This window comes from Xanthomonas sp. GW, from assembly GCF_014236815.1.
In the GTDB taxonomy this organism is placed as follows: Bacteria; Pseudomonadota; Gammaproteobacteria; order Xanthomonadales; family Xanthomonadaceae; genus Xanthomonas_A.
Map to the genome: position 1 here is coordinate 112,518 of NZ_CP051189.1, position 57,443 is coordinate 169,960.

General features: G+C 69.5%; 48 protein-coding genes and 2 pseudogenes (1 of these 50 only partly in view). 27 read left to right on the forward strand and 23 right to left on the reverse strand.

Annotated features, from left to right (window positions below):
• From HEP73_RS00520 to HEP73_RS00540, 5 genes are all read left to right on the forward strand, one after another.
• Positions 1-702 carry the 3' portion of an HvfC/BufC N-terminal domain-containing protein gene (locus HEP73_RS00520; RefSeq protein WP_185821719.1) on the forward strand. It extends 60 nt beyond the left edge of the window, so 702 of the gene's 762 nt are visible here — the last part of the coding sequence; the start codon falls outside the window, past its left edge; it ends in the stop codon at positions 700-702.
• A complete protein-coding gene (locus HEP73_RS00525; protein ID WP_185821720.1) occupies positions 699-1,157 on the forward strand; it encodes a DoxX family protein in 459 nt (152 codons plus the stop codon). The genes HEP73_RS00520 and HEP73_RS00525 overlap by 4 nt, the downstream gene beginning before the upstream one ends.
• An 86-nt stretch (positions 1,158-1,243) precedes the next feature.
• The gene (bufA2, locus tag HEP73_RS00530; RefSeq protein WP_179570430.1) at positions 1,244-1,519 is read left to right on the forward strand and encodes a BufA2 family periplasmic bufferin-type metallophore; all 276 of its coding nucleotides are present in this window, start codon (positions 1,244-1,246) and stop codon (positions 1,517-1,519) included.
• Positions 1,520-1,584: 65 nt separating this feature from the next.
• On the forward strand, positions 1,585-2,418 hold the full coding sequence (bufB, locus tag HEP73_RS00535) for an MNIO family bufferin maturase (RefSeq protein WP_185821721.1): 834 nt from the start codon (positions 1,585-1,587) through the stop codon (positions 2,416-2,418).
• A complete protein-coding gene (locus HEP73_RS00540; protein WP_185814727.1) occupies positions 2,415-3,152 on the forward strand; it encodes an HvfC/BufC N-terminal domain-containing protein in 738 nt (245 codons plus the stop codon). The genes bufB and HEP73_RS00540 overlap by 4 nt, the downstream gene beginning before the upstream one ends.
• 31 nt (positions 3,153-3,183) lie before the next feature.
• On the opposite strand, the gene HEP73_RS00545 is transcribed toward HEP73_RS00540, so the two are convergent.
• From HEP73_RS00545 to HEP73_RS00565, 6 genes and pseudogenes are all read right to left on the reverse strand, one after another.
• Positions 3,184-4,200, reverse strand: a complete 1,017-nt coding sequence (locus tag HEP73_RS00545; RefSeq protein ID WP_185821722.1) for a TIGR00266 family protein — start codon at positions 4,198-4,200, stop codon at positions 3,184-3,186.
• Between the two features lie 229 nt (positions 4,201-4,429).
• A pseudogene (locus HEP73_RS22760) lies at positions 4,430-4,804 on the reverse strand (transposase); the annotation flags it as partial.
• 183 nt (positions 4,805-4,987) lie between these two features.
• A pseudogene (locus HEP73_RS22765) lies at positions 4,988-5,359 on the reverse strand (IS110 family transposase); the annotation flags it as partial.
• 256 nt (positions 5,360-5,615) lie between these two features.
• Complete coding sequence (locus HEP73_RS00555; RefSeq protein WP_185821724.1) at positions 5,616-6,473, reverse strand: acid phosphatase; 858 nt, start codon at positions 6,471-6,473, stop codon at positions 5,616-5,618.
• A 481-nt stretch (positions 6,474-6,954) separates the two neighbouring features.
• Entirely contained in the window at positions 6,955-7,740 is a 786-nt protein-coding gene (locus HEP73_RS00560) for a rhomboid family intramembrane serine protease (RefSeq protein WP_185821725.1), read from the reverse strand.
• 96 nt (positions 7,741-7,836) lie between these two features.
• A complete protein-coding gene (locus tag HEP73_RS00565) occupies positions 7,837-8,790 on the reverse strand; it encodes a TerC family protein (protein WP_179570442.1) in 954 nt (317 codons plus the stop codon).
• Positions 8,791-9,046: 256 nt separating this feature from the next.
• On the opposite strand from HEP73_RS00565, the gene HEP73_RS00570 reads away from it, so the two are divergent.
• The 12 genes from HEP73_RS00570 (at position 9,047) to HEP73_RS00625 (ending at position 23,730) form a co-directional block, all read left to right on the forward strand.
• The gene (locus HEP73_RS00570) at positions 9,047-10,228 is read left to right on the forward strand and encodes a class I SAM-dependent rRNA methyltransferase (protein WP_185821726.1); all 1,182 of its coding nucleotides are present in this window, start codon (positions 9,047-9,049) and stop codon (positions 10,226-10,228) included.
• A 740-nt stretch (positions 10,229-10,968) separates the two neighbouring features.
• Complete coding sequence (locus HEP73_RS00575; RefSeq protein WP_185821727.1) at positions 10,969-14,136, forward strand: TonB-dependent receptor; 3,168 nt, start codon at positions 10,969-10,971, stop codon at positions 14,134-14,136.
• 137 nt (positions 14,137-14,273) lie between these two features.
• A complete protein-coding gene (locus HEP73_RS00580; RefSeq protein WP_185814733.1) occupies positions 14,274-15,038 on the forward strand; it encodes a SapC family protein in 765 nt (254 codons plus the stop codon).
• A gap of 5 nt (positions 15,039-15,043) precedes the next feature.
• Positions 15,044-16,063, forward strand: coding sequence for a cupin-like domain-containing protein (locus HEP73_RS00585; RefSeq protein ID WP_185821728.1), 1,020 nt, complete (start codon positions 15,044-15,046; stop codon positions 16,061-16,063).
• Positions 16,064-16,132: 69 nt separating this feature from the next.
• Positions 16,133-17,656, forward strand: a complete 1,524-nt coding sequence (locus tag HEP73_RS00590; RefSeq protein ID WP_185821729.1) for a tryptophan halogenase family protein — start codon at positions 16,133-16,135, stop codon at positions 17,654-17,656.
• Between the two features lie 281 nt (positions 17,657-17,937).
• Entirely contained in the window at positions 17,938-18,393 is a 456-nt protein-coding gene (locus HEP73_RS00595; RefSeq protein WP_185821730.1) for a hypothetical protein, read from the forward strand.
• A 145-nt stretch (positions 18,394-18,538) separates the two neighbouring features.
• On the forward strand, positions 18,539-19,795 hold the full coding sequence (locus tag HEP73_RS00600; protein WP_185821731.1) for a dipeptidase: 1,257 nt from the start codon (positions 18,539-18,541) through the stop codon (positions 19,793-19,795).
• A 138-nt stretch (positions 19,796-19,933) separates the two neighbouring features.
• Entirely contained in the window at positions 19,934-21,085 is a 1,152-nt protein-coding gene (locus HEP73_RS00605) for a glycerate kinase (RefSeq protein WP_185821732.1), read from the forward strand.
• A 232-nt stretch (positions 21,086-21,317) separates the two neighbouring features.
• Positions 21,318-21,722, forward strand: coding sequence for a DUF2628 domain-containing protein (locus HEP73_RS00610; protein WP_185814739.1), 405 nt, complete (start codon positions 21,318-21,320; stop codon positions 21,720-21,722).
• A gap of 127 nt (positions 21,723-21,849) precedes the next feature.
• Entirely contained in the window at positions 21,850-23,061 is a 1,212-nt protein-coding gene (locus tag HEP73_RS00615; RefSeq protein WP_185821733.1) for an MFS transporter, read from the forward strand.
• A 109-nt stretch (positions 23,062-23,170) separates the two neighbouring features.
• Positions 23,171-23,449: an antitoxin of toxin-antitoxin stability system gene (locus HEP73_RS00620; RefSeq protein WP_185821734.1), complete on the forward strand. Its 279-nt coding sequence runs from the start codon at positions 23,171-23,173 to the stop codon at positions 23,447-23,449.
• Positions 23,446-23,730 (forward strand): type II toxin-antitoxin system RelE/ParE family toxin, encoded by a 285-nt coding sequence (locus HEP73_RS00625; RefSeq protein WP_185821735.1) that lies wholly within the window; start codon positions 23,446-23,448, stop codon positions 23,728-23,730. Before HEP73_RS00620 ends, HEP73_RS00625 begins: the two co-directional genes overlap by 4 nt.
• Before the next feature lie 260 nt (positions 23,731-23,990).
• Here HEP73_RS00625 and HEP73_RS00630 read toward each other — a convergent pair whose 3' ends face one another.
• The 7 genes from HEP73_RS00630 to HEP73_RS00660 form a co-directional block, all read right to left on the reverse strand.
• A complete protein-coding gene (locus tag HEP73_RS00630) occupies positions 23,991-24,710 on the reverse strand; it encodes a DUF6882 domain-containing protein (protein ID WP_185821736.1) in 720 nt (239 codons plus the stop codon).
• Entirely contained in the window at positions 24,707-26,134 is a 1,428-nt protein-coding gene (locus HEP73_RS00635; protein ID WP_185821737.1) for an amino acid permease, read from the reverse strand. The genes HEP73_RS00630 and HEP73_RS00635 overlap by 4 nt, the downstream gene beginning before the upstream one ends.
• A gap of 146 nt (positions 26,135-26,280) precedes the next feature.
• Positions 26,281-26,904, reverse strand: a complete 624-nt coding sequence (locus HEP73_RS00640) for a response regulator transcription factor (protein ID WP_185821738.1) — start codon at positions 26,902-26,904, stop codon at positions 26,281-26,283.
• Entirely contained in the window at positions 26,901-27,974 is a 1,074-nt protein-coding gene (locus tag HEP73_RS00645) for a sensor histidine kinase (RefSeq protein WP_458309702.1), read from the reverse strand. Before HEP73_RS00645 ends, HEP73_RS00640 begins: the two co-directional genes overlap by 4 nt.
• 43 nt (positions 27,975-28,017) lie before the next feature.
• Positions 28,018-28,746 carry an MgtC/SapB family protein gene (locus tag HEP73_RS00650; protein WP_185821740.1) on the reverse strand — a complete coding sequence of 243 codons (729 nt, stop codon included), beginning with the start codon at positions 28,744-28,746 and terminating at the stop codon, positions 28,018-28,020.
• Positions 28,746-29,174 carry a hypothetical protein gene (locus tag HEP73_RS00655; protein ID WP_185821741.1) on the reverse strand — a complete coding sequence of 143 codons (429 nt, stop codon included), beginning with the start codon at positions 29,172-29,174 and terminating at the stop codon, positions 28,746-28,748. Before HEP73_RS00655 ends, HEP73_RS00650 begins: the two co-directional genes overlap by 1 nt.
• A gap of 478 nt (positions 29,175-29,652) precedes the next feature.
• A complete protein-coding gene (locus HEP73_RS00660) occupies positions 29,653-30,276 on the reverse strand; it encodes a glutathione S-transferase family protein (protein ID WP_185823234.1) in 624 nt (207 codons plus the stop codon).
• Positions 30,277-30,424: 148 nt separating this feature from the next.
• On the opposite strand from HEP73_RS00660, the gene rmuC reads away from it, so the two are divergent.
• From rmuC to HEP73_RS00675, 3 genes are all read left to right on the forward strand, one after another.
• Positions 30,425-32,017: a DNA recombination protein RmuC gene (rmuC, locus tag HEP73_RS00665; protein WP_185821742.1), complete on the forward strand. Its 1,593-nt coding sequence runs from the start codon at positions 30,425-30,427 to the stop codon at positions 32,015-32,017.
• Positions 32,018-32,225: 208 nt separating this feature from the next.
• Positions 32,226-32,615 carry a hypothetical protein gene (locus tag HEP73_RS00670; RefSeq protein WP_185823235.1) on the forward strand — a complete coding sequence of 130 codons (390 nt, stop codon included), beginning with the start codon at positions 32,226-32,228 and terminating at the stop codon, positions 32,613-32,615.
• Positions 32,616-32,855: 240 nt separating this feature from the next.
• The gene (locus HEP73_RS00675) at positions 32,856-33,398 is read left to right on the forward strand and encodes a glutathione peroxidase (RefSeq protein ID WP_221899365.1); all 543 of its coding nucleotides are present in this window, start codon (positions 32,856-32,858) and stop codon (positions 33,396-33,398) included.
• A 1,101-nt stretch (positions 33,399-34,499) separates the two neighbouring features.
• Here the strand turns inward: HEP73_RS00675 and HEP73_RS00680 are convergent.
• The 6 genes from HEP73_RS00680 to HEP73_RS00705 all read right to left on the reverse strand — a co-directional run bounded on the left by HEP73_RS00680 (position 34,500) and on the right by HEP73_RS00705 (position 38,728).
• The gene (locus tag HEP73_RS00680; RefSeq protein WP_185821744.1) at positions 34,500-35,564 is read right to left on the reverse strand and encodes an MlaA family lipoprotein; all 1,065 of its coding nucleotides are present in this window, start codon (positions 35,562-35,564) and stop codon (positions 34,500-34,502) included.
• A gap of 4 nt (positions 35,565-35,568) precedes the next feature.
• Positions 35,569-35,883: an STAS domain-containing protein gene (locus tag HEP73_RS00685; RefSeq protein WP_179570474.1), complete on the reverse strand. Its 315-nt coding sequence runs from the start codon at positions 35,881-35,883 to the stop codon at positions 35,569-35,571.
• Positions 35,873-36,541, reverse strand: a complete 669-nt coding sequence (locus HEP73_RS00690; protein ID WP_185821745.1) for an MlaC/ttg2D family ABC transporter substrate-binding protein — start codon at positions 36,539-36,541, stop codon at positions 35,873-35,875. The genes HEP73_RS00685 and HEP73_RS00690 overlap by 11 nt, the downstream gene beginning before the upstream one ends.
• The gene (gene mlaD / locus HEP73_RS00695) at positions 36,538-37,086 is read right to left on the reverse strand and encodes an outer membrane lipid asymmetry maintenance protein MlaD (protein ID WP_179570476.1); all 549 of its coding nucleotides are present in this window, start codon (positions 37,084-37,086) and stop codon (positions 36,538-36,540) included. Before mlaD ends, HEP73_RS00690 begins: the two co-directional genes overlap by 4 nt.
• Positions 37,087-37,187: 101 nt before the next feature.
• Positions 37,188-37,937 carry an MlaE family lipid ABC transporter permease subunit gene (locus HEP73_RS00700; RefSeq protein ID WP_003466288.1) on the reverse strand — a complete coding sequence of 250 codons (750 nt, stop codon included), beginning with the start codon at positions 37,935-37,937 and terminating at the stop codon, positions 37,188-37,190.
• Positions 37,937-38,728, reverse strand: coding sequence for an ABC transporter ATP-binding protein (locus HEP73_RS00705; protein WP_185821746.1), 792 nt, complete (start codon positions 38,726-38,728; stop codon positions 37,937-37,939). The genes HEP73_RS00700 and HEP73_RS00705 overlap by 1 nt, the downstream gene beginning before the upstream one ends.
• Before the next feature lie 404 nt (positions 38,729-39,132).
• Here HEP73_RS00705 and HEP73_RS00710 point away from each other — a divergent pair, with 404 nt between their 5' ends.
• Positions 39,133-39,420, forward strand: coding sequence for a DUF6916 family protein (locus HEP73_RS00710; RefSeq protein ID WP_185814755.1), 288 nt, complete (start codon positions 39,133-39,135; stop codon positions 39,418-39,420).
• Here the strand turns inward: HEP73_RS00710 and HEP73_RS00715 are convergent.
• From HEP73_RS00715 to HEP73_RS00730, 4 genes are all read right to left on the reverse strand, one after another.
• On the reverse strand, positions 39,413-39,985 hold the full coding sequence (locus HEP73_RS00715; protein WP_185821747.1) for a GNAT family N-acetyltransferase: 573 nt from the start codon (positions 39,983-39,985) through the stop codon (positions 39,413-39,415). The genes HEP73_RS00710 and HEP73_RS00715 overlap by 8 nt on opposite strands.
• Before the next feature lie 10 nt (positions 39,986-39,995).
• Positions 39,996-40,535 (reverse strand): phage tail protein, encoded by a 540-nt coding sequence (locus HEP73_RS00720; RefSeq protein WP_185814757.1) that lies wholly within the window; start codon positions 40,533-40,535, stop codon positions 39,996-39,998.
• Between the two features lie 60 nt (positions 40,536-40,595).
• Positions 40,596-41,123 (reverse strand): phage tail protein, encoded by a 528-nt coding sequence (locus tag HEP73_RS00725; protein ID WP_185814758.1) that lies wholly within the window; start codon positions 41,121-41,123, stop codon positions 40,596-40,598.
• A gap of 67 nt (positions 41,124-41,190) precedes the next feature.
• The gene (locus tag HEP73_RS00730) at positions 41,191-41,736 is read right to left on the reverse strand and encodes a phage tail protein (protein ID WP_185814759.1); all 546 of its coding nucleotides are present in this window, start codon (positions 41,734-41,736) and stop codon (positions 41,191-41,193) included.
• 267 nt (positions 41,737-42,003) lie between these two features.
• Here HEP73_RS00730 and HEP73_RS00735 point away from each other — a divergent pair, with 267 nt between their 5' ends.
• The 6 genes from HEP73_RS00735 to HEP73_RS00760 all read left to right on the forward strand — a co-directional run bounded on the left by HEP73_RS00735 (position 42,004) and on the right by HEP73_RS00760 (position 57,197).
• Complete coding sequence (locus HEP73_RS00735) at positions 42,004-46,512, forward strand: putative Ig domain-containing protein (RefSeq protein WP_458309641.1); 4,509 nt, start codon at positions 42,004-42,006, stop codon at positions 46,510-46,512.
• Positions 46,513-46,883: 371 nt separating this feature from the next.
• Positions 46,884-50,297, forward strand: a complete 3,414-nt coding sequence (gene recC, locus HEP73_RS00740) for an exodeoxyribonuclease V subunit gamma (protein WP_185821748.1) — start codon at positions 46,884-46,886, stop codon at positions 50,295-50,297.
• Positions 50,294-54,088 carry an exodeoxyribonuclease V subunit beta gene (recB, locus tag HEP73_RS00745; protein WP_185821749.1) on the forward strand — a complete coding sequence of 1,265 codons (3,795 nt, stop codon included), beginning with the start codon at positions 50,294-50,296 and terminating at the stop codon, positions 54,086-54,088. The genes recC and recB overlap by 4 nt, the downstream gene beginning before the upstream one ends.
• Positions 54,089-54,269: 181 nt before the next feature.
• The gene (gene recD / locus HEP73_RS00750) at positions 54,270-56,249 is read left to right on the forward strand and encodes an exodeoxyribonuclease V subunit alpha (RefSeq protein ID WP_185821750.1); all 1,980 of its coding nucleotides are present in this window, start codon (positions 54,270-54,272) and stop codon (positions 56,247-56,249) included.
• 225 nt (positions 56,250-56,474) lie between these two features.
• Positions 56,475-56,810 carry a type II toxin-antitoxin system Phd/YefM family antitoxin gene (locus HEP73_RS00755; RefSeq protein ID WP_185821751.1) on the forward strand — a complete coding sequence of 112 codons (336 nt, stop codon included), beginning with the start codon at positions 56,475-56,477 and terminating at the stop codon, positions 56,808-56,810.
• 3 nt (positions 56,811-56,813) lie between these two features.
• A complete protein-coding gene (locus tag HEP73_RS00760) occupies positions 56,814-57,197 on the forward strand; it encodes a type II toxin-antitoxin system RelE/ParE family toxin (RefSeq protein WP_185821752.1) in 384 nt (127 codons plus the stop codon).
• The last annotated feature ends 246 nt before the right edge of the window (positions 57,198-57,443 follow it).

Here is a 57,443-nt window from a genome sequence, read left to right on the forward strand (position 1 = left end):
GCCGGCGGGCTGGCAGCGCAACCGGGATTCCGCATCTACCGCAACACCGTGCTGCGCGCCTGCATCGATGCGCTGCAAGCGAATTTTCCGAGCGTGGAGCGGCTGGTGGGAGCGGCATGGTTCGAGCAGGCGGCGCGTGCCTATGCCCGGCGCTGCCCACCCGACGATGTGCGCCTGCTGCACTACGGCGGCGACTTCGATGCGTTTCTCGCCGCGCTTCCCGAGGCCGGGCAGTTGCCTTATCTGCCGGGTGTGGCGCAACTGGATCGCAGCTGGCGCGAGGCGCATGTCGCGGCCGACGCCGCCGTCCTCGATCCGCAGGCCGTGGCCGCCTTGCCTGGCGAACAACTGGCGGCCGTGCGCCTGACCGTGCATCCAAGCGCGTGCTGGCATTGGTTCGAGGCGTTGCCGGTGTACTCGATCTGGTGTGCGCAGCGCGATGCGGCACCGGTGCCCGAGCTTGCGTGGCGCGGCGAAGGCGCACTGCTGCTGCGGCATGACGGCCAGGTGCATCGGCATGCGCTGGGCCTGGGTGGTTGCGTGCTGCTGCAGGCCTGCCGCGGCGGCGCCACGCTGCAGGCCGCGGCAGAGCAGGCGCAGCAGGCCGAGCCCACGCTGGCGCTGGCCGACACCTTCGCAGCGCTGCTGGGTGCCGGTGCGTTTTCTTCCCTCGACCCCTCTTCCATGCAAGGAATTCCATGACGTCTCTTCTCGCTTCCGCGGACCCGCGTGCCGCGTGGAATCGTCTCGCCGCCGCGGTGTCGCAGCGGGTCGGCCATTCGGCGCTGGCACTGCTGTTCCGGCTGTCGATCGCCGCGATCTTCTTCCTGTCCGGGCGCACCAAGGTCAGCGGCGTGCTGACCATCACCGACAGCACCTACGCGCTGTTCCGCGAGGACTACCGCGTGCCGCTGCTTGCGCCGGAACTGGCCGCGCACCTGGCCGCCTATGCGGAGCACCTGTTCCCGTTGCTGCTGGTGTTGGGCCTGTGCACGCGGCTGTCGGCGCTGGCCTTGCTGGGCATGACCGCGGTGATCGAGATCTTCGTCTATCCCGATGCGTGGCCCACGCACCTGAGCTGGGCCGCGCTGCTGTCGTACCTGATCTTTCGCGGTGCCGGCCGCGTATCGCTGGACCGGCTGCTGCGCATCGCATGATCGTCGCATCGCGCTGTAACCGCGGCGACGCTTGCGCCGAAGTACCCGCTGCCAATTCGGCATCCGTCCATCACCGAGGAACGTCCATGATCGCTACCCGTACCGTCACCGGTTTCGCCGCCACCGCCGCGCTGCTCGCCGTCGCCGCCGCCAGCGTCCCGGTCACCGCCAGCGCCGCTACCAAGGGCGATGCCAAGCTCGTCGCCTGCTATGGCATCAACAGCTGCAAGGGCCAGTCCGATTGCAAATCCGGCAGCCACGAGTGCAAGGGCCAGAACGCGTGCAAGGGCCAGGGCTTCAAGGATGTAACGGTGAAGCAGTGCAAGTCGGCCGGCGGCTCGCTGACCGCGCCCGCCGCCTGAGGCGACACCCCTGTTCCGGCCGGCGCCGTGCGCCCCGGCCGGGACGACCAACGAGACCTTGCCAGATGGACACGATCGCGCCTTTCCACGGCTTCGGATTGGGCCTGCGCCCGCCGCACTATCCGCTGTATCTCGAGGAGCCGCCCGCGCTGGATTTCGTAGAAGCGATCTCGGAAAACTTCATGGTTGCCGGCGGCCGGCCGCTGCATGTGCTGGATCGGGTGCGCGAGCGCTACCCGGTGGCGCTGCACGGCGTGTCGATGTCGCTGGGCTCGGCCGACGGGCTCGATCGCGACTATCTGCTGCGGCTCAAACATCTCACGCGGCGCGTGCGCCCGCTGTGGGTCTCCGACCATCTGAGCTGGAGCGCGGTCGCAGGATTCAATTCGCACGATCTGCTGCCGCTGCCCTACGACGGCGAAGCGCTGGACGTGGTCTGCGCCAACATCGCCCACGCCCAGGACGTGCTGGAGCGGCCATTGCTGCTCGAGAACCCATCCACCTATCTGGCCTTCGCAGGCGCCATGAGCGAAGCGGCGTTCCTGCGCGAGGTGTGCGCACGCACCGGCTGCTATCTGCTGCTCGACGTCAACAATGTCTACGTCAGCGCCGTCAACCATGGTGCCGATCCGCAGGCCTATCTGGACGCGCTGCCGTGGGACCGGATACGCCAGGTGCACCTGGCCGGGCATAGCCAGGGCCGCGAGCTGTTGATCGATACCCACGACCAACCCGTCTGCGATCCGGTGTGGGCGCTGTACGCGACGGTGTGCCGGCGTATCGGCGCGATGGCGACCATGATCGAGCGCGACGACCGGATCCCGCCGCTGTCCGAGTTGCTGGACGAGCTGCAGATCGCCCGGCGCATCGCCGCCAACGCGGCACGCGCGGCCGCATGAGCCTGCTCGACCTGCAGCGCCGCTTCTCGGGTTGGCTGCGCGACCCCGCGGCCGATGCGGATACCTGCCTGGATGCGCGCCAGCGCCCGGGCCTGCGCGTGTATCGGCATGCCTACCGCGCGCAGCTCGGCGACGCGTTGCGCGACACCTACGCCACCACCCTGGCCTGGCTGGGCGAGGTCGCGTTCGACGCGGCCGCGGCCGGCTACGTGGCGCGGCATCCTCCTTCTGCCTGGAACCTTGGCGCCTACGGCGACCGCTTCGGTGCCTACCTGCGCGTGTGCCATCCCGAGCGCCCGGAACTTGCCGACCTGGCCTGGCTCGACCTGGCCCTGCGCCGCGCCTTCGATGGGGTCGACGCGGCGCCGGTGACGCTGGCGGCACTGGCCGGCGTGGACTGGGAGCAGGCGCGCCTGCGCTTCGTGCCGACCCTGCGCCGTCGCCGCATGCGCAGCAACGCCGCTGCGATCTGGCTGGCACTGTCGGAGGGGCGTGCGCCGCCTGCGGCGGTACGCCTGTCCGAAGCTGTGACGATCCGGGTCTGGCGCAAGGGCTTGTCGCCCTATTTCCAGAGCATGTCGCCGCTGGAGGCGCGCATGCTGCGCGATGGCCTGGCCGGATTGCGCTTCGGTGCGTTGTGCCGGCATGCGCCTGACGACGATCCGGCGCTGGTCGGGCGGGTGCTGGAACAGTGGTTGCGCGACGAACTGCTGGAGGCGGTCGTGCCGGGGTGAGCGGTGCACGCATGCGCCGCTCACCCGCAACTCAGAAGTTGTTGTCGCCGTCCAGCATCCGGCCCAGGCCGCCGAGCACCGAGCCTTCGCCGCGGTTCTGCCCGCCGGCCTGCGGCGCGGCGGCGAACATGCGTCCGGCCAGGCGCGAGAACGGCAGCGATTGCAGCCACACCTTGCCCGGGCCGGTCAGCGTGGCCAGGAACATGCCTTCGCCGCCGAAGAACATGCTCTTGATGCCGCTGACCGGGCGCACGTCCATGTCCACCGTGGAATGGAACGCGACCACGCAGCCGGTGTCCACGTCCAGGCGTTCGCCGGCGGTCAGCTCGCGCTCGACCACGCAGCCGCCGGCATGCACGAACACCCAGCCGTCGCCTTCCAGCTTCTGCATGATGAAGCCCTCGCCGCCGAACAGGCCGGTCATGATCTTGCGCTGGAAGTGGATGCCCAGCGACACGCCGCGCGCGCCGGCCAGGAAGCTGTCCTTCTGGCAGATCAGGCGGCCGCCGTGCTGGTCCAGCTTCATCGCCAGCACCGTGCCGGGATACGGCGCGGCGAAGGCGACCTTGGCCTTGCCCTGGCCCTGGTGGGTGAACACGGTGGTGAACAGGCTCTCGCCGGTGACCAGGCGCTTGCCGGCCGAGAACAGCTTGCCCATCAGCCCGCCGCCCTGGCTGTTGGAGCCATCGCCGAACACGGTGTCCATCTGCACCACGGCGTCCTTGAACATCAGCGCGCCGGCCTCGGCGACCGCGCTCTCGCCCGGATCCAGCTCGATCTCCACGAACTGCATCTCGTGGCCGACGATGCGGAAGTCGATGTCGTCGGCGCGACCGCTGCCGCCGGGCGGGGGCGGCAGATCCGGTGGCAGGCTGGCCGCGCTCGCGCCGCGCAGTTCGTCGATCTGGTTTGCCGGTTTCCAGCCGCTCTGGCCCTGGCGCCAGGCCATGGCGGTGGGATTGGTGCGGGCGAAGGCGATGGCGTCGGCGTCGTCGAGCGGGCCGGAGCGGGTCTGCTCGCTGCCGGTCAGGAAATACCACTGGGTCATGGCTGCAGGTCCTTGGCGGAAATCTGCGGCGAGTCTAGCCCGCCGTCCCGGTCGGTTCGCATCTGCCCAAAGGCATGGGTGGGATGTTCGCCGAATGGAGCAACGTCAATCACGACGAAACGAAGCGGCGCGATCCCGGATCGAAAAGCGTCGCGGCTGAAGCCGCTCCTACAGAAAAGCGAGCCTGGACAAGTACGAGCGGCACGCACGCCTTTGTAGGAGTCAACTGTCATGCAGCAGCAATGGCAGGAGGTGCGTACGGTGCTCGATCTCGCGCGATGGCATTGAGCCAGCGCAGGTATTTGTGCATGCACGCGATGATGGCGACCTTGGCGGGTTTGCCTGCGGCGGTCAGGCGGGCGTAGGTGTGTGCCAGCGGGGAGCCGGTGCGGATCGAGGCCCAGGTGGCCATGTACAGCACCCGCCGCACGTCGGCGCGTCCGCCCTGGATGCGGCGTTGGCCGCGCCAGCGGCCGCTATCGCGATTGAACGGCGCCAGCCCGACCAGGGCGGCGATCTTGCGCGCAGGCACGGTGCCCAGTTCGGGAAGCCGCGCGGCCAGGGTGGCGCGCAGGATCGGGCCAAGCCCGGGCAGTTTGGGCAGATCAGAGCAGGCCGCTCCCGCCCGTGCGATCTGTCGGGACACCTCACGGATACGCTGCTGCAGCAGCGCGATCACCTGGAGCCACTGGTCGCGCACCGCCTCGCAGGCCACGTGCTCCAGGCACCGGCGCTGCGCATCGCGCTGGGCGACCAGGGTGCTGCGCAGGTGGAGCAGCTCGCGTAGCGCCTTTAGCGATGCAGGGAGCACCGCGGTGGGCTGGGCGTGGATGCACTGGGCCGCCACCGCCAGCAAGCGCGCATCCAGCGCATCGGTCTTGGCCTTGAGGCCCAACGCCTGCGCCAGCGCCCGGGGGCGATGGGCGGGCAGCCGGACCACGGGCAGACCGGACTGCGACAGCGCCTGCAGCACGGCCTGTTCGTAGCCGCCGCTGGCTTCCAGCACGATCCGCTCGCATCCCATCGCGGCCAGGCGTTCAGCCAAGCCGGCGCGCCCCTCGGGCGTATTGGCCTGGGTCCAGGCCCACCCGTCCGGCAAGACATGCATGGCCAGTTCGGCCTTGGAAACATCGATCCCGACAAAACGCTGCATGGACATAGACGTTCTCCGCAGTAGACTCAGGGACGAGAGATCTCCTGCCGATGCCCATGCTTGTAAGTTCGAGCTCGCGGCTCAGGCAACTGTTCGGGCTTGTTGGGCAGGAGAATCGGAGTGCGGCGGTCCTGACTCCTACTCGTGCTCGTGAGGCACTGCGACTTAGCGGCCTGCCGCACTCCGCTCTCACCTCAACGATATACCCGCGTTAGACACAAGCGGCTTCAGCCGCGACCAATCGATCGATAACCGCAGCGCCCTACAGCGCGCTCTCTGGCCGCACCTGCAGGGTCGCGGCTTCCGCGGTGCAGTCCTGGGCCGGCGTCAGGCCCTGCGCGCGCGCGGTGGCGATCTCCTTGCGCGCGCCCTCCAGATCGGCGCGGAACGCCGGGTCGGCATGCAGCCGCGCCACCGTCGCCGCGCCCATGAAGCGGCCGGCCAGCACGTCGCTTTGCCAGTGCACGTTGCACACCAGCCGGCTTTCGCCGTAGTTGCGGCCGCGCGCGATCAAGGCGTCGGCGCGGTCGGGCGCGAGTTCGCCGAGGATCAGCGCCCAGGCCCAGCCGATGGCGCTGTGCCCGGAGGGATAGGCGCCGCTGTGGCGCAGCCCGTCCTCGTCGTCCGGGGTGCAGACCGGCTGCTGGTTGAGCATGAACGGGCGCGGCCGCCGGTAGTGGTTCTTGGCCGCCTTGGTCGCGGCGCTGGCGTCGATGCGGCTGCGTTCCAGCAAGGTGTACAGGTGCGGGGTGCGCTGCGCGTCGATGGGCACGCCCAGCGCGCAGGCGAACTGGCCGGCGCCGGCCGGGAAGCTCAGATCGGCGTCGCGCGCGGCCTGTTGCCAGCGCGCACTGCCGCGCAGCGCCAGCGCCTCGCGGTTCACCGACTGGTCCAGCGCCTGCCCGGGTGAGCCCTCGGCCGGCGGTGCCGGCACCAGCTGCAGGCTGGCCGGAATCGCGGCGGGAGCGAGGTAGCCGACCGCCTTGCCCGGCTCGGCCGCGGCCATCGCCTGGTCCGGTGCCGCCGGCGCACGCGCGGGCGACGTGCTGCAGCCGGCGAGCGCGAGCGCCAGCAGGGCGAGGGCGGCAGAACGGGAACGGAAGGCAGGGGACGCGGGCATGCGATCTGGGGCGGGCGGCGAGGGATCGGCCAGTGTACGGCCGGTGCCGTGGCGCGGCAGGCTGCGATGGCGCGGGTCGGAGGGTGGAGCGGTACTGCCTGCAGCAGCCAGGTCGATGCGTCCAGCGTGCGCGCGAGGCGGTGTTGACCGGGGACGGCAGCAATCATGCCGAGCGGGCGGCGAACCTGTGGGAGCTACTTCAGGGCACCTCTAATAATTTCGATTCCGAGAATTGCACGCTAGGCACATCAATCACTTGCGAACGCTTAGGCCGAGCTCTTTCGGGTCATTAGAGGTGCCCTTCAGTCGCGACGGGCCTTACCGGTAATGCGTCGCGACTGAAGTCGCTCCCACAAAAAGCCCGCGCCAACCGCAAACACCTGGGCGCATGCTCCAGCGCTTGCCTCCCACGGCGAAGCGCAGCAGGCAGGCAGCGGCTGTCGTACTGCGTAGTGAGGTCGCCACGCCTGCGGCGACGGCCTCAGCCCTCGTCGCGCTCCTGCCGCGGCGGGAAGCGCAGCACCACCCCGCGCGGCACCGAGGGCGGTTGCCACAGCACCGGCACCTGCGCCGGCGGTGGCGGCTCCAACTCGTCGTGCAAGGGCGCCAGGGTTTCCTCGTCCTCGTCTTCCCAGCTGTAGCGCTTGCGCGGCGGCAGCGGGTCGCGGTGGCGCAGCAGCAGGGCCGCGACCGCGCCGCCCAGCGCACCGCCCAGGTGCGACTGCCAGGACACGCCGGCCTCGTGCGGCAGCACTGTCACCAGCATGCCGCCGTAGAACAGGAACGCGATCATGCTGGCGGCGATCGCGGCGCGGTCGCGGCGCAGCAGGCCGAGCACGAACACCAGGAACAGCAGGCCGTGGGTGACGCCGCTGGCGCCCAGATGATGGCTGCCGGGCTCGCCGAGCAGCCACGCGCCCAGGCCCGAGCCCAGCCACAGCAACGGCAGCGCCGCCAGAGTGGCGCGCGGGTACACGCTGCCGGCCAGGGTGCCCAGGATCAGCAGCGCGCCGGCATTGGCGGCCAGGTGTTCCAGCGACCCGTGCAGCAAGGGCGCGGTCAGCAGCCCTAGCAGGCCATCGGCCTGCTGCGGCCCCACCGACCACGGCCGCCAGTCGAACAGGCCCTGGCTGGCGAACACCGCCACCAGCACCGCGATCAGGGCGAGGCTGGCGTTGAAGGCGCGCAGGATCCGGGCCCGGTCGAAGCGGTCCTGCGCCTGCGCATCGTCGGCAGGCGGGGACGGGGAGAGCGGAGAAGTGTCCATGGTCCCTGGATGGCGGCGCCCATCGCCCAAGGCAAGGCGCCGCCGGTGGGAGGGACTGGCCGCGGCCGCGGGACAATCCCGCGGCCGCGGCGCGCCTCAGTGCGCCGGCTTGGCCGGGCGCAGCAGGCTCAGCGCCACCGTCGCGCCGATGATCAGCGCCACCGCCAGCAGCGAGACCAGCACCGGGATCTTGTACAGGTCGATGATCAGCATCTTGGTGCCGATGAACACCAGCACGATCGCCAGCCCGTATGGCAGCAGGTGGAAGCGGTCGGCCATGCCCGCCAGCAGGAAGAACATCGCGCGCAGGCCCAGCACCGCGAACACGTTGGAGGTCAGCACCAGGAACGGATCGGTGGTGATCGCGAAGATCGCCGGGATGCTGTCCACCGCGAAGATCACGTCGGTGATGGCGATCAGCATCAGCACCGCGAACAGCGGCGTGTACCAGCGCTTGCCTTCCTGGGTCACGCTCAGCGCGTTGCCGTGGTACTGCGGGGTCAGGCGCAGGTGCTTGCGCATGAAGCGCAGCACCGGGTTGGCTTCCAGATCCGGCTCCTTGCCCGCGGAGAACCACATCTTGATGCCGGTCAGCAGCAGGAACGCGCCGAACACGTACAGCAGCCAGTGGAACTTGGTCAGCAGCACCGAGCCGGCGAAGATCATGATCGCGCGCAGCACGATCGCGCCGAGCACGCCGATCACCAGCACGCGCTGGCGTTGCTCCTCCGGCACCGCGAAGTAGCTCATGATCATCAGGAACACGAAGATGTTGTCGACCGCCAGCGACTTCTCCACCAGGTAGCCGGTCAGGAACTCCAGCCCGTACTGGTTGCCGGTGGCCACGTCGATGGTCTCGCGCAGGTACCACCACAGCCCGGCATTGAACGCCAGCGCCAGCCCGATCCAGCCCAGGCTCCACCACAGCGCTTCCTTGAAGGTGACCTTGTGCGGACCGCCGTGGCGCATCAGCACCAGATCCGCCAGCAGCGCCGCGATCACCACGATCGCGAAACCGCTCCACAACCACACGTTGCCTATCGTTTGCATGGGGAATTCCCGTCAGTGAAGGTTGAACCTCGGGCCGCGGCGGCGAGGCGTCCTGGACGGAAACGATGGGGTTCGTTCCAGGGAATGCCTTCGCCACTGCGGCGAAGGTCTCGCTCGCAGCCGATGGTCTGGCTGCCGTTGCACCGGAGCCTGCTGGCTCGAATTGACGGCGACAACGTTGGGAGCTACTCCCCTTCTGCGCCCATTCTTGCGGCTGGCGGCGGTGGCGTCAATCGGGGCGGATACAATGGCGTTCATGAATACTCCCCTGCCCGTAGTCCGCCTCAAGAACGCCTGGCGCTCCAGCCATCCGTGGATCTTCCAGAAACTGGTCGAAAAACCCGCCGCCAAGCCCAAGCCGGGCAGCCTCGTCGACGTGGTCGGGGTGGACGGGGAGTGGATCGGCCGCGGTTTCTACAATGGCCATTCGCGCATCGCCGTGCGCATCCTCGAGATCGATCGCGAGGTGCCGGTGGACGAAGCCTGGTTCGCCGGCAAGATCGCCGAGGCGGTGTCGCTGCGCCGCGACGTGCTCAAGCTGGACGCGGTGTCCGACGCCTGGCGCGTGGTGCATGCCGAAGGCGACGGCCTGTCCGGGCTGGTGGTGGACCGCTATGGCGATCTGCTGGTGGTGGAGTTCTTCAGCGCCGGCATGTTCCGCTACCGCGACTGGATCTACGCCGCGCTGCGCACCCAGTTCCCCGGCGCGCGCTTCTATAGCTTCGCCGAGGAGCACGTGCAGAAGCAGGAGAGCTTCGACTATCGCCCGGTATCCAGCAGCGGCGAGCGCCCGGAGCCGGCGATCATCAGCGAATACGGCGTGCGTTTCCGTGCCGATCCGGCCGGCGCGCACAAGACCGGCTTCTTCGCCGACCAGCGCGAGAACCGGCAGTGGCTGAGCCAGCAGGTGGCCGGCAAGCGCGTGCTCGACCTGTGCTGCAACACCGGCGGCTTCGCCGTCTACGCCAAGGTGCGCGGCGCCGAGGAGGTGGTCGGCGTGGACATCGACGAGGACGTGATCGAGATCGCCAAGGGCAACGCCAAGCTCAACGACGTGCGGCTCAAGTTCGTGCAGGCCGACATCTTCCCGTACCTGCGCGATGCCGCGGTGCGCGGCGACCGCTACGACGTGGTGATCCTGGACCCGGCCAAGATGACCCGCGACCGCGACCAGGTGATCCCGGCGCTGAAGAAATACCTGGACATGAACAAGTTGGCGTTGGGCGTGGTCGCGCCCGGCGGCCTGTTCGCCACGTTCTCCTGCACCGGCCTGGTCGCCGAGCAGGAGTTCCTGGACATGCTGCGCCGCGCCGCGTATTTCTCCGGCCGCACGATCCAGATCCTGAAGGTGGCCGGCGCCGGCGCCGACCACCCGTTCATGGCCCACGTGCAGGAATCGCGTTATCTGAAAGCGGTGTTCTGCCGCGTGCTGAACTGAGCCGCCGCGGCGCGCCGGCGCTGGCCGCGCGCCGCGAGATCGCGTTACCACGGACACGCCGGGCGGGCTGCCGACGCCGCGCTGGCGCTGCTGCGGGCTGACCAACGCCCGCACAGTCGCGTGCGCCGGGTCGGACACGTATTCATGCCACTGCGCTTACCGCAGTGCATCTCATCCATCACGTCATCCCGCTTCGGCGACGCGCTGCAAGCACACGCCTGCGGCGCGCATCAACATGCGCAACGGCAACGGCATTCGCCCATCGCACACCGCGCGAATTGCGCAACGTCGACACTGATAACGCTTACATCGTGGTCTGCATCCCAGCGGATGTACGCATAACGTAGCTTTGTTGCGCCGCACGGTGACAAACGCCGGCACACGGGATTAGGTTTGCGCCGTCGGGTGATAGCGCTATCACTCTCGGCCAGGTGCCGGGAAATGCGGTTGTCGCGTCACCCGCCGCGGCGCCAGCGCCGCACGGCTTTCGATTCGGGTTCGTATCGGCATTCGCTGTAGCGGGCGGCTTGGTCAGCGTCTGGGTTGGAAACGGGTGTGCGATGGCACCCGGCGCCCTTCGGGGGAAGGCGCGATCCATCCATCGATCGAGAAGTAGGGGATCACATGCAGGCATGCAGCGATGCGTGTCACGTACCAGGGACCGCTTCGACGTCGGCATTCGCCGCGTCGTACGCCGCAGACGGCGTTGCCCGTCCGACTCCAGCACCGAGGACATTCTGATGCGTCAGCAGTTGAAGAAGTTCCGCTCCAAGGCCATGTTCACCTTCGTCGGCGGGGTGCTGGTGATCAATCCGGCGTTCGCCCAGCAGGCGCCGCAGACCCAGGCGCAGGCCCAGACCAGCCAGCAGCAGTCCTCTGCCGATGCGACCACGCTGGACACGGTCAGCGTCACCGGCATCCGCAACAGCCTCAACCAGTCGATGGGGATCAAGCGCGACAACGCCGGCGTGGTCGATGCGATCAGCGCCGAGGACATCGGCAAGTTTCCCGACACCAACCTGGCCGAGTCGCTGCAGCGCATCACCGGCATCTCGATCGAGCGCCGCGACGGCGAAGGCGCGCAGGTCACCGCGCGCGGCTTCGGCCCGCAGTTCAATGCGGTCACCCTCAACGGCCGGGTGATTCCCGGCGCCGACGCGTTCGGTGCGCCGGGCGCGGTCCCGATCGGCGGCGTGGACGGCGGCACCCGCGCGTTCAACTTCGCCCAGCTCGCTTCCGAGGCGATCACCGGCCTGGAGGTGTACAAGACCAGCCGCGCCAATGCGCCCAGCGGCGGCATCGGCGCCACCATCAACATCGTCACCGACCGTCCGTTCAACCACACCGGCCTGGTCGCCAGCGCCGGCGCCAAGGCCGCGTACGACGACTCGCAGCCGTTCGACAACAAGGTCACGCCGGAAGTGTCCGGCATCTTCAGCTACACCAACCCGGACAAGACCTGGGGCATCGGCCTGAGCGGCAGCTACCAGAAGCGCCGCGGCGGTTCGGTGCAGGCGACCGAGAACGGCTGGAACATCCAGCGCTGGACCGGGACCGATCCGGCGCTGCGCCCGGACGCCAACGTGCAGAACGCGCCGGCGATCGGCCAGCTCTACGGCATGCCCAACGACCTGCGCTACGCTTTCGCCGATTTCGAGCGCGAGCGGCTCAACGGCCAGGCGGTGGTGCAGTTCGCGCCGACCGACAGCCTGACCCTGACCCTGGACTACACCTACTCGAGCAACGAGATCCGCGAGGACCGCGGCGAGCAGGGCATCTGGCTGCAGCGCGCCAACAGCTTCACCGACCTGGTGTTCGACACCGGGCAGGCGGTGGCCACGCCGGTGTACCTGCGCGACGTGCCCAACGGCGCCAAGGACTTCGGCATGGAGCAGCAGCGCAACATGCAGAAGTACAAGCTCGGCTCGCTGGGCTTCAATGCCGACTGGCAGGCCACCGACCGCCTGCGCCTGACCTTCGATGCGCACAACTCCAAGACCCAGAGCCTGCCCAACGATCCGGTCACCGGCGGCAGCGCCACCTATTTCAGCTATGCCGGCACCAACAACTGCACCGCCGGCACGCAATGCGGCGGCCAGTGGGCGCAGGAACTGTTCTTCAACAACGGCCTGCCGATCGGTGCGCGCACCTGGTACCCGACCGCGGCCGATTCGGTCGCCGGGACCAACGGCCTGCTCAACCAGGACTTCTCCCCGGCCGAAATCGGCTCGCAGGTGCTGCGCATCTATTACCAGAGCCAGGTGACGGAGGTGAAGGAAGGGCGCGTCGACGGCCAGTTCGACTTCGACAACGGCCGCTTCCAGTTCGGCGTGGACAGCGCCAAGACCACGATGCACCGGCGCATCAGCGACACCAATTCGACGCTGGGCGACTGGAGCGTGGCCAATGCCGGCAACGAGCCGGGCATGATCGATCTGCTGCAGCCGGTCAGCATCACCGGCATGTTCAACGACTTCAACGCCTCCGGCGCCGCGCCGAATGCCTGGCGCGGCAACGCCGACCAGTTGGCGCAATGGGCGAGCAGCGCGTACGGCGCGACCACGCGCTACAACCCGCAGTTCAGTTCTGACAACCAGGTCGAGGAGAAGACCCGCGCCGCCTACATGCAGCTGGAGTTCGACGGCGAGCTCGGCGGCATGACCACCAATACCCGCATCGGCGTGCGCTACGAGAAGACCGACGTGGTCTCCACCTCGCAGGTGGCGCTGCCGACCGCGCTGGAATGGCAGGCCAACAACGATTTCCGGCTGCTGCGCTCCGCCGAACTGCAACCGTTCAGCGAAAAGCACAGCTACAGCCACGTCCTGCCGAACCTGGATTTCAGCATCAACCTCACCGATGCGCTGAAAGCCAGGGCGTCGTTCGGGCAGAGCATCGCGCGCGCGCCCTACACCAACCTGATCGCCGGGCCGACCCCGGGCACGCCGTCCGGCTCGATCCTGGTCAACCCCTCCACGCGCGCGGACGGCTCTTCGGAGAACCCGAGCCTGGATCCGCTGGAATCGAACAACCTGGACCTGGCGCTGGAGTGGTACTTCGCCGACGCCAGCTACGTGTCGCTGACGTTCTGGGACAAGCGCGTGTCCAACTTCATCGGCACCAGCGTCACCCGCGAAAACCTGTACGGCCTGCGTGATCCCACTTCCGGACCGGACGCGCAAGCGGCGCTGGCGTTCCTGCAGAGCGCGGCCTGCGCGGCGCAGGTCGGTGCCGCCGGCAACGACGTGGCGGGGGCCTGCTCGGCCAACGACACCTCGCTGTTCTCGGCGGTGGCGATGCTGCGCAACGCCGCGGCCACCGGTGGGCTGGGCGCCTACAACGGCAGCTCGGCGCAGACCCTGGCGCTGGAAAACGCCTACGACCTGGTCGGCGAGGCGGACGATCCGCTGTACGAGTTCGACGTGTCGCGCCCGATCAACCAGAACAAGGCCAAGATCCACGGCTGGGAACTCGGTGGTCAGTACTTCCTGGGCGATACCGGCCTCGGCGTCTACGCCAACTACACCATCGTCAAGGGCGACGTCGGTTTCGACAACACGGTGCTGGACCGCGACCAGTTCGCGCTGCTCGGCCTCAGCGATACCGCCAACGTCATGCTGATGTACGAGAAGTACGGATGGAGCGCGCGCCTGGCCTGGAACTGGCGCGACGAATACCTGATCGCGGCCAACCAGAACGGGGCCAGCCGCAATCCGTACTACGTCGAGCCGTACCAGCAGCTGGACCTGAGCGTGAGCTACGCCATCACCGACAACCTGTCGATCGGCTTCGAGGCGATCAACCTCACCAGCGAGGACGTGCGTTGGCACGGCCGCTCGGAGAAGCAGGTGATCAAGGTGATCGACCAGAGTCCGCGCTATACCCTGGGCGTGCGCTACAACTTCTGAGTCCGGCAGGCCGCGCGCGGCGATGGCCGCGTGCGGCAACGGCGCCCACGCCGCAGCGCGTCTTGCGGGCGCGGCGCTTTGCTGCAATGGTCGCGTGGCGTCCCACCCAGTTCCGCCACCGATCCGCTGGAGTCCAGATGGCCCGATACGAATTGCTCAACAACGTGGCCCACCAGGACCTGCGGGTGATCCTGCGTTTCGGCCCGGAGTTCGGCGACGCCGCCGGCGTGGTGCAGGCATTCCCGACCGAATACGCCGAGTTGCAGCGCGAATATCCGATCCTGCTGCGCAAGGACCCGGACGGCGGCGGTTTCCAGTCGGTGGCGCTGCTGGGCTTCGAGCAGCAGGAAAACCTGTTCCTGCAGGACGCGCGCTGGAATGCGGCATACCTGCCGGGCATCGTCGCCAAGGGGCCGTTCCTGATCGGGTTCCAGGAGCAGCAGGAGGATGGCGTGCTGCGCCGCGAACCGGTGATCCACGTCGATCTGGATCATCCGCGGGTGAGTTTCGACGAAGGCGAACGGGTGTTCCTGCCGCAGGGCGGGAACAGTCCGTATCTGGAGCACATCATCACCGTGCTGCGCGGCATCCGCGACGGCGTGGAAGGCGGCGACGCCATGTTCGCCGCCTTCGATGCGTTGGGCCTGATCCAGCCGCTGCGCATCGACGTGCAGCTCGGGCAGGCGCACAACGTGCATCTGGCCGGGCTGTACGGCATCGACCGCGAACGGCTGGCGGCGCTGGATGCGCCGTCGCTGCATGGGCTGCACCGCGCCGGTTATCTGGAAGGGGTCTATCTGCTGCTGGCGTCGCTGCACAACATGCGCCGGCTGATGGCCGAGAAGCAGCGCCGCCTGCAGCATGTCGGCGTGGACGCGGTCGCCTCCGGGCAGGCCGCCTGAGCGACGTGGACGCGTTGGCGGCGATTGCCGAGCGCAACGATTGCCGGGCCGGCGCATTGCCGCTGGCCGACCTGCTCGCCGCCGGCGAACCGGTGGTGCTGCGTGGCGTGGCGCGCGACTGGGCGCTGGTCCAGGCCGGCCTGCGCGACACCCGCGAGGCGATGGACCTGTTGCGCGGGCACAGCAACGGCCGCGCGCTGCAATATTCCTACGGCGCGCCGGAGATCGCCGGCCGGCCGTTCTACAACGACGACTTCACCGCGTTGAACTTCGAAGTGCGGCGCAGCGACCTGCACGGCCTGCTGGAAGCGATCGCCACGCACCTGGACGATCCGTGGCCGCCGGCCTACTACCTGGCCTCGCTGCCGGTGGACGACAGCCTGCCGGGATTCCGCGACGGCAACGATGTGGACTTCGCCGCCCATGGCCTGCAGGTGCGGCCGAGCATCTGGATCGGCAACCGCATCACCGCGTCCTGCCACTACGACGCGCCGAACAACCTGGCCTGCTGCGCGGTCGGCCGGCGCCGCTTCACCGTGTTCCCGCCGGAGCAGATCGGCAATCTCTATCCCGGCCCGCTGGAGCCGACCCCGGGCGGGCAGGCGATCAGCGTGGTGGATTTCGCCGCGCCCGACGTCGCGCGCTACCCGCGCTTTGCCGAGGCGCTGGCGCACGGCCGCAGCGCGGTGCTGGAACCGGGCGATGCGCTGTTCCTGCCCAGCCTGTGGTGGCATCACGTGGAAGGGCTGGAGCCGTTCAACGTGCTGGTCAACTACTGGTGGAGCAGCGCGCCGGCCCATCTGCCGGCACCGATGCAGGCGCTGTATCACGCGCTGTGGGCGATCCGCGACCGGCCCGAGGCGGAAAAGGAGGCGTGGCGCGCCATCTTCGACTACTACGTGTTCGGCCCGGCCGAGCGCGCCGGCGCGCACCTGCCGGCGCCGGCGCGGCAACTGCTCGGGCCGATCGACGACATGCAGGCGCGGCAGCTGCGCGCGATGCTGCTGGCCAAGCTCAACCGCTGACCGCGGCCCCATCCAAGGCTGCGCGCCGCCGCGCGCGCCACCATTCATCACTGCAGGAGAGACGACGCAATGGCCCAGATACGCAAGGTGGTGATCGCGGGCGGCGGCACGGCGGGCTGGATCGCCGCCTGCGCGCTGGCGCACCAGTTCCGCGACCTGCTGGACATCACCCTGATCGAATCCGAGCAGATCGGCACGGTCGGCGTCGGCGAATCCACGGTGCCGCCGATTCGCAGCTTCCACCGTTTCCTGCAGATCGACGAGCAGGAATTCCTGCGCGCGGTGGCCGGCACCTTCAAGCTCTCCATTTCCTTCGAGAACTGGCCACGGCACGGCGAGCGCTACATCCACCCGTTCGGCCTCACCGGACAAAGCACTTTGGTTTGCGCGTTCCACCATTTCTGGCTGGAGGCGCAGCGGCGCGGCATGGTCTCCGAACTGGGCGACTACTGCCTGGAAACCGTGGCCTCGCGCGTGGACCGGTTCGCGCTGCAGCAGTCGCCGCCGGTCAACTACGCCTATCACCTCGATGCCGGGTTGTACGCGCGGCTGCTGCGCCGTCACGCCGAGCGCCACGGCCTCAAGCGCGTGGAAGGCAAGATCCAGCGGGTGCGGCAGCACGCCGAGAGCGGATTCGTCGAGGCGCTGCTGCTGGAAGACGGCACGCTGGTCGAAGGCGACCTGTTCATCGACTGCACCGGGTTCCGCGGCCTGTTGATCGAGCAGACCCTGCACACCGGCTACGAAGACTGGAAGCAGTGGCTGCCATGCGATCGCGCGGTGGCGGTACAGACCGAAGCGGTGGCGGCGCCGGTGCCGTACACCCGGGCCATCGCCCACGCCGCGGGCTGGCGCTGGCATATCCCGCTGCAGCACCGCGTCGGCTGCGGGCTGGTGTTTTCCAGCGCGCATCTGTCCGACGACGAAGCGCGCGCCAAGTTGCTGCACGACGCCGCCGCGCCGCCGATCAAGGATCCGTGGCTGGTGCCGTTCCGCACCGGCCGCCGGCTCAAGGCCTGGAACAAGAACGTGGTTTCTTTGGGCCTGGCCAGCGGCTTCATCGAACCGCTGGAATCGACCAGCATCCACCTGACCATCGCCGCGGTGATGCGGCTGATCACGCTGTTCCCCACCGACGGCATCGCGCCGTCCATGGCCGACCTCTACAACGACGTCAGCCGCGCCGAGATGGAACACGTGCGCGATTTCATCATCCTGCACTACCACGCCAACCAGCGCGACGAACCGATGTGGCGGGCCTGCCGCGAGATGACGTTGCCCGATTCGCTGCAGCAGCGGCTGCGCGCCTGGCGCGAGCGCGCGCATGCCTGGCAGGGCAGCGACGAACTGTTCCGGGTGGATTCGTGGATCCACGTGCTGCTCGGCCAGGGCATCGTGCCGGCGCAGCACCACCTGCTGGCGCGTGCGCTGCCGGACCAGCAACTGCAGCACTTCCTCGACACGATCCGCCAGCCCATCGACCGCGCGGTGGCGCAGATGCCGTCGCAGCAGGATTTCATCGCGCGTTATTGCCAGGCCGGGCCGGAGGTCTGGGCGGGGCGGGCCCCTGTTGCGGCGCCGGCGTCGGCATGACGCGGAGTGGAGTGCGTAGCGGCGCGCAGGTCGCGCCGATCGCGTCACGCAAGCGCGGGATCGATCGGTAGCGCCGTAAGCGTTGCGCGGCCTTTCCACGCAATGCACTCGCGCTCTGCCGCAGACTGGTGTGTCCGACCCGCGGGCGCTACGCTTTCCCGGCGCGCGGCAGGGCGGCAGGGTTTGGAGTCCCTGTCCACGCATTGTTCCCCTGCGGCGATCCCTGGGAAGCTACCGTGCACATGCCAACGACAACCGCTTGTCCCGATCCGGCGTCGCCGTTGCGCTACCCGTCCGGCTATCCGCCGACCAGCGCGCGCGAGCGCTTCTTCATCGGCGTCAGGTGGCTCGGCCCGGACCTGTCGTTCTTCGGGCGACTCCGCGCCCAGCAGAAGGCGCGCAGCGCCGCATTGCTGGATCTGTGGGGCGGCGGTGCGCGGCAGCGGGCGGCGCGCGTGATCGGCGCGATCCTGGCGCGGCGCCTGCGCTGGCCCGGTCCCTGTTTCCTGCCCGAGGACGCGTTCGCCGTCGTCTGCGGCGGACCGCGCTTCGGTACGCTCGACATCGACTACGACGTCGAGGACGCTATCGGCGAAATAGAGGAGCAGCTCGGGATCGCGATGCCTGCCTGTTTCTGGGAGGGGACGGCGACGCAGACCCTGGGCGAGGTGGTCGATGCGCTGCTGGCGGCGGGGGCACTGCATGGCGAAGCATGCACGCCGCATGCATCCGGCTGACCGGCATCGCTCGCAGCAGCCCGGACCGATCTGGCCGAGCGGCGGGCGCCACCACCCCGATGCGCGCACCTACCCGCCGTGGCGGGTCGCGGCAGGCGCGGCATGGCTATCATCGAATCGTCGCCCTGTTCGAGAGTTCCTGCGCATGAAACTGCACGCCCTGGGTCTTTCCGTATCGTTGGCGCTGGCCGCGGCGTTGCCGGCGCATGCCGTCGACTTCACCAAGGCGGAACTGGCACGCGCCACCGCGCTTCAGCAGCGCCTGCTGACGCTGGATTCGCATCTGGATACGCCGGCCAATTTCGAGCGCGGCGATTTCGACATGATGGCTGCGCACGCCGGCAATCGCCTGGCGCAGGTGGACTATCCGCGCATGGTGGACGGCGCGCTGGACGGCGGCTTCTGGGCGATCTACACCGGCCAGGGCGACCGCAGTAAGCAAGCGCACCTGGACGATCGCGACGCCGGGCTGCAGCGCCTGATGGCGATCCACGCGCTGCTCGCGGCCTATCCAAAGCAGTTCGGCTTGGCCACCACGCCGGCCGATGCGGCGCGGATCAAGGCCGCCGGCAAGCGCGTGGTGTACCTGAGCATGGAGAACGCCAGCCCGCTGGTCGCCGATCCCACGCTGTTGCGCTTCTACTACGCGCAAGGCCTGCGGTTGATGAGCACGGCGCATTTCCTCAACAACGAGTTCGCCGATTCGGCCACCGATCCGAAGGGACCGGAATGGCAAGGCTTGAGTCCCGCCGGGCGGGAGCTGGTGCAGCAGGCGCAGAAGCTCGGCATCGTCATCGACCAGTCGCATGCCTCCGATGCGGTGTTCGACCAGCTGATCGCGCTGTCGCCGGTGCCGATCCTGCTTTCGCACAGCGGCGCGCGCGCGGTGCATGCGCATCCGCGCAACATCGACGATGCGCGGCTGAAGGTGCTGGCGGCGCACGGCGGGGTGATCCAGATGAATTCCTACGGCGGCTACCTGATCGACAACGGTGCCGGCCCCGAGCGCAAGGCCGCCGAGGAAGCATTGATCGCCAAATACGGCGGCTGGGAGCATCTGCAGCTGGCCGACGGGCTCAAGCTCGGCGAAGAGATGAAGGCGCTGGACGCCAAGTATCCGGTGCGGCAGGCGACGCTGGAAGACTTCTTCGCGCACCTGGACCACGTGCTGGCGCTGATCGGCCCAGAGCACGTGGGCATCGGCATGGACTGGGATGGCGGTGGCGGCGTGGTCGGCATGGAGGACGTAACCGACCTGCCCAAGATCACCGCCTGGTTGCTGCGCAAGGGCTACAGCGAGCAGCAGATCGCCGCCATCTGGGGCGGCAACGTGCTGCGGGTGATGCAGCAGGCGCAGGACTGGGCGGCGGCGCAGGCGCGCGCCGGGTCTACTGGGACCTAGGCAGGCGGCCGGTTCGCGCGATCGCCCCTGGTGGTGGCGCTCGCCGATGACCGAAGACCGGCTCAGGCCCGGCATCGGCATACGCAGTGCCGCACGCGCCGAACCGGCGCCGTCGCATCGGCTAGCATCGGGGCGACCATGAAGATCGTCATCGCCCCGGATTCGTTCAAGGAAAGCCTGTCGGCGCTGGAGGCGGCCACGCAGATCGAGGCGGGGTTTCGCGAAGTGTTTCCGACGTGGACCTACGTCAAGGTGCCGGTCGCCGACGGCGGCGAGGGCACGGTCGCGGCGCTGGTCGCGGCCACCGGCGGTCGCGTCGTCGGCCGCACGGTGACCGGGCCGCTGGGCGCGCCGGTCGAAGCCTTCTTCGGCATCACCGGCGATGGCCGCACCGCCATCGTCGAAATGGCCGCGGCGAGTGGGCTGGCGCTGGTGTCGCAGGCGCGGCGCGACCCGCTCGCCGCCACCAGCTACGGCGTCGGCGAGCTGCTCCTGGCGGCGCTGGATGCCGGCGCGCGCAAGCTCATCGTCGGTGTCGGAGGCAGCGCCAGCAACGACGGCGGCGCCGGCATGGCGCAGGCGCTGGGCGTGCGCCTGCTCGACCCGCAGGGCCATGCGCTGGACGCCGGCGTGGGCGGTGGCGCGCTGGCGAGGCTGGCGCGGATCGATGCCAGCCGCCTGGATCCGCGCTTGCGGCAGTGTGCGATCGAGGTCGCCTGCGATGTCGACAATCCGCTGACCGGGCCGGCGGGTGCTTCGGCGGTGTTCGGGCCGCAGAAGGGCGCCACCCCGGCGCTGGTCGCCCAGCTCGACGCCAACCTGCAGCACTACGCCACGGTGATCGAAACCGACCTCGGTATCGCGCTCGCCGCGTTGCCCGGTGGCGGGGCCGGCGGCGGTCTGGGCGCCGCGCTGGTCGCGTTTCTGGGCGCGCAGCTGCGCCCGGGCGCGGACATCGTCGCCGAGGCGCTGGGGCTGGACGCGCTGGTGGCCGATGCCGACCTGGTGATCACCGGCGAGGGCCGCCTCGACCGCCAGAGCGTCCACGGCAAGACCCCGCTCGGTGTGGCCCGTATCGCCAAACGCCACGGCAAGCCGGTGGTCGCGATCGCCGGCGGGCTGGGGGCCGGCGCCGAGCTTCTGCATGCGCACGGCATCGACGCGATGTTCGGCGCGGTGCAGCGCGCCTGCACGCTGGAGCAGGCGCTGGCCGAGGCCGCGGTGAACCTGCGCCTGACGGCCAGGAACGTGGCCGAGGCGATCAGGATCGGGCGCGGCCTGGGACGCTGATTGGAGCTTGGCGTCGCGCGCGCCAGCGGCGCATGCATGCGGCGTCTGCGGCGTTCGCAGGCCGAGTTCCTGACGCCTACCGGCCCGGTATCGATCCGGTGCCTGGCTCCTATGCAGCCCACTGCATCGACGGAGCATGCGCACCAGATTGGTGCCAATCTGGGCCGCGTATGGTGCGCAGCAGCCTATTCAGCTACAATGAAAACGATTACATAAAAGGAATTGCGTCTCCATGAGTACCCAGAACCTCCCCGAGCGCGCGCCGCTCAGCCCGAAGTGGCAGTTCCGCTTCGACTTCTTCGATCGCCATGGCGGGCCGGCCTCGCCCGGCTTCAAGCCGGCGTTCAAGGCGCTGCCGTCGTTCGGTGACCGCCTGAAGATCAACATGAACTTCTTCGCGTTCTTCTTCGGCTGGATCTACTTCTTCATCCTCGGCCTGTGGCGCAAGGCGATCGTGCTGATCGGCATCTCGCTGCTGATCGGTGTGCTGTCGTTCTTCCTGCCGCGAATGGTCGTCAACGGCCTGGGCGTGGCGTATTCGGTGCTGGTCGGCATGATCGCCAACTACGCCTACTACCTGGAAGTGAAGAAGGGCAGCACCAGCTGGAACCCCTTCGAAGGCATGCGCTGGTGGTAAGCGGTCTGTAGCCGGGACCGGGGACTCGGGACTCGGGACTCGGAAAGCGGCGCCGCGGCGCTTTGCCTTATGCTTTTGCTCTTCCGGGTCCCCAGTCCCGAGTCCCGAGTCCCGGCTTCAGGTTCCCATGTCCCCACACGCTTCCCAGGCCGATGCGGCACCCGCCGGCCTGTCCTCCGGCCTGATCGCGCTGTTCGCCGCCGCTTGCGGCCTGGCGGTGGCCAACATCTATTTCTCGCAACCGCTGATCGGCATCATCGCGCCGGAACTGCGCCTGCATGCGGGCCTGGCCGGGCTGATCGTGGCGCTGACCCAGCTCGGCTACGGCGCCGGCCTGTTGTTGCTGGTGCCGCTGGCCGACGTGGCCGAGAACCGGCGCCTGGCGATCCTGCTGCTGGGCGGGGTGGTACTGGGCCTGCTCGGCATCGGCCTGTCGCAGTCGGCGGCCGGTTTCCTGATCGGCTCGTTCGTGGTCGGCGTGTGTGCGGTAGCCACGCAGATCCTGGTGCCGTTCGCCTCGCACCTGGCGCCGGAGGCCAGCCGCGGCCGCGTGGTCGGCACGGTGATGGGCGGGCTGCTGGCCGGGATCATGCTGGCGCGGCCGTTCTCCAGTTTCGTCGCCGCCAGCCTGGGCTGGCGCGCGGTGTTCTTCCTGTCCGCGGGCATGATGCTGCTGCTGATGGCGGTGCTGCGCTGGCGCCTGCCGCAGCGCCGGCCCGCGCAGCGCGCGTCCTACGCAGCGGTGCTGGCCTCGCTGCCACGCCTGTATGCCGCCACGCCGCTGCTGCGCCGGCGCGCGTTCTACCAGGGCATGATGTTCGCCGCGTTCAACGTGTTCTGGACCGGCTCGCCGCTGCTGCTGGCGCAGTCCTTCGGCATGGACCAGCGGCACATCGCGCTGTTCGCGCTGGCCGGCGCCGCCGGCGCCCTGGTCGCGCCGCTGGCCGGGCGCATGGCCGACCGCGGCTGGACCCGCCCGGCCACCGGCTGGGCGCTGGCCGCCGCGGCATTGTCGTTCGGCATCGGTGCCTGGGCCGCGCACGCGCATGCGCTGCTGTGGCTGGTGGTCGCCGCGCTGGTGCTGGATGCGGCGGTGCAGGTGTGCCAGGTGCTGAGCCTGCGCAGCATCTACATGCTGGCCCCGGAGCAGCGCGGCCGCCTCAACGGCCTGTTCATGACCTCAGTGTTCGTGTGCGGCGCCACCGGTTCGTTGCTGGCCGCGGCGGTCTTCGCCTATGCCGGCTGGCCGGGGCTGTCGTTGCTGGGTGCCGGCTTCGGCGCGGCGGCGCTGCTGTTCTACTTCAGCGAATTTCGGCGGGCGGTGGTGGCGGCGCGTTGAGCGCCCACAGCCATGACGCTCGCTGACCGGCCGTCTGTTTGCTCGGTCGTGACGGCCGCGGTAATGACCAGGTATATACTTTTTCAGTACCTCGGGCCGGAGACCCGCCATGTCGAAACAAGCCGTGTTCACCATGAAGCTTGAGTCCGAATTGCGCGACGAATTCGTCGCCGAGGCCGAGGCGGTGCATCGGCCGGCGTCGCAGGTGCTGCGTGAACTGATGCGTGAGTTCGTGCAACGCCAGCGCGAATCGCGCGAGCACGAGGCGTTCCTGCGCAGCAAGGTGGAGGCCGGTCGCAGATCGATGCAGGCGGGACAGGGGCGACCGAACGACGAGGTCGAGGCTGAGTTCGCCGCGCGACGGGCGGGCGTGACGCGCAACGGATGAAGGTCGTCTGGACGCCAGAGGCACAGCAGGATCGTGTCGATATCTGGGAGTATGTTGCGGCCGATAACCAAGGGGCGGCCGTTCGCTTGGACGAATTATTCAGCGAGGGGGCGCTTACCTTGGAGCGGTACGCCATGCTCGGTCGACCCGGAAGAATCGCCGGCACCCGCGAGCTGATCCCGCATGAGCACTATTGCCTGGTCTACGAAATAGACGGCGAAACGGTGTGGATACTGGCCTTGATCCACACCGCGCGCCTGTGGCCACCCGTACGGGATTGAGGCAGGGATTGGGGCGGGCGGGCGTAGCCTCGTGCGCCCAAACTCGATGAGACGCTTTCGCGCCGGACCCTCACCCCAACCCCTCTCCCGGTGGGAGAGGGGCTAGCGGCTGTGCCCTTCTCCCATCGGGAGAAGGTGGCCCGCAGGGCCGGATGAGGGTACGGGCGCAGCCTCGTGTACCCAAACTCCGCGAGACGCTTCGCGCCGGACCCTCACCCCAACCCCTCTGCCGAGGGGAGAGGGGCTATGCGTGGCGGTCGTTACTTTTTCCAGAACTGCCACTTCGGTGCCGGCTTGCTCGCCGCCGCCGTGGGGGTTTGCTGCGGCGCCAGGGTGCCTTGCAATTGGGTCAACCGATCCAGCGCATCGAAGCCAAGCGTGATCCGGCTGCCGCTGCGCGTGGCCACCGTCTGCTCGGATTCGCGCTGCAGCGCATAGCCCTGGTCGTCGAGGAAGCCCTCGGTCATCGCGCGGTGGTCGAGCGGGAACTGCGCGACCAATTGTCCGAGCAGACTGAGCACGCGCGGGTCGTCGCAAGGCGCGAACACCGTGGCCGGAACGTCGTCGACCAGGAAGAACAGCGCGCCGCCGCGGTACGGGCCGCGGTAGTAGCAGCGCGCGCTCAGCGCGGCGGCGAGCAGGGCCAGCGTGTGGCCGTCGTCTTCGAGCGGCAGCGAGGCCGTGGCCAGTTCGGCCGGACCATCGCGCTCGCCACGCTCGCGCAGCGCGTTTGCCGCGACCAGCAGATGCTCCGGCAGGTTGCTGGCGGTGTTGGCCCAGGCCCACAGCCAGCTGGCGCTGTCCTCGGCGGCGCTGCCCAGCAATTGCACCGGGAAGTGCAGGTCGTCGCCGAAGTGCGCAACGCCTTCGGCCAGATCCAGGCGCCAGCCGCGTTCGCCGAGCAGGTCGGCCAGCGCCATCTGCCGGGCGAAGGCGCTGCCGATGTGGCGCGCCAGCAGGGTCTGGAAGGACGGCGTCACTGCTGCGTTTCCCCGCGCCGCAGCAGGCTGTGGCGCCGCCCGTACAGCAGATAGGCGACCACGCCGATCGCGTTCCACAGCGCGAACCATTTCTGCGTGGTGTGCGGCAGGCTCCAGAACAGGTACAGGCAGCCGCCGATCGCCAGCGGTGCGACCACCCACGCCAGCGGCGTGCGGAACTTGCGCTCGCGGCCGGGCTCGCGCACGCGCAGCACCAGCAGGCAGGCGGCGACCGCGATGAACGCGGCCAGGGTGCCGGCGTTGGCCAGCGCGGCGATCTCGTCCAGCCGCGCCACGCCGGCCAGCGCCGCCACCAGGATCGCGGTGAACAGCGTGGTCGCCACCGGTGTGCCGGTGCGCGCGCTGACCTTGGACAGGCCGCGCGGCAGCAGCCCGTCGCGCGACATCACGAAGAAGATCCGGCTCTGCCCGTACAGGAACGCCAGCAGTACCGTCGGCAATGCGATCACCGCGGCCGCGGCGATCAGCGTCGCCGCCTTGCCCTGGCCGAGTTCGCGCAGGATCAGCGCCAGCGGTTCGGCGCTCTGGCCGAATACGGTGTAGCTCATTGCGCCGACCGCGGACAACGCCACGAGCACGTAGATCAGGGTGCAGCCGACCATCGAGCCGAGGATGCCGATCGCCAGGTCGCGCTCGGGCTTCTTGGTTTCCTCTGCCGCGGTGGAGATCGCGTCGAAGCCGTAGAAGGCGAAGAAGATGATCGCCGCGGCGGCCATCACCCCGCGCTCGACGCCATCGGCGCCCATCGACTTGGCGAAGCCGAACGGCATGAACGGCTCCATCCGCGCGCTGTCGAAATGCGGCAACGCGATCACCACGAACACGGTCAGGGCGACGATCTTCACCGCCACCAGCACCGCGTTGACCGTCGCGCTGGCCTGGGTGCCCAGCATCAGCATGCCGGCGACGACGAAGGTGATCAGCACCGCCGGCATGTTGACGAAGCCGCCCGGCACATGCGGCCCGGCGGTCAGCCACTGCGGCAGGTCCACGCCCACGCCCTTGAGGAAGCCGACCGCATAGCCCGACCACCCCACCGCCACCGTGCTGACCACCAGCGAGTACTCCAGGATCAGGCTCCAGCCGACCACCCAGGCGATGCTTTCGCCGAGCGCGATGTAGCTGTAGGTGTAGGCGCTGCCGGCGGCCGGCATCATCGTCGCCATCTCCGCGTAGGCCAGCGCGGCGCAGGCGCAGATCGCCCCGGCCACCGCGAACGACACCAGCACCGCGGGCCCGGCCTTGTCGGCGCCGACCCCGATCAGGGTGTAGATGCCGGTGCCGACGATCGCGCCGATGCCCAGCGCCACCAGGTGCGGCCAGCTCAGCGTGGGCACCAGCCGGCGCCCGGCTTCGTGGACGGTGACCAGATCGAGCGACTTGCGCCGGAACAGGAACGACATGCGGGCCTCGGGGAGCGACAGGACAAGCCCGCGAGTGTCGCCGAATGCGGTGCAGCAATGCTATGCCCGGCCGCCCTTGTCAGCCGGCGGGGCTGCGGCGAAGGAGGACGCCATCGCGACGCGCGGCAACGTCGCCGTCGCGCTCGCTACAACCCGATCCGCTCGGCCAGCCGCACCAGTTCGGCGAGCGACCCGGCTTTCATCTTGCGCATCGCCTGGCCGCGCCGCACCTTGACCGTGATCTCGCTGAGCTGCAGCCGCGCGGCGACCTGCTTGTTCAACAACCCCTGCACCACCAGCCGGGTCACCTCCTGCTCGCCCGCGGTCAGCGTCGCCCAGCGGTCGCGCAGTTCGGCGAGCGCAGCCTCGCGCTGGCGGCGCTCGCGGTCGCGGGCGATGCCGTGCTGGATCGCGTCGAGCAGGTCCTGGTCGCGGAACGGCTTGGTCAGGAATTCGATCGCGCCGTTCTTCATCGCTTCCACGCTCATCGCGATGTCGCCGTGGCCGGTGATGAAGATGGTCGGCAGGTTCAGCCCGGCCTCCAACAGCTGCCGGTGGAATTCCATGCCGCTCTGCCCGGGCATGCGGATGTCCAGCACCATGCAGCTGGGTACGTCGGCCAGGTCGTGCAGCAGGAACTCGCGGCTGGACCCAAACGCGTGCACGTGCAGGTCCACCGAGGCGAACAGGTCTTCCAGCGCGGCGCGGATCGAGGCGTCGTCGTCGATCAGATACACCACCGGGCGCTGTTCGGGAAGCGGCAGGTTCATGGGCGTGCTCCTGGTTTTGCGATCGGCAGGCAGACGCCGAACACCGCGCCGCACGGACTGCGCGGCGCGGCCCAGATGCGCCCGCCGCTGGCTTCGACGATGCTGCGGCTGATGCTCAGGCCGATCCCGATGCCGTCGGGCTTGGTGGTCCAGAACGCGTCGAACAGGCGCGCCTGCGTCTCGGTCGACAGGCCGACGCCGGCATCGGCCACGGTCAGCCGCAGCGACCCCGCATCCTCCTGCGCGGTGCCGACCCAGATCGACCGCGCATCGGCCGGCGTGTGCGCCATCGCTTCCATCGCGTTCAACAACAGATTCACCACCACCTGCTGGATCTGCACCCGATCGGCCAGCACCGGCGGCAGCGCCGGCGCCAGTTCCATCCGCACCGCGATGGCGTTGCGCTCCAGCTCGCCGCGCGACAGCGCCAGCACGTCCAGCACCGCGGCGTTGAGGTCGAACGCGCTCTTGCGCGGCGCCTCGCCCTTGCTGAGGCTGCGGATGCGCGCGATCACCTCGCTGGCGCGGTTGGCGTCGTCGAGGATCCGCTGCAACGCCGCCTGCGCCCGCTCCAGGTTCGGCGGCTGCTGGCCCAGCCAGCGCTGGCAAGCATTGCCGCTGGTGACGATCGCGGCCAGCGGCTGGTTGACCTCGTGCGCGATGGAGGCGGTCAGGCTGCCCAGGCTGCGCGCGCGCGCCAGACGCAGCAGTTGCGCCTGCGCTTCATGCGCGGCCGCCTTGGCGCGTTCCATCTGCACCGCGATGGACGTGGTCACCGCCACCACCGCGATGCTGATGGCCGAGTTGATCACGCCCACCCGGTACGCGCCGGCGGAGCTGAGCTGGAAGCTGAGCACGATCAGCACGATGCAGGCGCCGGCGAGCAGCAGCATGCCCGCGCGGGTGAGCAACCGCACCGCGAACAGGATCACCACCGTGTAGAACAACGCGGCGGCCACCCCGTAATCGGTCAGCGTATCGGCAGCGAAGATCGCGCCCAGCGCCAGCAGCAGCGCCGCCAGCGCGAGCAGGCGGCGATGCGGCGAGAGCGAAGTGAAGCAGCGGGTCATCGGCGTCATGGCGGTGGGCGAATGCTGGTGCGGGGCCGAGCGATCAGCCTTCGGCCCCGGCGTTCCAGAACGCCTGTTGTACACCGGGTTCGCCTTCCAGGTGCTGGATCACCGTATCCAGCTCTTCGGCGTGCACCGCGGTCGCGTACAGCGTCGCGGCGATCTCCACGTCGTGCTGGCCGAACGGATGCTGGTCCACCTCGCGCGCCGGGTAGTGGGCGGCTTCCAGCAGCTCGATCAGCCGCTCGCGCACCGCACCGTGCACGCCGCGGGCGCAGATCACGTAGAACACGTAGGTCGCCTCGATCGAGGATTCCTCCAGCGGCCGGCGGTTGATCCGGTTCACCACCGGGCGCAGCAAGGTGTTGCTGAGCAGCACGAACACCGCCGCCAGTACCGCCTCGGCGACCAGCCCGGCGCCGGCGCAGGCGCCGACCGCGCCCGACCCCCACAGCGTGGCCGCGGTGTTCAGGCCGGTGACATTGGCGCCTTCCTTCATGATCGCGCCGGCACCGAGGAAGCCGATGCCGGAGACCACGTAGGCCACCACCTGCACCGCGCCCTGGGTGCCGCCATGGATCTCGAACAGGCGGTCGCCGAGCGAGACGAAGATGGCCGCGCCGACCGCGACCAGGGTGTTGGTGCGCAGGCCGGCGGTGCGCTGCCGCACCTGCCGCTCGAAGCCGATGACCGCGCCCAGCGCGAAGGCGGTGGACAGGCTCACCAGGGTGTCGAGCAGCGAGGCGAGATTGAACAGGCGCAGCGCTTCCATCAGCGCGGCGACCGGTGGCGGAGCGGATGGGTCATCGCAATGCCTGCGGATATGTCGGGCGACAGGGACCGGGCATGATGCGGCAGATGCGTGGCAATCGCGCGTCTCAGCGCCGCCGCCGAATCCGACCACCAGCCCAGCGCCCGCTGCCGCCAGCCCGGCAGCGCCGCCATGGCGGGACCGGGCTGGCGCAGGCGCCGCCGCGCCGACCGCGACAGACGCACCAGTACGCGGATGCGGTCCTCGCCCGGCAGCAGCGACAGCGCATCGGCGAGCACGCGCGCGGGGAAGCCGGACAGGGCCTTGGCGAACGCGCGCACGCCATGCGCGGCGAGCAGCTGGCACAGGATGTCGGCGCGGTGCATGGCCACCGCCGCGCGCAGGGCGCGGTGCAGGGCGCGTTGGAAACGGGACGTATACAGCAGCATGAAAACCTCCTTCCGGCGCGCTGCCGGAAGGAACGCCTCACCCTTGCGGATGGGCGGACGTCTCTGCGGCGGGACCGGGCAAGCGTGAAAAGGACAGCGCAGGCGGGAGCGTGGCGATGGCGCCGCGCGGATGCGGGTCGGGGTCCATGGCGGTCTCCTGATGAGGGCGGAACGTGCGCGGTTGCGGCGCCGGCGACGGACGCAGGCCTCGCGGGCGTGGACGCAGCGGCGGCGTCGGCGCTGCGGCAAGACATGGCATCCGCACGCCGTCAACGCGGGCGGCAGTGGGGATGCACGGGGTCTTGCCGCGGTGCCCGGGATGCAGCTTCGCGACGCGGCAAAGCTTGGCATACGTGGCCTGGCGCCGGCCACCGCGCATGCGGCGCTTTTTCATGGCCATGCGCATCGCCGGCCTATACCAACGTATCGCCGCGGGCAAAGCCAGTACCTGCTGCGGCGCGCGCTGCGCCAAGAGCGGCTACGGGATGCCGTTGCGTCCGTGCGCCAGAAAGCCCGGGCGTGCCGACAGGCGTTCGTAGTACGCGGCCACCGCCGGCAGCGGCGGCCGCGCCATCGGCGTGGCCATCCAGCGCTGGGTGGACAGGCCGAGCACGATGTCGGCCACGGTGAAGTCCGCGCCCGCCGCGTAGGCGCCGGTGCGCTGCAGCTGCGCGTCGAGGATGCCCATGTGCCGATGCCAGCCGGCCATGCCCTGCGCCAGCGCCTGCGCATCGCGATGCGCGGGGCTGTCGCGGACCAGCGCCATGAACGCGTAGCGCCATGCGTTGTTGAGTTCGGTGGCCTGCCAGTCCATCCACTGCTCGACTGTTGCCCGCGCCTGCGGCGCGGTCGGCAGCAGGTCCGCGCGCTGCTGGCGCGCCGCCAGGTAGCGGCAGATGCTGTTGGATTCCCACAGTACGAAGTCGCCATCGCGCAGCACCGGTACCATTGCGTTCGGGTTCAACGCGCGGAATTCCGGCGTGTCCACCTCAGCGAAGCCGGCGCCGTAGGGCAGCTGCTCGATCGCCAGGTCCAGTTCCGCGCACAGCCACAGCACCTTGCGTACGTTGATCGAAGAAGATTTGCCGTACAGGGTGAGCATCGAATCCGGGCCGGGTGCGGGCGAAGCAGCGTGCACCGGCGCGGGTGCCGGCGCAAGACGGCCGTGTCGGCGGCTGTGTGCCGGCCCCGGCTGCGGATGTGTGCCTGCGCGGCGCAGCGCCTGAGACGCGGCCGGCTACACTGGCGGCATGCAAACCGATTCCCATTTCCTGATCCTGGCCGGCCTGCTGTGCGCCGTCATCGTGCTGCTGCTGGTGGTGCTGCTGCGCCGAACCGACCACACGGCGCTGGAGCAGGTCCTGCGCGAAGAACAGCGCAGCGGCCGCGGCGAACTGCGCGAGCAGCTCGACAGCCTCGCGCGGCAGCAGGACGCGCGCAGCGAAGGCTTCGCCCGTCATCTGTCCGACCTGTCCACCCGCACCGACCAGCGCCTGGACCTGCTGCGCGAAGCGTTGACCGAGGACGCGCGGCGCGGCCGGGTCGAGGCCGGCGAGGCGCAGCAACGCGTCGCCGAACTGCTCAACCAGCGCCTGGTCGAAATGCGCAGCCAGCTCGACGCGTTCGGCCAGCAGCAGGACGCGCGCATGCTGCAGTTCGGCCAGCAGCAGAGCGAGCTGATCGCGCGCATCGACGCGCACCTGACCGGGCTGCGCGAGACCCTGGTCGAAGACGCGCGCAAGAGCCGCGTGGAAGGCGCCGAGTCGCAGCAGCGCTTCGCCGACACGCTCGGCCAGCGCCTCAACGAACTGATCCAGCGCAACGAGCAGCGCATCGGCGAGATGCGCAGCACCCTGGAAGAGCGCTTGAAGGAACTGCAGGCCGACAACGCTGCCAAGCTCGAGCAGATGCGCGGCACCGTCGACGAGAAGTTGCAGACCACCCTCAACACGCGCCTGGACGCCTCGTTCAAGCTGGTCTCCGAGCGGCTCGAGCAGGTCCAGCGCGGGCTGGGCGAGATGCAGCAGCTGGCCACCGGCGTCGGCGATCTCAAGCGCGTGCTGAGCAACGTCAAGAACCGCGGCGGCTGGGGCGAAGTGCAGCTGGAGAACATCCTCGAGCAGACCCTGACCCAGGAGCAGTACGCGCGCAGCGTGCGGGTGCGCCCGGAGCGCAACGAGGCGGTCGACTTCGCGGTGCGCTTGCCCGGCCGCGGCCACGAGGACACGCCGGTGTGGCTGCCGATCGATGCCAAGTTCCCGCGCGAGGACTACGAGCGGCTGCTCGACGCGCAGGAACAGGGCGATGCGGAGCAGGTGCTGGCGATGGGTGCGCAGCTGGAGCGCGCGATCCGGGTGCAGGCCAAGTCGATCAGCGACAAGTACATCGCGCCGCCGCACACCACCGATTTCGCGGTGATGTTCCTGCCCACCGAAGGCCTGTACGCCGAGACGCTACGCCGGCCCGGCCTGGCCGACCTGCTGCAGCGCGAGCACCGCATCGTCATCGCCGGCCCCACCACCGTCACCGCGCTGCTCAACAGCCTGCAGATGGGCTTCCGCACCCTGGCCATCGAGAAGCGCTCCAGCGAAGTGTGGGGCGTGCTGGCCGCGGTCAAGAGCGAGTTCGGCAAGTTCGCCGGCATTCTGGAAAGGGCCGAGAAGCAGATCGGCACCGTCGGTAAAAGCCTGGGCGATGCCAGCCGCAAGACCCGCACCATCGAACGCCGCCTGCGCGGAGTGGAGACGCTGGCCGATGCGCAGTTCACCCCGCTGCTCGATCTCGAGTTGCCCATCGCCGATGCCGATACGGACGAAGATCCGGCACGCGACGAGCAGGAATAGGCGGCACGGCGCACCGTGCGCCTCGCTGCGCCAGGCGTCGAGGCTGGCCGGTACGCAGCTCTCGCCGCTTTGAGTTGCCCATCGCGCTGCCGACCGGCATGACGATCGCACGCGAAGACCAGCAATAGGCGACATCGCGCACGCCCTTGCACCTCCTGGCGACGGCGCATTGCGATACTGCGTCGGAACCGGCCGAATGGAAATCCTTATGTCGATGCGATGGTGCATGCCCCTGTTGTCCTGCCTGCTGCTGGCTGCCTGCAGTAGCGGTCCACGCCCGCAGGCGGGTCCCACGCCATCCGCGCCCCAGGCGGGCGCCGATGGCGCCGCTGCGGCCGACGCTGCGGCGTGCACGGCACAAGGCGGCAGCCTGCGCCCGCTCGGCCGGCGCGGACTGCTCAAGTGTGTGATCCCGTTCGCCGATGCCGGCAAGGCCTGCAGCGACAAAAGCCAGTGCCATGGCGACTGCCTGGCGGTCGCACTGGTGCCCGCTGGCGCGGCTGCGCAGGGCGTATGCCAACGCGACATCAGCGAGAACTACGGCTGCCGGCAGGCTGTGCAAGGCGGCGTGGGCGGATCGCAGATCTGCATCGACTGAGTGCGTGTGCTCCCGTCCGAGCGGGCGCGCTGGGTCTGCCATCACCAACCCGCAAGGCCGCTCTTGCGCGTGTGCGGACGGCGCAATGATTCGGACGGGACGATGTCCGCTTCCTGCTCCGTGCACGGCCAGGAGCGGCGCGGCTTGTTCGGGATAATGGACACGCCCAGGTCGCCGCGCGATAGCCGTTGCGCGGCCATGCGCCTATGCTTGCGCTCCATCTTGTTGCAGGAGCTGCACGTGAGCCAATCGATCTACGACATCCCGTTGACCACCATCGACGGCCAGCCCGCTTCGCTGGCCGCGCATCGCGGCAAGGTGCTGCTGGTCGTCAACGTCGCCTCCAAGTGCGGCCTGACCAAGCAGTACGAGGGGCTGGAAGCGCTGTATCGCGAAAAGCAGGCCGACGGGCTGGACGTGCTCGGTTTCCCGGCCAACGACTTCAAGGGCCAGGAGCCGGGCAGCGAGGCGGAGATCCAGCAGTTCTGCCAGCTCACCTACGACGTGACGTTCCCGATGTTCGCCAAGATCGCGGTCACCGGCGAGGCGACGCATCCGCTGTACGGTTCGTTGATCCAGGCGCAGCCGAACACCGAGGGCGAAGGCCCGATGCGCGAGAAGCTGGTCGGCTACGGCATCGAACCCAATCCGGCGCCGGGCGTGCTGTGGAACTTCGAGAAGTTCCTGCTCGGCCGCGACGGCCAGGTGCTGGGCCGCTTCGCTCCAGACGTGACCGCCGAGGACCCGCGCCTGCGCACGGCGATCGAGGCGGCGCTGGCGTAAACGGTTTGCGGCGTTCGCTACCGCGAGGCGATGCCTGGGTTGTCCGGCTGCATGTAGGAGGGGCTCCGCTGGCATCGAGCCATGAGTCCCGACAGGTCGCCGGAAGCTTTGGAAATCCCGCTCCGTTCGTCGCGGCTGAAGCCGCTCCTACAGTCGCTATGCGGCTGGCTTGCTGAGCCGCGATTGCGCGAGCCCACTGCGTCGCCGTCGCCGTCGCCGTCGCCGTCGCCGTCGCTGTTGCTGTTGCTGTTGCTGTTGCTTTGGCTGTCGCTTTTGACTTACCGGGGTTCCCTTCCGCAGCGGCGGATGGACCGGGGAAAAACCCGAAGGGCGGCGCACATGGATGTGCGCCGTTCGCGGCAGGGGCAGGATGCCCCTTCCGCGAATCCCCGGTGCATCCGCGGACCCGGAGCGCGTAGCGCGGAGGGCGCAAGGCAGGGCGCGCTTTCTTTTGGTTACTTTTCTTTGCGCGAGCAAAGAAAAGTAACTCGCCGTAAGGCGAAAGCCTTTGCCCTTGCCTTGGTTCTGGCATTGAGATTTTGAAGCTTTGGAGCCTGAAGCTTTGAAGCAAGAGCAACAGCTTCCGCTGGCGCGGGTCACTTTTCTTTGCTTGTGCAAAGAAAAGTAACCAAAAGAAAGCACACCCCGCAGCGCGCCTTCCGCGCTGCGCGCTCCAGGTCCGCAGGCACGACGGGCATTTTTCGATGGCACATCCATGTGCCAACGAAAAACGTCGCGCATCCTGCGCGCCGCCCTTCGGGTATTCGCCCGCCGAGCCTGCCGCGCTGAGGGGGCCCGGTAAATCAAAGACGAAGCAAAAGCACGAGCAAAAGCACGAGCAAAAGCACGAGCAAAAGCACGAGCAACAGCACGAGCAACAGCAACAGCAACAGCAACAACAACGGCACTAGCAATGGCAGGAGCAATGCATGCTGCTGGCATGTGTCTACCGGACTGCCTGCCGGACACGCCGCTGTAAGTCGCGCGGCGATAGCTGATCAGAATCACGCTGCTCCCGCAGCGGGAACGGCAGAAAGAATTCAGCCATAAAAAAACCCGGCCGAAGCCGGGTTTTTGTGTGCCTCCGGGAAAACGCGCGGCTCAGCGGCTGCCGCCGCGCCACTCCGGGATCGGCATCGCGTCCACCGGCACGGTCGGATTGGTCTCTTCCTCGCGCAGATAGTCGGGCAGATCGTTGTCCTGGCGCTTGTTGTGGCTGTGCAGGTCGCCTTCGATCTGATAGCTGCGGCGCTGCATCCACGCGTCGCGGGTCAGCTGGTACTCGTCCGGCGCGTTGTCGCGCATGCTGTCCAGCGACAGCAGCTGCGCACGCGTATCCACCAGTTGCAGGCCCTGCAGGCCGATGCGCACCGTGTCCTCCCCGATCTGCCGCAGCGGCGACAGCGGCGCGTCGCCGGCCAGGCCGAACACGTCGCGCACCGTGCGCGGCCCGAACAGCGGCAGCTCCACGTAACGCGAACGGCGCCAGCCCCAGGCGCCCAGGGTCTGGCCGAAGTCCTCGCTGCGCCGCGGCAGCTTGGCGTCGCTGGCCGGGTCGAAGATGCCGCCGATACCCAGCGTACTGTTCATCACGAACCGGCCCAGGGTCTGCCCGGCCTGCAGCGGACGGCCCTGCAGCAACTGGTTGACCATGGTCAGCGGCGAGCTGAGGTTGTCGAAGAAGTTGGTCACGCCCAGCCGCACCGGCCGCGGCACCACGTTGACGTAGGCGCGCGCCAGCGGCCGCGCCACGGTGCGGTCGACCACGTTGTTGAACTTGTGCACCTTGCGGTTGAACTTCTCCCACGGATCGTAACTCTGCGGCACGGCGACGCCGGCCGGCAGGGTCGGATCGGCGACCGGGTTGTACGGGTCGCCGCCGTACAGCGCGGCGTAGTCGTCTTCGGCGGCGGTCGCCGCGCCACCGGTCGGCGGCACGCTCGCCGGTGCGGCCATCGCGTCGCCGGCGACGGGGGCCGGCACGGCGGCCTGCGCATCGGCCGCTGGTGCCGCGTCCATAGCACCGCTATCGGCAACGGCGGTGTCGGCAGGCGTCGCCTGCACCGTGGTCGCGGCCGGCGGCGGCGGGGGGCGCTTGGGGGCGCCGGCACAGGCGCCCAGGGCGGCGGCCAGGGCCAGGGAAGTGAGGATACGCAGCACGTTCATGGGGTCAGCTCGCCGCCAGGGGAGATTGGAAATCCAGGGTCGGCGCCAGCCGGTAGGCGGCGCTCAATTCGGTCAGGCCGGCCGGGGCGCCATGGATGGCGACCTCGGCCTGGCCCTGCGCACGCAGGCGTGCGGCCAGTTCGGCGAGCAGCGCTAGGCCGGCGCTGTCCACCTGCGCCACCTCGCGCAGATCCAGTGCCCGCGCGCCGGCCAGCAGCGGCAGCGCCGCCGGCCACAGCGCGGTGGCCGCGGCACGGTCGAGCACGCCGCTCAGCGCGAGCGTGTCGCCGTCGCGACGCAGGCGTGGCTCACTTGCCACTGTTGCTCGCCGGTGCCACTTGCATCGCGCCGTTGCGCAGATCGGCCGCGACCTGCGGGATCGACTTGGTGCGCAGCGGCGTGTCGAACTGATTGCGGAAGGTCTGCACGTACGACACGCCTTCCACCATCACGTCGAAGATCTTCCAGCTGCCGCCGTTGTTGCGCAGCAGGTAGTCGACCGGGATCGGGTCGCCGCCGCTGCGCAGCAGCTCGGTGGAGACCTTGGCGCCGCGGCCGCCCGGCAGCGGGGTTTCCGACTTCACCCGCACCTGCGGCTTGCCTTCGAAGGTCAGCAGCGAGGTGCCGTAGCGCTGCATCAGGTTGTCGGCCATCGCGTCGGCGAACAACTTGACGTCGGCATCGGAGGCGCCGCGGCCGTGCACGCCGAGTACCAGGCGCGCGGCGTAGTCGCGGTCGAAGGACTTGTTCATCTCGCTGTCGATGAACTGCTTGAGCGCGGCGTTGTTGTTCTTGAACTCGGCGCGGCGCTGTTCCAGCGTGGTCAGGATGCGGGTGCTGTTGTCGAGCACGACCTTGCTGGCCGAGCCCTGCTGGGTGGCGGCAGCAGCGGCAGGCGCGGCCTGGGCCAGTGCGATGGCGGGTGCGGCGGCGGCCAGGACGGCGGCGAGCGCGGCGGAAAGCAGTTTGTTGGTCATGGCTTGGGTTCCGTTTCCGTAGAGGGAGTGGCGGTGTTCGCGGAGGATGCGGCAGCGGGCGTCGCGCCGGCGTTACCGCCGCTGCTGCTGCCGCCGCCGAACATGTACTTGCCGACCAATTGGATCAGGTCCACCGCCGGCTGGGTGAAGGCGATCTCCTGGCCGGGCTTGAGCGTGTCGGGGTCGCCGCCGGGCTGCAGGCCGACATAGCTCTCGCCGAGCAGGCCGCTGGTCAGGATGCCGGCCGAGGTGTCCGCCGGCAGGTCCTTGTAGCGGTCGTCGATGGCCAGGGTCACCACCGAGTCGAACTTGGCCGGATCCAGCTCGATCTTCGCCACCTGGCCGATGATCACCCCGCCGATCTTCACCGGCGCCTGCTGACGCAGCTGGCCGATCTGCGAGAAGCGCGCGGTCAGCTCGTAGCGGCCGCCGCCGAAGCCCCACTGGCGGTTGGTGGAGGCGAGCGCCAGCACCAGCAGCGAGGCCAGGCCCAGCAGCAGGAAGGCGCCGACGGCGAACTCGAGACGGGGACCACGGATAGCCATAACGTGTCTACCTTGTTGATTCATCTGGGCCGCGGCGACAGTGCCGCGGCCGGTGTTGCGGAAGCGCCCGCCGCCGAAGGCGGGCTTTGGCGCGCGGTCCCTTACTGGAACAGCAGCGCCGACAGGACGAAATTGAACATCAGCACCAGCAGCGAGGCGTTCACCACCGCGCGGGTGGTGGCCACCGAGGTGCCCTCGATGGTCGGCTCGGCGTGGAAGCCGACATACGAGGCCACCAGCGCCGCGGTGCCGCCGAACACCGCCGACTTCAGCATCGCCACGCCGAAGTCGTCCCAGAAATCCACGCTGCTCGACAGCGCCGACCAGAACGTGCCCTTGTCCAGGCCCAGCACATGCACCGCTTCGAAGTAGCTGGCGCTGATCGCCAGCGAGCAGAAGATGCCGGTCAGCAGCGGCACGGTCAGCACCGCCGCCCAGAAGCGCGGCGCCACCGCCTTGGCCACCGGGTCGATCGCCATCAGCTCCAGCGCCTTGATCTGGTCGGTGGCGCGCATCAGCCCCAGTTCGGCGGCGATCGAGCTGCCGGCGCGGCCGATGAACAGCAGCGCGGTCAGCACCGGCGCCAGCTCGCGGTACAGCGACAGCCCCAGCAGTGTGGACAGCGCATCGGAGGCGCCGTAGGTCTGTAGCGTGCGGTAGCCCTGCAGGGTCAGCACCAGGCCGACGAAGGCGCCGCCGACGGCGATGATCGGCAGCGAGCGCGCGCCGACCTTGTAGATCTCGCGGACCAGTTCGGCCAGGAAATCGCGGGTCGGCAGCGAGCCGCGCAGCACGGTGATCGAGAACAGTCCGGCACGGCCCAGCGCGCGGATCGAGGCGACGGCGCCCATCAGGCTGCACTCCGCGCGCGCGGCGGCGCATCGAACGGGATCGGGCCGTCCGGGCGGCCGTGCAGGAACTGTTGCAACAGCGGGTCGGTGCTGGCCTGCAGCGCGTCCGGCGTGCCGGCGAAGACCACCCCGCCGTTGGCGATCGCCACCGCCTGGTCGCAGATCGGCAGGGTCTCGTGGACGTGGTGGCTGACGATGATGCTGGTCAGGCCGAGGGTGTCGTTGAGGCGCTGGATCAGGCTCATGATCACCCCGGAGGCGATCGGGTCCAGGCCGGTCAGCGGTTCGTCGTAGATCATCAGCGGCGGGTCCAGGGCCAGCGCGCGGGCCAGCGCCACGCGCCGCGCCATGCCGCCGGACAGCTCGCGCGGCCAGGCGTCGGCGGCGGCCAGCAGGCCCACCGCATGCAGCTTGAGCGCCACCAGCCGTTGCAGCACCGGCTCGGGCAGGCGGGTATGGGCGCGCAGCGGCAGCGCCACGTTCTCGGCCACGCTCAGGTCGGTGAGCAGGCCGTTGCCCTGCAGCAGCACGCCGATGCTCTTGCGCGTCTCGCGCAGCGCGCGGCTGCCGCGCGGCAAGGGCTGGCCGAACACCTCGACCGTGCCCGCGACCGGCACCAGCTCGCCGGTCAGCGCCGCCAACAGGGTCGATTTGCCGCTGCCCGACGGGCCGAGCACGGCGGTGATGCTGCCGCGCGGCACCGCCAGCGAGACATCGCGCAGGATCGCGCGGCCGCCACGGTCGATGCGCACGCCCGACAGCTGCACCACATTGGATTCGGAAGACGCCATCGCGGCCTTTAACGAAAAATCAACACAGGATTGAGCCAGTCCGCTGAACTTAACCGAACTGGGCCGTGCAGTATTGTCGCATTCGTGACGCCTGCGTGCGCGTGGTCCGGGGACGCCGTACATGCAACAGCGTGTCTTGGGTCTGGGGCTGGCCGTTTTGCTGGTGCGGGTGACACATCTACGGGCCGGATCCGGCTGGTGTCCGCGGGCCTTGCAGTCCTGCGTCGCGGCAGGAACCGCATGGCCGCCGCTGCCGTCGCTGCTCGCGATCCCGTGCCGCTCGAACTGGGCCGCCGCCATCGCCGAATCGCCAGCTCCGTGTGCCGTTGCGGTGCCGGTCTTGTATGCAGTGCCGGGTCACGCCACGATGCGGGGCGGCGATGGCGCCGCGACAGGAGTCGTGCATGGAATTGCTGACGTTGGAACATTTCGCCGGAAGCGTGAACGAGACCTTCGCGGCGGAATTGAACGAGGGCGAGATCTCCTTCGTGCTGGTCGAGGCCCGGCCTCTGCCGATCAAGACCGCCGCGCCGCGCGCGCCGTTCTCGCTGCTGTTCCGCAACACCTCCTCGTTCCTGTTCCCGCAACAGATCTACCGGATGCGCCATGCGCGCCTAGGCGAGGTGGGGATCTTCCTGGTACCGGTGGCGCGCGAGCGCGACGGCTTCCTGTACCAGGCCGTCTTCAACTGACAGCCGGCGCCGTGCAGGCGGCGCGCCAGTGCATTTGCAGATGGGTGGCGCTGGCATCGCCGGCGACGAAGCCCAGGCGCGCGTACAGGCGCCGCGCTTCGGGATTGGCATGCAGCACATGCAGCGACAGCGCGCAGCCGGCGGCCTGCGCCAGTGCCTGCGCGTGCGTGATCAGCGCGGTGCCGATGCACTGGCCGCGCAGCTCCGGCAACAGGCTGATATCCACCAGTACATGCTGCGCCGCACTGCGGTCCAGGTAGAGCCGGCCGAGCGGTGCCTGCGTGGTTTTCACGATCAGGAAGTCGGCACCGGCGAAGTGGCTTAGATAATGCGCGTGCTGCAGCGCGAACTGCTGGTCGAGGAACGCGCGCTTGGCCGCCTCTGGCCATGGCACCGCCGCCAGCTCCGCGCTGCGGGTGCTGGCGTACAGGTCGCGCAGCCAGGGCAGGTCGGCATCGCGTGCGGCGCGCAGGCCGATGCCGCGCGCGCGCAAGGCGCCCGGCTGGGCGACGGGCTCGCGCCCAGCCGGAAAAGTCGGCGCCGGCGTACCGGCGGCGGCGGGCATGCGGGCCGCCTCAGTCGAACGATGGGTAGACGCCCGACAGCGCGATGCAGAAGTTCACCGCCAGATAGGGCTGCTGGTTCTCGTGCGCCAGGCCGGTGCCGGTGGGCAGCAGTGCCGTCGGCGAGAATTGGGCCTCAGGCTGCGCCACCGTCGCGAACGGACGCGCCGCAGCGCTGCCCAGCGACGACAGCGCCGCGCCGTTGGCGGGCGTGCCGGTTCTCTTGGCCGGGTCCGGTTGCGAGAACGCGGTGATGCCGTGCTGGTGCGGCGGGATCTGCGTAGTCGACAGACTCACTCCGGCCGAGCCGAAGCTGTCGCCGCGCTGCCGGCTACTCAATCCCGGCCCCTGGCCCTGTTCGCAGCTGGCACGCCCGCAGAAATTCGGCAGTTGGAACGTCGTGCTGCCGTTGCCGCCGTAGGCGGTGCCGAGCAGCGAGTACAGCGTGGTGTTCTGCTGCAGCGGCAGCATGGCACCGTTGCACAGCGCCCAGCCGACGGGATTGAAGTCGAAGCCGAACAGCTGGATTTCGCCGATATAGGGTTCGGTCATGAACGCGGTCCTCCGGTGGAACGGGCAGGCACCACGGCGAGCGCGGCGCGGCGAATGGGGTCAGCTCTGCTGCGGAAAGATGCCGGCGGTGGAGATGCAGTACTGCACCGTCAACGTTGGCATGACGTTGTCGTGCGGCAGGCTGCCACCCGTGATCGTGGTCGACTGCGTCGCCATTGGCAACGCAACGACGCCGCTGATGTCGGTCGCATAGAACATGTCGCCGGCGACCGTGCCGGGCAGCAGACCGGTCGGTGCGGTGGCAGTGGCGGCGGCGGTCGTGGCCACCAGCGTATGCGTGTGCGCGGGCATCTGCAGGCCGGTCAGCGTGACCGTCTCGGTGCCAGAGGTTTGCGCGATGACATAGTTGCTCAGGCCCGGTCCCTGTCCCTGATGCAGCGGCAAGCGCCCACGCAGGTCCGGGACCGCGAATGTGTTCTGCCCGTCACCGCCGTAGGTGGTGCCGATCAGCATGAACAGGACTTCGTATTCGGAGATCGACAACAGGCTGCCGTCGCACGCCTGCCAGTTCTGCGGGGTGCGGCCGAAGCCGAACATGCGGATCTCGCCGATGAAGGGAGTGGCCATGGTGTCCTTCCTGGTCGTGGTGCGCCGCGCGCCGCTGTCGGCACGCCGCGTGTATGAAGTGCCGGCGCTAGCTGCGCGAGGGGAAGATGCCGTTCAGCGCGATGCAGAAATTGATCGTGGTGTACGGCTGCAGGTTCGGATGCGGCTGGCTGCCGCCGGCCGGACCCACCGTCGCCGGATTCATCGCCACCAGCGTCCCGGGCGCCGCATACAACGCGGTGGCCGGACCGGTGGTGCTGGCGTTGTTGGCGAACGAGCGGCCGGAGGGATTGCGGTTGTTGCCCGTGGTGTTCGAGCACTCCAGCAAATGATTGTGCGCGGGCAGATTGCTGGGCAGCAGCGAGACGTTCTCGGCGCCGGCGCTCTGGCCCATCGGCAGCGGCGACGGTTGCCAGGCCGGATCGGCCGATGGCGAGGAGCCGACCGGGGTGCGCCCGCGCATGTCCGGCAGCGCGAAGGTGGTGCTGCCATTACCGCCGAAACGGTTGCCGAGCAGGCTGAAAAGCACCTGGTTCTGGTTGATTGGCAGCACCTGCCCGTTGCACTGCGCAAAATACTTGGGCGCGAAAACGAAGCCGGTCATCATGATCTGACCAACGAAGAACTCGCTCATGCGGATCTCCCCCCGAATGGTTTGACGCCGACATCGTGCCTGGCGCAGTCGTACTTAAACACGTCCCTTGCGCGATACAAGTCTTGATAATGCTGAACTAGACAGTTTCAACACATTTGTTGCTTTACGAATATGTGAATTTACTGTTCAAATGTCGCTGCAGCGTGGAGGGGAATATGCCTTTTAAGGCCTATAACCATGCTGTCCGAGGCACCAGGAGCGTTGCCGGCGCCAGTGGGATGGCGTGATCTTCCGGGGAAGTGGAATATGTCTACGAATTGCACCGCTGCGCACGCAAGTGCGCGTGCCTTTGTGCGCTTGCCGCTGATTTTTGCGCTGCTGCTGCTGACGATGTTGTATTCCGGCCTGGCCGCCGCAGCGGCCTCGCAGTACTGCCCGACAGTAAGCAGGACCGTTGTGCAGGGCAACTCCGTCGTCATCGACGTCAGCAATTGCGACGGACCGTCTGATCTCGGACTCGGTGAGGACAGTAGTCAGCCGACAAACGGCACCAGCGTGCTTAGTGGCCTCGGCGCAGGCGGGGCGCAGACCGTCACCTATACCCACAACGGCAATGCGGCAACTTCCGACAGCTTCTATTACTTCGACGGAGACGGCGACACCATCACCTTCAACATCACCATCACCCCGGCGCTGTCGGCCAGCATCGCGGTGAGTCCGGCCAGCCGCAACGAAGACAGCGGCGCGGCCTTCACCTACACGGTGACGTTGAGTCAGACCAGCAATTCGGCGACGACGGTAAACATCGCGTCCAGCGGCACCGCCACCAGCGGCGGGGACTACACCGGCGCGGTGGGCAGCGTCGTGGTCCCGGCCAATACCACCACCGCCACGTTCGCCATCACGCCGGTCGCCGACGGCACCGTGGAAGCGAACGAGACGGTGATCATGAGCGTGGCCAGCGGCAGCGGCTACGGCATCGGCAGCCCGTCCAGCGCCACCGCCACCATCCTCGACGACGACGTGCCCAGCGCGTCGATCGCGGTGTCCCCGGCCAGCGTGTCCGAGGACGGCGCCACCAATCTGGTCTATACCGTCACGCTCGATCAGGCACCGGTGAATGCGACATCGGTCGCCTTCAACGTCGGCGGCAGCGCGACCTCGGGCAACGACTACGCGGCCGTGAGTTCGCCGCTGGTGATCGGCGCCGGCCAGACTAGCGGCACCATCACCATCAACCCGACCGCCGACAGCACCGTCGAACCCGACGAAACCGTGGTGATCAGCCTGGCCTCGGGCAGCGGCTACAGCGTGGGTTCGCCCGATAGCGCCACCGGCACCATCGCCAACGACGATGTGCCCTCGCTGAGCATCAACAATGTAAGCCTCAACGAAGGCGATGCCGGCACCAGCAACGCGACCTTTATCGTCTCGCTGAGCCAGCCGGCCGGCGCCGGCGGCGTCAGCTTCGACATCGCCACGGCCGATGGCTCCGCCACTGCGGGCGTGGACTACGTCGCCTCGAGCCTGACCGGGCAGACCATCCCCGCCGGCAGCAGCAGCGCCACCTTCACCGTGCTGGTCAACGGCGACACGCTCAACGAGGCCAACGAGAACTTCTTCGTCAACGTCAGCAACGTCAGCGGCGCCAGCGTCAGCGACCCCCAGGGCCAGGGCACCATCGTCAACGACGATGCGCAGCCGACGCTGTCGATCGACGATGTCAGCGTCAACGAAGGCAATAGCGGCACCACCACGGCCACCTTCACGGTGAGCCTGAGCGCGGCCAGCGGCCAGACCGTATCGGTCGACTACGCCACCGCCGACGGCACCGCCACCGCCGGCAGCGACTATGTCGCGCGCGTCGGTACGCTGACCTTCGCGCCGGGGACCACCGCGCAAGGCGTTGCGATCACCGTCAACGGCGATACCGCGGTCGAGCCGAACGAGACCTTCAGCGTCGATTTGTCCGGCGCCAGCAACGCGGGCATCGCCCGCGCCACCGGCACCGGCACCATCACCAACGACGACGCGGTGGTGACGGTCGGTCCGGCGTCGCTGCCATCGGCGACCGCGGGCACCGCCTACAACCAGACCCTGACCGCCAGCGGCGGCACCGCGCCGTACACCTTCGCGGTCAGTGCCGGTACGTTGCCGACCGGTTTGACCTTGAGCGCCGCCGGCGTGCTGTCCGGCACGCCCACTGCAAGCGGCAGCTTCAACTTCATGGCGACCGCCACCGACAGCGGCGGCAGTCCCACCAGCGGCAACCGCGCCTACGCGCTGGTCGTGGCCAGCCCGACGCTCACCCTGCCGGCCACCACCCTGGCGGGCGGTACCGCAGGCCAGGCGTACACGGCCGCCATCAACCCGGCGACCGGCGGCATCGCGCCGTACACCTATGCGCTCAGCGCCGGCGCGTTGCCGGCCGGCGTCACGGTCAACAGCGCGACCGGTGCACTCAGCGGCACGCCGACCGTGGCCGGCAATTTCAACTTCAGCCTGACCGCGACCGACAGCACCACCGGCAGCGCCGGGCAGGCGAGCCAGAGCTACAGCCTGAACATCGTGTCGCCGACGCTGACCATCGCGCCGCCGACCTTGCCGGCCGGTACGGCCGGCAGCGCCTACAGCCAGACCCTGACCGCAAGCGGCGGCACCGCACCGTACAGCTACGCGGTCAGCGCCGGCGCGTTGCCGACCGGGCTGAGCCTTGCGGCCGGTGGCGCGCTGGCGGGCACCCCGACGGTTGCCGGTAGTTTCGCCTTCACCGTGACCGTCACCGATGCAGGCGGCTTCATCGCGCCGCAGGCTTACACGCTGTCGATCGTCGCGCCGACGCTGGTCATCGCGCCGCCGACGCTGCCGTCAGGCAAGGTCGGCACCGCCTACAGCCAGACCCTGAGCGCCAGCGGCGGCACCGCGCCTTACAGCTATGCGGTAAGCGCCGGTACCTTGCCGGCCGGTCTGACCCTGGCTGCGGGCGGCGCGCTCTCGGGAACCCCGACCGCCATCGGCAGTTCCGCCTTCACCGTCAGCGTCACCGACGCGCACGGCTTCACCGCGGCACAGGCCTATACCGTGGCGATCGTCGCGGCGGTGCCGGCACCGGTGGCGGTGGACGATACCGGCGCCACGCTGGTCGAGACCGCGCTGACCCTGGCGGTGACCGGCAACGACACCGGCAGCATCGACACGATCGCGGTGACGACGGCGCCGACCCACGGCACCGCAGTGGTGACTGGCGTGCAGCTGGTGTACACGCCGGCCGCCGGCTATGTCGGCGCCGACACCCTGAGCTATACCGCCACCGGCGCCGGTGGCACCTCGGCGCCGGCCACGGTCACCCTCACCGTCAATGCGCGCCCGGTCGCGGCGTCGGTGACGATGCAGGCGGTGTCCGGCGAAGCGCAGACGGTGGACCTGACCCGCAACGCGACCGGCGGGCCGTTCGTGGCCGCCGCGCTGGTGGCGATCATGCCGGCCAATGCCGGCACCGCAACCATCACTCGCAGCGGTGGCGCGGCGGCGGCTGGTGTTCCGACCGCAGCCGCGGCCGATGGCCCCAGCTTCATGATGACCTTCACCCCGAACCCGGCGTTCTCCGGCCAGGCCACGGTGCGCTTCACCCTGTCCAACGCCTATGCGACGTCGGCCGAAGCGGCCATCGTGTTCGTGGTCGCGCCGCGTCCGGATCCGACCCTGGATGCGGAAGTGCGCGGCCTGATCGATGCGCAGGCCGAATCGACCCGGCGCTTCGCCAAGGCGCAGATCGACAACTTCCAGCGCCGGCTGGAGGCGACCCACCGCGGCGATCGCAGCTTCGACAACAGCCTGAGCTTCCAGTCCACCTCGCACTGCCGTCAGGCCGAGCGTGGCATGCCTGCGCAGCCGTGCAGCCAGGCCACCTGGGACAAGGATGCGGATATGGATGCCGACGACGCGGCGGCGACACCGACCGCCAGGACTGCGGTCAACGGCGAACTCGGTCTGTGGGTGGGCGGTGCGATCCGCTCCGGCAGCCTGGACAAGCAGGCCCAGCGCGCCGGCGTGGACTTCCAGTCCGACGGCCTGAGCATGGGCGCCGACTACCGTGCCGCGGACGCGCTGGCGCTGGGTGCCGGTGTGGGCTGGGGCCGCGACGACAGCGACGTCGGCAACAACGGCAGCCGCAGTAAGGCGACTGCCTACACGCTGGCGGTGTATGCCAGCTTCCATCCGGGCCGGCATTTCTTCTTCGACACCCTGGTCGGCTACCAGTTGCTGTCCTACGACCTGCGCCGCTACGTGACCGGCAACGGCGAACTGGCCGAAGGCCGCCGCGACGGCAGCCAGTGGATCGCCTCGCTGTCCACCGGTGCCGACCTGCAGCACGGCGACTGGCAGATCACGCCGTACGCTCGCGTGGACATGGCCCGCGCCACGTTGGATGCTTACAGCGAAGAGGCGATGGTGCCGTACGCGCTGCACTACGCGGACATGGACGTGTCCACCACCACCGGCAACCTCGGCCTGCGCCTGGAGTGGCGCCGCGAGATGAGCTGGGGCCAGTTCACCCCGCAGCTGCGCGTGGAGTACCAGCGCGACTTCCAAGGCCGCGGCGACGCCACGCTGAGCTATGCCGACATCGTCGATGCTGGCCTGCTGTACCGCACCGGGCTGAGCGTGTTCGATCGCAACCGGCTGATGCTGGGGCTGGGCGCGGTGTTCACCACCGAGCAGGGGCTATCCACCCGCGTCGAATACCGCGGCGTGACCGACGGCGACAGCGGCAACGACCAGACCTGGATGTTCAACGTCGAAAAGAAGTACTGACGCGATAAGCCCCTCTCCCGTCGGGGATAAGCCCCTCTCCCGTCGGGAGAGGGGTTGGGGTGAGGGTGCGGCGCAAAGCGGCTCGCGGAGTTGGGGGTGCACGAGGCTGCGCCCGTACCCTCATCCGCCCCTGCGGGGCACCTTCTCCCGATGGGAGAAGGGAGCAGCCGACTAGCCCCTCTCCCCTCGGGAGAGGGGTTGGGGTGAGGGTCTGGCGCGAAGCGTCTCGCGAAGTTTGGGTGCACGAGGCTGCGCCCGTACCCTCATCCGGCCCTTCGGGCCACCTTCTCCCGGTGGGAGAAGGAACAGCCGCCGGCCACCACCACCGCGCAACGCCACCGCACCCGCGCATCCGGCACAATGCCGCACGCATGCACGCCCCTTCCGCGCCCGATTTCCGCCTGTACCCGTCCAATGCGCTGGATACCCTGGCCGCCCTGCTCGCCGAGGAACTGCGCCGGCCGGTGCCGGAGCAGCCGTTGCTGGCGCCGGAGGTAGTGCTGATCCCGCAGGTGGCGATGCGGCGCTGGCTGCAGTCCACGCTGGCCGCCGCGCACGGCGTCGCCGCGAATCTGGAATTTCTCACGCCCGGCGAATTCGTCGCGCGCGCGCTGGACGCCAACCTCGGCCCGGCCGCCGACGATCTGGACATGGCCACCACCCAGTGGCGGCTGTACGCGGCGTTGCAGGCCGATCTCGGCAGCGATGCGGCCCTCGCACCGCTGGCCGGCTATCTGGCCGACGGCGATGCGCTCAAGCCCTGGGCGCTGGCCGGCGAGCTGGGCAACGTATTCGAGAAATACCAGGCCTGGCGCCGCGACTGGCTGCTGCGCTGGGAAAGCGGCGCCGACGCCGACGACCCACAGGCGCGCCTCTGGCGCCGGATCGCCAGCGGCCGCCAGTACCGCGCGCGCCGCATCGGCCAGTACCTGGACCGCTACGCGCGGCCCGACGGCCCGCTGCCGCAAGGCCTGCCGAAGCGGCTGTTCGCCTTCGCCATCCTCAACATCTCGCCCGACGTGCTGCGCGTGCTGGCCACGCAGGCGCGCGTGGGCACGCTGCACTTCTACCTGCCCACGCCGACCCAGGGCTACTGGGGCGATCTGCAGACGCTGTGGCAGCGCCGCCGCGAGGACGGCGCGGTCGACCTGTTCGCCGCGCAGGTGCAGGAAAACCCGCTGCTGCAGGCCTGGGGCGCGGCCGGGCGCGACTTCATGGCGCTGGTCGGCGACTACGAAGTGGTGCATCCCCTGGCCGAGATCGCGGTCTACGCCGATCCTTTGGCATCCGGCCATCGCCCGCTGGCCGACGGCGGCCTTGGCGACAGCCTGCTACGGCGCATGCAGAGCGACCTGTTCCACCGCCGCGCGCCGGCGGTGCCTGCGCCGTTGCCGCAGGTGGATCTGGCCGATCCTAGCCTGCAGGTGCATGCCTGCCACACCCGCCTGCGCGAACTGCAGGTGTTGCACGACCAGTTGCGCGCGCTGCTCGACGACCTACGCTTCGACCCACCGCTGCAGCCGCGCGAGATCGCGGTGCTGTCGCCGGACATCGATCCCTACGTGCCGTATCTGGACGCGGTGTTCGGCGGCCACGGCCGCGACGACGCGCTGCCCTACGCGCTGGCCGACGCCAGCCCGCTGGCCAGCGAGCCGCTGGCCGAGGTGTTCCTGAGCCTGCTCGGCCTGCCGCTGTCGCGCTTCGGCCTGCACGAGATCCTCGACCTGCTGGCCAGCGCGCCGATCGCCGAGGCCGCCGGGCTGGACGAGACCGGGCTGGAGCGCCTGCGCGGCTGGCTGCATGCCGCCGGCGTGCGCTGGGGCCTGGATGCGGCGCACCGGCACCGGCACCAGGCGCCGACCGACGATGCCTATACCTGGCGCTTCGCGCTGGACCGGTTGCTGCTCGGCCACGCCAGCGGCGCCGAGGACGATATCGCCGGCGTCGCGCCATGGCCGCAACTAGAAGGCAGCGCACTGTTGGCGCTGGACACGCTGCTGCGGCTGCTGCGCGTGCTCGACCGCCACCAGGCCATGCTGGCCGAGCCGATGACCCCCGCCGACTGGCGCGAATGCCTGCTCGGTCTGCTCGATGCGCTGATCCCGCAGGCACCGTCGGCGCCGCGTGCGCAACGCGCGCTGGAACGGCTGCGCAGCGTGATCGACCAGTTCGCCCGCGATGCCGCACGCGCCGAGTACGCCGGCAAAGTCCCGGCCGAAGTGGTGCGCGCGCATTTCGCCGCGGTGCTGGGCGAATCGGACACGCGCGCGCCGCTGCTCACCGGCGGCATCAGTTTCGGCCGCATGGTGCCGATGCGCCTGCTGCCGTTCCGCGTCATCTGCCTGCTCGGCATGAACGACGGCGACTTCCCGCGCCGCGACCCGGCCGCCGGCCTCAACCGCCTCACCGCCGAACTGGGCAGCGAGCGCCGCCGCCACGGCGACCGCTCCACCCGCGAGGACGACCGCTTCCTGTTCCTGCAGCTGTTCGCCTCGGCGCAGGACGTGTTCTACCTCAGCTACCTCGGCGCCGATGCGCGCGACGGCAGCGTGCGCGAGCCGTCGGTGCTGGTCAGCGAACTGCTGGCCAGCGCCGCGCAGTACCACGCCGAACCGAAGGCCATCGAAACCCTCGTGGTGCGCAACCCGCTGCAGCCGTTCGCCGCCGCCGCGTTCGGTGCGCTCGGCGAAGACGGCGCCGATCCGCGCCGCTTCAGCTATCGTCGACAGTGGCGGCCGGCGGTGGACAGCCTGGCCGGACAGCGGCAGGCGCTGCTGCCGTGGGTTGCCGCGGCATTGCCCGCGGACGCCATGGCCGTGCCGAGCAGCGTGGCGATCGACGACCTGCGCCGCCTGTTCGCCGATCCGGCCGGGCAGTTCCTGCGCCATCGCCTGGGGATGCGCCTGCCCGACCCGGCCGGCGAGGACAGCGACCTGGAGCCGTTGCTGGCGCCGGGCAGCGGCCTGGACCAATACGGCTTGCAGCAACAGGTGCTGGAGGCCGCGCTGACCGGCAACACGGAGGGGCTGTACGCGCGATTGCGCGCGCGCGCGCTGCTGCCGTCCGGGCCATTGGGTCGGCGCCTGCTCGACGAGCGCCTGCGCCAACTGCGCCCGTACGCGCAGGCGTTCGCGCAGTGGCGCGGCAGCGCGCCGGCGCAGTCGCAACGGTTACAGGTGCGGATCGACGGCATCGAGCTGCACGGCCGCCTGCCCGACTGGTACGCGAGCGGCGTGGGGCGGGTGCAGGTCGGCGCGCTCAGCGGCCGCGCGACGATCCGCCACGGCCTGGAATGGCTGCTGCTGCGCGCCGCCGGCGAACGCGTGCCGTTCGTGCGCTTCTTCGAAGACGACGACAGCCTCGGCCCGCATCCCATGCAGGGGGAAGAAGCCGAACCGCTGTCGCAGGCGCAAGCGCAGGCCGCGCTGGCCGAGCTGCTGCGGCTGTATCGGCAGGGTTTGCAGGCGCCGCTGGCGTTCGCCCCGTACAGCGGCTGGAAATACCACCAGGCCGCGCGCAATGACGATCTCGACAAGGCGATCAAGGACGCGGCCGCGCAATGGCAGGCCAGCTTCGGCTGGAGCGAAGCGGACACCCCGGAACTGCGCCTGGTCCACCGCGGCCGCGACCCGTTCGCCGATGCGCAGCGCTTCGCCGAATTCGCCGCCACCAGCCATGCGCTGTATTCCCTGCTCGAACGCGGCAGCGCCGACAGCGCGCTCGATCCGGCGCGGCTGGCCGAGAGCTGGCGGCAGTGGCGCGGCGCGCAGGAGGATGCCGAATGAGCGCCCCCGCCCACGACCCGTACCTGACCCTGCCGCTGCACGGCGTGCGCCTGATCGAGGCCAGCGCCGGCACCGGCAAGACCTTCACCCTGGCCACGTTGTTCACCCGGCTGGTGGTCGAGCGCGGCCTGCGCATCGGCCAGATCCTCGCGGTCACCTTCACCGAAGCCGCCACCCAGGAACTGCGCCGTCGCATCCGCGAGCGCCTGGCACTCGCAGCGACGCTGGTACCCACGGCTGCTCCTGTAGGAGCGGCTTCAGCCGCGACAGAAATCGCAGGCGACCTGGTGCCGACAGAAATCGCAGACGACCTGTCGCGGCTGAAGCCGCTCCTACAGGACGCGCCCGACGCCGCGCTCACCCGCGCGATCCTCGACGCGCACCTGGCCGCCAGCGACGAAACCCCCGCTGCCCTGCGCCGCCGCCTGCAACAAGCGGTGGAGGAAATCGACCTCGCCGCCATCTTCACCATCCACGGCTTCTGCGCGCGGGTGCTGCGCGAGCACGCGCTGGAGAGCGGCCAGACCTTCGCCGCGCCGGAACTGCTGGCCAACGACCGCGACCTGCTCGGCGAAGTCGCCGCCGACCTGTGGCGCCAGCGCGCCGCCGACGCGGCGACGGCCGACGACCTGGTCGCGCTATGGCCGGGCGGCCCCGACGCGCTGGCCAGCGACCTGCGCCAACTGGTGCGGCATCCGCAACTGCTGCCGGCGGCACCGGCGCTGGCCGACGATGTCGCCGCGGCGGCGCAGCAGGTGCAGGACGCGGCCGTCGCGCTCGCCACCGCGTTCCACGCGTACGGCACCGCGTTCTTCGAAGCGATCGCCGCCGCGATCGAAGACGGCGTGCTGAGCAAGGTCAGCTACAAGCCGGAATGGCTGGCATCGCTGTGGCATTGGTGCGAAGGCTTCGCCGCCGCGCCTGCGGCCGGCCTCCCGCCGCACGCCAAGCTGATCAAGCTCACCGCGACGGAACTGACGTCCGGCACCAACAAGAAATTCGTCGGGCGCACGCCGACCTCGCCGATGAGTCACGAAGTCGACGGCTACCTGGCCGCGCTGGCGCGGTTGGAGGAAGCGCGTGCCAGGCGCCGCATCCGCCTGCTGCACGCGCTGCGCTGCGACGCGGTCGCGCGGCTGTCCCTGCTCAAGCGCCAGCGCCGCGTGCAGACCTACGACGATCTGGTCGATGGTGTCGCGCACGCGTTGCGGCCCGACGGTCCGCAGGCCGAGGCGCTGGCGCGGCGGCTGCGCGCGCAATACGCCATCGCCCTGGTGGACGAATTCCAGGATACCGACGACCGCCAGTGGTCGATCTTCTCCAACGTGTTCGGCGAAGGCGCGCTGGCGCGCGAGGCGGCGCTGGAACCGGCGCTGTTCGTGATCGGCGATCCCAAGCAGGCGATCTACGGCTTCCGCGGCGGCGACGTGCAGACCTATCTGGCGGCGGCCGCCGATGCCGAACCGGCGCCGCCGCTCGGCCACAACTTCCGCTCGCGCCCCGCGCTGCTGGCGGCGATTGACGCGCTGTACGCGCAGGCCGGCTATGCGCAGGCGTTCCTGACCGACGGCATCGCCTTCCATCCGGTGCAGCCCGGCAGCAAGCGCCACGACGCGGAACTGCAGCGCGACGGCGCCACCGCGCCCGCGCTGACCCTGTGGCGCGCGCCGGAGCCGCCGCCGCCTGACAAGGGCAAGCCCAAACCCTGGAGCGCCGGCCGCGCGCGCGCGCTGTGCACCGCCGCCTGCGTCGCCGCGATCCGCGACTGGCTGGCCGGCGGCCGCGCCGGCACCGCCACGCTTGGCGGCCGCGCGGTGCAGGCCGGCGACATCGCGGTGCTGGTGCGCAGCCATGGCGAGGCCAACCGCATCCAGCAGGCGCTGGGCGCGGTCGGCATTCCCGCGGTGGCCGCCGGCAAGCAGAGCCTGTTCGCCACCGACGAAGCGCTGGAACTGCTGACCCTGCTGCAGGCGCTGCTCGATCCGGGCGACGACAGCCGTCTGCGCACGGCATTGGCGACTGTATTGATCGGCGAAGACGCCGCCGCGATCGCCGCCCTGGAACACAACGGCGATCGGCACCGCAGCTGGCAGCAACAGGCACTGGACTGGCGCGAGCGCTGGCAGCGCGGCGGGCCGCTGGCATTGATCGGCGACCTCGGCGCCGCGCACGCGCAGCGCCTGCTGGCGCTGGTCGATGGCGAGCGCCGCCTGACCAACTACCTGCAGCTGGCCGAAACGCTGCAGGAAGCCGACACCCGTGCGCTTGGCCCGCACGGACTGGTCGATTGGCTATCGCGGCGCATCGCCAATGCCGACGACAACGACGAGACCCAGCAACTGCGCCTGGAATCGGACGCGCGCCGGGTACAGATCGTGACCTTGCACAAGAGCAAGGGCCTGGAGTATCCGCTGGTGTTCCTGCCCTACGTCGGCATCGGCCGCAGCGACCGCGGCGCCGGCCGCCACTGCGTCGTGCACACGCCGCCGCTCGGCCGCCAGTTGCACTGGAACACTGGCAAGGACGACCCGGCCTGGAGCGCCGCCGAGGCGGCGTGGAAACAGGAACAGCGCGCCGAGGACGCGCGCCTGCTCTACGTCGGCCTGACCCGCGCCGAGCACGCGCTGTGGATCGCTACCGGCCCGTTCCACCAGCACGAGCGCACCGCGCTGGCGGCGATGGTCGGCGACCTGGACGCGTTGCAGGCGGCCGCAGGCGAGGGCGCGATCGCCATCGACGCTATGCAGCCGCCAGCCACTCTGCCGCGCCTGCCACTGGCCGACGAGATCCAGGTGCCGCCGGCGCGCGTGCCGCAGCGGCATATCGTGCCGGAGTGGTGGGTGTACAGCTTCACCCAGCTGGCCAATGCCGATGCCGGCGCCGCCGCCGACCCGATGGCCAGCGCCACCGTGGTCGGCAGCGGCGGCAACGACGAACCTTCCACCAGCGAGGCGGTGGCGACGACGCTGGACGTGGAAGCCTTCGACCGCCGCTTCACCGGCAACCGCTTCGGCGTGGCCATGCACGACGTGTTCGAGCGCTGCGACTTCGCCGCCTGGCGCGATTGGCGTCCCGGCCAGCCAGCGCCGGACGGGCAGACCGCGGCATTGCTCGAAGCGCTGCAACGCGGCGGCTACGCCCAGGACGAACTGGAGGACGGCGCCGCCATGCTCACCGCCCTGGTCGGCCACACCCTCACCGTCGCCCTGCCCGAAGGCACCCGCCTGGCCGCGGTACCAGAACCGCAGCGCCGCAACGAAATGGAATTCCACTTCGCCATGCGGCCCACCCGCGTCGATGCGCTGCTGGCGCTGCTGCATCGTTTCGGCGTCGTCGGCGAACGCCAGGCCTTCGGCGCGCGCCAGCGCCTGGAAGGGCTGATGACCGGCCTGATCGATCTCACCTACCAGCACGACGGGCGCTGGTACGTGCTCGACTACAAATCCAACCGCCTGCCCAGCTACGACGCCGACGCGTTGGTGCGGGCGATGGCGCACAGCGAATACGAACTGCAGGCGCTGATCTACACCGTCGCGCTGCACCGCTGGCTGCGTTTCCGCCTAGGCGAAACGTACGACTACGCCCGCGACTTCGGCGGCGTGCGCTACCTGTTCTGCCGCGGCCTCGACGCCACACGCGACCCCTCGCCGGGCGTCCACGCCTGGCGCTTCGATCCAGCATTGGTCGAAGCCGTGGACGCACTCTTCGCCGGCGCTGCGCCTGAGCCCCTCTCCCCCCGGGAGAGGGGTTGGGGTGAGGGTACGTCCGCCCACGGAGCCTCCACCCGGTGAACCAACCCAACCTTCTAGCCACCCTCCACAGCAGCGGCGCGCTACGCACCCTGGACGACGCCTTCGACCCCGCGCTCCTCAAAGCCGCCGACGCCCTGTCCGCCGGCGCCCCACTCAAGCGCCTCTCCCCCCGGGAGAGGGGTTGGGGTGAGGGTACGTCCGCTCACGGAGTCCCCGCCCCGTGAACCAACCCAACCTCCTAGCCGCCCTCCACCGCAGCGGCACCCTGCGCACGCTCGACCACGCCTTCGCCCAAACCCTGAGCCGCCTGGACCCGGACACGCCCGACCTGGTGCTAGCCGGCGCCGCCCTTGCTTCCCTGGCAGTCGCCAGCGGCCATGCCGGCCTCGACCCAGCCCACGCCAACGTCCTGCTCGACCCACGCGACGGCCCACCGCCACAACTCCCGGACCCCACCGACTGGCAACGCGCCCTGGCCGCCTCGCGCTGGATCGCCCAGCCCGCGCCCGAAGAACCGGCGGCCGCCGACTGCCCGCTGGTGCTGGAACACGGCCTGCTCTACCTGCGCCGCTACCGCGAATACGAGCGCCGCCTGGCGCAAGGCCTGCGCCGCCTCGCCGCGCAACCGCTGCCGCCCTTCGACGCCGCTGCCCTGGCACCGCTGTTCGCGAAGCTGTTCCCTCTCCCCTCGAGAGAGGTTGCCCGAAGGGCGGGTGAGGGTACGGGCATCACCGACCACCCCACAGACCACCAAGCCCAAGCCGCTGCACTCGCCCTGCGCCGCGCCCTGCTGCTGGTCACCGGCGGCCCCGGCACCGGCAAGACCACAACCATCGCCCGCCTGCTGCTGCTGCGCATCGCGCAAGCGCAGGCCACGGGCGCCGCCGCCCCACGCATCGCCCTGGCCGCCCCCACCGGTCGCGCCGCCGAACGCATGGCCGAGAGCCTGCGCGCGGCGGTGACACGCGCGCTCGACCACGGCATCGACCCGGTCCTGGCCGCCGCGCTACCTGCCGGCGCCAGCACCCTGCACCGCCTGCTCGGCGTCATCCCCGACCTGCCGCGCTTCCGCCATGACGCCGACAACCCGCTGCCGTTCGACCTGATCGTGGTCGACGAAGCTTCGATGGTCGACCTGCCGCTGATGTGCAAACTGGTCGAAGCGGTCGCCGACGGCACCCAATTGATCCTGCTCGGCGACGCCGACCAGCTGCCCTCGGTCGAAGCCGGCGACGTGCTCGCTGCGATCCTGCAGGCCGCCGGCCCCGGCGACGCCCTGCAACTGGACGACGCGCAAGCGCTGCACCCGCTGCTCGGCCACGTCCACAGCGCCACCCACGTCGGCGGCTTGGCCGGCCACCGCGTGCACCTGCTGCGCGGCTACCGCCAGGCGCAGGGCTTCGCACTGGCGCCGCTGGCCGACGCCGTGCGCGCCGGCGATGCCGACACCGCGTTGGCCCTGTTGCGCAGCGGCGAGCTGGCTGGCGTGCACTTCCACGAAGACAGCGAGGACCCGCTCGCCACCCGCCGCGACGCCCTGCTCGCGCACTGGCGCGCCCTGGCCGACGCCGAAGATCCCGCGGCCGCCCTGCGCGACGCCGCCCGCCTGCGCCTGCTCACCGCCGTGCGCGCGGGCGCGCAAGGCGCACGCGGCCTCAACGCCCGCATCGAACAACTGCTGGCCGACAGCGGCGCCGGCGCGCGCCGCCTCGGCACCGCCTCGCCCTGGTTCCACGGCCGCCTGCTGCTGATCACCGAAAACAGCTACCGCCACGGCCTGTTCAACGGCGACGTCGGCATTTGTTTGAGGGATGCGCAAGGCGCCCTGGTGGCCTGGTTCGAAGGCGAGGGCGACGGCCAGGTCCGCGGCTTCCACCCCGCCGCGCTGCCCGCGCACGAAAGCGCCTTCGCCATGACCGTGCACAAGGCGCAAGGCAGCGAGTTCGACGAAGTCTGGCTGCAACTGCCCACCCGCGACGCCCGCGTGCTCAGCCGCGAACTGGTCTACACCGGCATCACCCGCGCGCGGCAGAGCCTGCACCTGGCCGCCAGCGAAACCGTGCTGCGTGGCGCGCTGGCAAGGCACGCCGCGCGGATCTCGGGATTGGCGTGGCGCTTGGGGGCGGAGCAGGAAGCCACACCGGCCACGGAAGCATCAGAAACATCCACTGTTGCGCCCGTGCAGGGCGCGTTGTTCTGATGGAGGCGGACCGGAGCGATGGCGTGATCACCTACGGCAGGACGGCATGTTTGCCTATCGCGGTCCCCAGGCGGGGCCGGATAGCATCGTGGGCAAAGAAAGCCTGGTTGCGCGACATCGCCGGCACGCGAGGCATCAGTGGCAAAAATTCGCCTTGCTGGCCTGCTGGGGCGATGGCAAGATGGACTGTACAGAATTCTGTCATCCAGGTTTCAGGAGTCGACCATGGGCTTTTCCGCCAGCAATGTAGTGCCTTTCACCCTTGCACGCGCCAACCTCTCCGAGTTGGCCGACCAGGCGAAGGCCGGCTCCGAGAAGATCATCACCAAGAACGGCGAGAGCTATGTGGCACTGATCGACGCCGACCGGCTGGACTATTACCACCGGCTGGAACGCGAGCGCATCCACCTCTTGCTGCTCGACGACGCAAAGCGCGGCCTGGCCGACATCGCCGCCGGCCGCACGGTCGAAGCGGACGCGGCCATCGGCCAGTTGCAGCAGCGACGTGCGGCACCCAGTGCGGCAAGCGCTGGCAAGCGCGCGGCCAAGAAGCGCAGCTGACCGTTGTACCGGGTTGAACTGACCGCGAGCTTCCTCGCGTGCCTGGACGCCATCGAGGCGTTCTTGCTGGAAGCCGATGCCGGCGCCGCCTTCGATGACCTGCTCGCCGAGTTACGCGCCACAGTCATCCCGAACCTGCGGCGTTTCCCACGCATAGGCCGGCGCTACCTGGACAACCCGCCGCAGTCGGCCGAGGCATTGGCGCAGTTGGCCGCGTTGCCGGTGGGTGCGCCCGATGCATTACGCAACTATCTGCATGGCGACTACCTGATGCTCTACACGGTGGTGGAGGCGTCCGCCTCTACGAACGCCACTGTGTATTTGCTCTCCATCCGGCACCACCGGCAGCTGTCGTTCGACTTCGCAAGGCTGTGGCCCGGAGGATGATGGCGGCTGGCGGGCACGGGCAGCCTAACGCCGGTTTTCGTTCACCCTCGGCCCCGTGGGGATCGCAGGCGGAGTAATTGCCTGCGTCCCTGTTCGCTCGCGCTCACTTGGCCGGAACGCGCTGGTACTCGTCGCTGCCGGTGCGAAGGTGCCCATTGGCCTGGTCGATGGCGAAGTTCACCGTTTCGCCGTCGTTGCGGATCTCGGGATTGGCGTGGCGCTTGGGCGGGTTGGAACAGGTTTCTG

Bases quoted from the DNA above. Each gene is read 5' to 3' on its own strand.
- HEP73_RS00610 (WP_185814739.1), top strand. From the start codon at position 21,318: ATGAGTACCCAGAACCTCCCCGAGCGCGCGCCGCTCAGCCCGAAGTGG.
- mlaD (WP_179570476.1), bottom strand. From the start codon at position 37,086: ATGGCTATCCGTGGTCCCCGTCTCGAGTTCGCCGTCGGCGCCTTCCTG.
- HEP73_RS00735 (WP_458309641.1), top strand. From the start codon at position 42,004: ATGTCTACGAATTGCACCGCTGCGCACGCAAGTGCGCGTGCCTTTGTG.
- HEP73_RS00640 (WP_185821738.1), bottom strand. From the start codon at position 26,904: ATGAACCTGCCGCTTCCCGAACAGCGCCCGGTGGTGTATCTGATCGAC.
- HEP73_RS00725 (WP_185814758.1), bottom strand. From the start codon at position 41,123: ATGGCCACTCCCTTCATCGGCGAGATCCGCATGTTCGGCTTCGGCCGC.
- HEP73_RS00755 (WP_185821751.1), top strand. From the start codon at position 56,475: ATGGGCTTTTCCGCCAGCAATGTAGTGCCTTTCACCCTTGCACGCGCC.
- HEP73_RS00555 (WP_185821724.1), bottom strand. From the start codon at position 6,473: ATGCCCGCGTCCCCTGCCTTCCGTTCCCGTTCTGCCGCCCTCGCCCTG.
- bufA2 (WP_179570430.1), top strand. From the start codon at position 1,244: ATGATCGCTACCCGTACCGTCACCGGTTTCGCCGCCACCGCCGCGCTG.
- HEP73_RS00560 (WP_185821725.1), bottom strand. From the start codon at position 7,740: ATGGACACTTCTCCGCTCTCCCCGTCCCCGCCTGCCGACGATGCGCAG.
- HEP73_RS00680 (WP_185821744.1), bottom strand. From the start codon at position 35,564: ATGAACGTGCTGCGTATCCTCACTTCCCTGGCCCTGGCCGCCGCCCTG.
- HEP73_RS00700 (WP_003466288.1), bottom strand. From the start codon at position 37,937: ATGGGCGCCGTCGCCTCGATCCGCGCGCTGGGCCGTGCCGGACTGTTC.
- recB (WP_185821749.1), top strand. From the start codon at position 50,294: ATGAGCGCCCCCGCCCACGACCCGTACCTGACCCTGCCGCTGCACGGC.
- HEP73_RS00655 (WP_185821741.1), bottom strand. From the start codon at position 29,174: ATGCTGCTGTATACGTCCCGTTTCCAACGCGCCCTGCACCGCGCCCTG.
- HEP73_RS00715 (WP_185821747.1), bottom strand. From the start codon at position 39,985: ATGCCCGCCGCCGCCGGTACGCCGGCGCCGACTTTTCCGGCTGGGCGC.
- HEP73_RS00570 (WP_185821726.1), top strand. From the start codon at position 9,047: ATGAATACTCCCCTGCCCGTAGTCCGCCTCAAGAACGCCTGGCGCTCC.
- HEP73_RS00575 (WP_185821727.1), top strand. From the start codon at position 10,969: ATGCGTCAGCAGTTGAAGAAGTTCCGCTCCAAGGCCATGTTCACCTTC.
- HEP73_RS00705 (WP_185821746.1), bottom strand. From the start codon at position 38,728: ATGGCGTCTTCCGAATCCAATGTGGTGCAGCTGTCGGGCGTGCGCATC.
- rmuC (WP_185821742.1), top strand. From the start codon at position 30,425: ATGCAAACCGATTCCCATTTCCTGATCCTGGCCGGCCTGCTGTGCGCC.
- HEP73_RS00605 (WP_185821732.1), top strand. From the start codon at position 19,934: ATGAAGATCGTCATCGCCCCGGATTCGTTCAAGGAAAGCCTGTCGGCG.
- HEP73_RS00545 (WP_185821722.1), bottom strand. From the start codon at position 4,200: ATGACCCAGTGGTATTTCCTGACCGGCAGCGAGCAGACCCGCTCCGGC.
- HEP73_RS00565 (WP_179570442.1), bottom strand. From the start codon at position 8,790: ATGCAAACGATAGGCAACGTGTGGTTGTGGAGCGGTTTCGCGATCGTG.
- bufB (WP_185821721.1), top strand. From the start codon at position 1,585: ATGGACACGATCGCGCCTTTCCACGGCTTCGGATTGGGCCTGCGCCCG.
- HEP73_RS00730 (WP_185814759.1), bottom strand. From the start codon at position 41,736: ATGAGCGAGTTCTTCGTTGGTCAGATCATGATGACCGGCTTCGTTTTC.
- HEP73_RS00720 (WP_185814757.1), bottom strand. From the start codon at position 40,535: ATGACCGAACCCTATATCGGCGAAATCCAGCTGTTCGGCTTCGACTTC.
- HEP73_RS00645 (WP_458309702.1), bottom strand. From the start codon at position 27,974: ATGACCCGCTGCTTCACTTCGCTCTCGCCGCATCGCCGCCTGCTCGCG.
- HEP73_RS00620 (WP_185821734.1), top strand. From the start codon at position 23,171: ATGTCGAAACAAGCCGTGTTCACCATGAAGCTTGAGTCCGAATTGCGC.
- HEP73_RS00625 (WP_185821735.1), top strand. From the start codon at position 23,446: ATGAAGGTCGTCTGGACGCCAGAGGCACAGCAGGATCGTGTCGATATC.
- HEP73_RS00690 (WP_185821745.1), bottom strand. From the start codon at position 36,541: ATGACCAACAAACTGCTTTCCGCCGCGCTCGCCGCCGTCCTGGCCGCC.
- HEP73_RS00540 (WP_185814727.1), top strand. From the start codon at position 2,415: ATGAGCCTGCTCGACCTGCAGCGCCGCTTCTCGGGTTGGCTGCGCGAC.
- HEP73_RS00525 (WP_185821720.1), top strand. From the start codon at position 699: ATGACGTCTCTTCTCGCTTCCGCGGACCCGCGTGCCGCGTGGAATCGT.
- HEP73_RS00670 (WP_185823235.1), top strand. From the start codon at position 32,226: ATGTCGATGCGATGGTGCATGCCCCTGTTGTCCTGCCTGCTGCTGGCT.
- HEP73_RS00650 (WP_185821740.1), bottom strand. From the start codon at position 28,746: ATGGAAGCGCTGCGCCTGTTCAATCTCGCCTCGCTGCTCGACACCCTG.
- HEP73_RS00660 (WP_185823234.1), bottom strand. From the start codon at position 30,276: ATGCTCACCCTGTACGGCAAATCTTCTTCGATCAACGTACGCAAGGTG.
- recC (WP_185821748.1), top strand. From the start codon at position 46,884: ATGCACGCCCCTTCCGCGCCCGATTTCCGCCTGTACCCGTCCAATGCG.
- HEP73_RS00615 (WP_185821733.1), top strand. From the start codon at position 21,850: ATGTCCCCACACGCTTCCCAGGCCGATGCGGCACCCGCCGGCCTGTCC.
- HEP73_RS00600 (WP_185821731.1), top strand. From the start codon at position 18,539: ATGAAACTGCACGCCCTGGGTCTTTCCGTATCGTTGGCGCTGGCCGCG.
- HEP73_RS00635 (WP_185821737.1), bottom strand. From the start codon at position 26,134: ATGTCGTTCCTGTTCCGGCGCAAGTCGCTCGATCTGGTCACCGTCCAC.
- HEP73_RS00580 (WP_185814733.1), top strand. From the start codon at position 14,274: ATGGCCCGATACGAATTGCTCAACAACGTGGCCCACCAGGACCTGCGG.
- HEP73_RS00710 (WP_185814755.1), top strand. From the start codon at position 39,133: ATGGAATTGCTGACGTTGGAACATTTCGCCGGAAGCGTGAACGAGACC.
- HEP73_RS00590 (WP_185821729.1), top strand. From the start codon at position 16,133: ATGGCCCAGATACGCAAGGTGGTGATCGCGGGCGGCGGCACGGCGGGC.